This is a genomic window from Pseudomonas kilonensis, from assembly GCF_001269885.1.
Lineage (GTDB): Bacteria > Pseudomonadota > Gammaproteobacteria > Pseudomonadales > Pseudomonadaceae > Aquipseudomonas > Aquipseudomonas kilonensis.
Genome location: NZ_LHVH01000031.1, coordinates 1 through 57,671 on the forward strand (window position 1 = coordinate 1; position 57,671 = coordinate 57,671).

Sequence of the window (57,671 nt, forward strand, 5' to 3'; positions counted from 1 at the left end):
GGTGTACGACCGGGAGAGCCAGGTCGGCTGTTAGGCCGCCTCGCGAGCAAGCTTTGCTCCCACAGATCTGACGGGTGTACGACCGGGAGAGCCAGGTCGGCTACTAGGCCGCCTCGCGAGCAAGCTTTGCTCCCACAGATCTGACAGGTGTACGACCGGGAGAGCCAGGTCGGCTGTTAGGCCGCCTCGCGAGCAAGCTTTGCTCCCACAGATCTGACGGGTGTACGACCGGGAGAGCCAGGTCGGCTGTTAGGCCGCCTCGCGAGCAAGCTTTGCTCCCACAGATCTGACGGGTGTACGACCGGGAGAGCCAGGTCGGCTACTAGGCCGCCTCGCTTTTGATCTTGATCTGGGGCGCCCCGTTAACCACGCTGGCCGAACGCAGGCATTGTGGAGTGGGCACCTCGGCATGGATGCCGAGGTAGCCGCGCTGGGCCATGGATGGCCCTTCGCGGCGGGCCCACGGAGCAATGCCGGAGTGAGGGCATGCCGAGCCTAGGCGAGGCACCGAGTGGTGGGGCAAAAGCGCTTTGGTTACTTTCGCGCTTTTCGAAAGTGACCCGCCGTCAGGGCGGAACCCTAAGCCGCCGTTACCGCAGCAACGGATATGTACCCAATCCAATCCAATCCAATCCAATCCAACCCAGAACCCAGTCACCCCAACATCGGCTTCGGCACCGAAGGGTCGGCCTCCTCCTCGGGGATCTTGACGAACACGCTGTACCGCGCGCCCTCCATCGCCTCGAAGGCAATGAGTTTTTCGATCAACGGCCCGCTCAGGACTTTGCCAGCGTTGAGCAGCAACATGCCGTTGTCGGCATTGAGGTTGCGCGCCAGGATCATCCCGGGGGTCAACTCGCGCGTGGTGGAGACTTGCACCGTCGGGTCCGACAGGGTCACGTCTTCCAGGTATTCGGCACACGCCTTGATGAAGTCCTCGATCATGTCCGGGTCGTACAGCTTGCCGGCGTATTTGCGGATGTAGACCAGCGCTTCGTCGCTGTTCATCTGCCGCTCCAGGATCAACCCGCGCTGCAGCTCGATGAAGTCCACCGCCAGTTTCAACAACCGCGAACCGAACGGAATGGCGTCGCCCCGAAGGTGCTCGGGGAAACCGCTGCCGTCCCAACGCTCCTGGTGATGGCGGATGATCCGCGCCGCGTCCTTCATCGGGTCCAGGGTCATCAGCAGCGATTCGCTCTGCTTCGGATAGGCCCGATAGAGCTCAAGTTCCGTGTGGTGCAGCATGTCGGCGGGCGTGACCATCATGTTGTCGGTCCAGCTCAGCTTGCCGATGTTGTAGAGCGCCGCCGCCATGGTCAGGTCGCGGTCGGTGGACTCATCGAGGAAATGCAGCCGGCTGTAGACCCTGATCAACTCGATGATCTGCCGGTTGGTCTGCTTGGCCTTGGGCAGGCGCAGGTTGGCGATCAGCGAAAACACTTCAGTGCTGGTCACATAACTGCGCTTGAGCTCGTCATAAGCCAAATCGAGCATGTCGGCGGTCTGCTGCAGCTCGGAGGTGCGCGACGCCACGCGTTTTTCCAGGGTGGCGTTAAGGGTCTTGAGTTGCTGGTTCTGCTCGCGGTTCAGCGCTTCGAGGCGCTGACGCTCGCTTTCGGAATGCTGGTGGGACAGGGCCTGGCGCAAGGCCTGGACCAATTCCTCATCGTTCCAGGGCTTGCTGAGGTAACGATAGAGCTGCCCCTCGTTGATGGCCTTGGTCATCATGTCCACATCGGCATAACCGGTGAGCAGGATGCGCAAGGTCGATGGGTACAGCTTGCGGATCTCGGCCAGCAGCGTGGCGCCATCCATGTTCGGCATGCGCGCGTCGGTCATTACCAGGTCGACCGGCCGCTCCTTGAGAATTTCCAGGGCCTTGGCGCCACTGTCGGCCAGCAGGATCTCGTACGGCTGGCTGCGCAATAGCCGACGCAGGCTATTGAGGATCGACTCTTCGTCATCAACCAGCAGCACTGCCGGTTTCTTTACCGGAACGTCCGGCGATTGATCTTCCATTTGAAACCCCCCTCCTAGTCACGACAACCGTTCTACCTTACCCCCGAAATACAGGCTAGTAGATTGCGAACATTTAGACACATTTGCCATCACTGGCCGAGCGTATCCCGATCAGACGACTATGCTCTACCCCATGAAGGGCCAAGTACAGGCCGAATACTCATGCCAGCGAAAGGGATATCAGATGTTTCCAGGGTTCTATAGTCAGCATCAGAACGGTGCACGGCCATGAGCCTGCCATTGGATAAAACCAATCGGCGGATCCTGATCGTCGACGACACGCCAACCATCCATGAGGATTTTCGCAAGATCCTCAGCCCCCAGGCGAGCGCCAATGACAGCCTGAGCAGCGCCGAAGAAGCCCTGTTCGGCTCGCCTGTGGCGGTCTCCGGCACGAGTTTCGTGCTCGATTCGGCGTTCCAGGGCATGGAAGCCTTGAACAAGGTCGAAACGGCACTGGCCCAGGGGCAACCCTTCGCCATGGCGTTCATCGACATGCGCATGCCACCGGGCTGGGACGGCCTGGAAACCATCGAACGGCTTTGGCGCGCCGACCCCAAGCTGCAAGTGGCCCTGTGCACCGCTTATTCGGACTATTCCTGGGAAGACATCGCCGATCGTCTTGAACTGGGCGACCGCCTGCTCATCCTGAAAAAACCTTTCGATGCCATCGAAATCCGCCAGATGGCCAGCACCTTGACCGTCAAATGGCAGATGACCGAGGAGGCGGCGCTGAAAATGGACATGCTCGAGCGCGCGGTCGAGGAACGCACCCGGGAACTGGCCGACGCCAACATCATCGTGCAGAACAGCCCGACCATCCTCTATCGCCTGCGGGGCGAGCCGCCGTTCCCATTGATGTACATCTCCCACAACATCACCAAATTCGGCCATTCCGCGGCGCAACTGACCAACGCGCCGGACTGGGCGCAAACCCTGATCCACGCCGATGACCAGGACAAAGTCCATGAGGCCATGGTCCGCGTCCTGGACCGTGATTCCGCAGGGGCCTCCATCGAGTTCCGCATGCGTACCGGCGACGACACGTTCCGCTGGGTGGAGAACCGCTACATCCCGGTGCGCAATGAGCATGGCCTGTTGCTGGAGATAGAAGGCATCATCCTCGACATCACGGAACGCAAGCTGGCCGAAGAAAAAATCTCCCTGCTGGCCCGCACCGACGGCCTGACCGGGCTGGCCAACCGCGCCACCATGATCGAGCGCCTGCACCAGGCCTTCGCCGCCGCTCGTCGCGGGGCCGCGCCGTTTGCGATGTTCTATCTGGACCTGGACCACTTCAAACGGATCAACGACACCTTGGGTCATCCCATCGGCGACCTGCTGTTGCAGGAGGTCGCCGCTCGCATCAAGGCCTGCACCCGGGAAAACGACGTGGTGGCGCGCCTGGGCGGCGACGAGTTCGCCCTGCTGCAATTGGACGTCCATGAAGCGACCCATTGCGCCGCGCTGGCGGGCAAGATCCGTGATGCGCTGGTGGCGCCGTACTCCCTGGACGGCAACGACGTGCGGATCTCGGTGAGCATCGGCATCGCCCTGTACACCCCGCAGAGCCTGAGTGCCGATAGCCTGATGGCGCAGTCCGACATGGCCCTGTACCGCTCCAAGGAAAAGGGCCGCAACCAGTACCATTTCCACAATGAAGAAATTAACCAGGAAGTCACCGACCGGGTCGCCCTCGCCAACGACCTGCGCCAGGCCATCGAGAACAACGAACTGCACCTGCACTACCTGCCGGAAGTCGACCTTGGCACCGGCAAGATCCTCGGCATGGGCGTGCAAGTGCGCTGGAACCACCCTCAACGTGGCTGGCTGGAACCAGCGGCCTTCATGCCCGCCGCCGAGAAAACCGGGATCATCATTGGCCTGGGGCATTGGGTACTGGACCAGGCTTGCCAACAAATGCGCCAATGGCGTGACCAGGGCATGGCGCCCCCGGTGATCGCCATCGACCTGTCCCTGACCCAGCTCAAGACCGGCCCGGAACTGATCTACGATGTGCTGCGCACCACCGCGCGCTGGGAACTGGCGCCCTGGGACCTGCGCTTCGACGTCACCGAAGCCACCCTGGCCCAGACCAAGTGGACCCACAACGACGTGCTGCCGCGCCTCTGCGAATTGGGCGTGCAGATCGCCATCGATGACTTCGGCACCGAGTACTCCTCGTTCGATTACCTCAAGACCTACCGGGTCAATCACCTCAAGCTCGCCCAGCGTTTCCTCGACAGCGCCAACGCCGACCCCGAAAACGCCACGACGTTGCGGGCGATCATCAACTTCGCCCGGGACGTGGGCATCGGGATCATTGCCGAGGGTGTCGAGACCCAGGAGCAACGCACCACGCTGATGTCCAGCGGCGGGGACATGCAGGCCCAAGGGCACTACTTCAGCACCGTGGTCGACAGCGGCCAGGCCGCCGAGTTGCTCAAGGCCGGCACCATCGTCCCGGCGACAGACCACTGGACCCGCCCAGCGAGCCAGCTATCGGAGAGCAATCCATGAATCCAATGGCGGTACCTGCCAACCGGCGAATCCTGGTGGTGGACGACACGCCGGCGATCCACCAGGACTTTCGCAAGATTCTCAGCCCCAGCGCCGGCAGTGATGACTCGCTGGACGACACCGAGAGCCTGCTGTTCGGCACCCCGCAGGTCAATCGGCTGCAATTCCAGATCGACTCGGCCTACCAGGGAGAGGAGGCGCTGGAACTGGTCAAGCGCGCCCAGGCCGAAGGCCAGCCCTATGCGCTGGTGTTCGCCGACATGCGCATGCCACCGGGCTGGGACGGCCTGCAAACCATCGAGGCGCTGTGGGAGGCCGACCCGCGCCTGCAAATCGCCCTGTGCACGGCGTTCTCGGACTACTCCTGGGAAACCATGTCCGAACGGATCGAGTTCGACGATCAGTTGCTGATCCTCAAGAAACCCTTCGACACCCTGGAAATCCGCCAGATGGCCAGCGCCATGACCTGGAAATGGCAGCTGGCCCAGGATGCGGCGAGGAAAATGCGCAGCCTGGAACGCACGATCGAAGAGCGCGTCCAGGAATTGCTCAAGGTGTCCCACCTGCTGCAATACGACGTGCTCACCGAGTTGCCCAACAGCATGTTGCTCGGCGATCGGCTGACCCAGGCCATGGCCCAGTGCCGTCGGCATGACCGGCAACTGGCGGTGATGTTCATCGGCCTGGACCGCTTCAAGCGCATCAATAACGCGCTGGGCCATCCGGTGGGCGATGAAATGCTCAAGCGCGTGGCCCGGGCACTGGCGACCGTGGTGCGCGAATCCGATTCGGTGTTTCGCTACGGTTCCGATGAATTCGTGGTGGTGCTGGGGGACGTCATCGACCCGCAGCAGACCAAAGGCGTGGCCGACAAACTGCTGGCGGCCATCAGTTCCCCACAGCCCATCGACGGCCATGACCTGAGCGTCACCGCGAGCCTGGGCATCAGCGTGTACCCGAACGACGGCTTCGACGCCGTGGCGCTGATCAAGAAAGCCGAGACGGCGATGCGCAACGTCAAGGAAACCGGCCCCAACGACTACCGGTTTTTCACCGAAGACATGAACCGCCGGGCGCGGCAGCAGCAGACCATCGAATCCGGCCTGCGCCTGGGCCTGCTACGCAAGGAGTTCGTGCTGCATTACCAACCCAAGCTCGACCTCAAGAGCGGCAAGGTGGTCGGTGTCGAGGCGCTGGTGCGTTGGGACAGGCCGGATCATGGCCTGGTCTATCCCTCGGATTTCATTCCGGTCGCCGAGGACAGCGGCCTGATCGTCCCGCTGAGCCAATGGGTGCTTCAGGAGGCCTGCCAGCAGGCCTGCCGCTGGCAAGCCCAGGGCATGCGCCCGCTGTACCTGTCGGTGAACGTCTCGGCCATCGATTTCCGCCAGCGCGGCTTCGTCGAAGGCATTGCCCGCACCCTCAAGGAAACCGGCCTGGACCCGACACAGTTAGAACTGGAGATCACCGAAAGCGTCCTGATGCAGAACGTCGATACCACGGTCGCCGTCCTCAAGGCCATCAAGCAACTGGGGATACGCCTGGCCATCGACGACTTCGGCACCGGCTATTCAAGCCTGAGCTATCTGCAGAAATTTCCGGTGGATGTGTTGAAGATCGACCAGTCGTTCGTCGGTGACCTGAGCATCGACAGCAACGACGCCAAGCTGGTGAGCACCATCATCAGCCTGGGCAAGAGCCTGAACCTGCACATCATTGCCGAAGGAGTGGAAACCCTCGAGCAGTTGGAATTTCTCAAGAAACACCACTGCGAGGAGGTCCAGGGTTATTACTTCAGCAAGGCCGTGGAACCGCAGGCCTTCGTCGACTGGATGACCGAGTGGGAAAAACGCCAGAACCCGTTTTCGTGAACACCTGAGTGTCATCAACCAAAGTTTCAAGGAAAACATCCCATGGCGTCACATGGACTGATTCTGGCTCTCGGCCTGCTCGTGGGAGCAAGCGTGACCGCTCACGCCGAACCACTGGACGAACCCCTCAAACCCCTGCCCCCGATTCCGACCCTGGACCCCAAGCGCGTCCAACTGGGGCTGCGGCTGTTCAATGACCCTCGCCTGTCGGTCAACAACACCCTGTCCTGCGCCAGTTGCCATCGCCTGGACAAGGGCGGCGCCGACGATAAGCCGTTTTCCTTAGGCTTCGACGGCAAGCCGGTGGAGGTCAACACCCCTACCGTGTTCAATGCCAGCCTGAACTTCCACCAGTTCTGGGATGGCCGCGTCGACACGCTGGAAGAGCAGGTCCATGCGGTTGTGACCAGCCCGGTGGAAATGGGCAGCACCTGGGAATCGGTGGTCAAGCGCATCGCCGATGACCCCGGCTATGCCAAGGACTTCAAGGACGCTTACCCCGACGGCGTGACCAAGCCCAATATCCAGGGCGCACTGGCCGACTACGAACGCACCTTGCAGACGCCCAATTCGCGCTTCGACCAGTACCTGCTGGGCAATACCGACGCCCTCACACCCCGGGAAAAGTTCGGTTACCAGCGCTTCAAGGAATACGGCTGCATCGCTTGCCACCAGGGCGTGAACATGGGCGGCAACATGTTCCAGAAATTCGGCGTCTTGGGTGACTACTTCGAGGACCGGGGCAACCCCACCCGAGCCGACGAAGGGCGTTTCAACATCACCGGCGATGAAGCCGACCGCCAGGTTTTCAAGGTGCCCAGCCTGCGCAACGTCGCCGTCACCGCCCCGTATTTCCATGACAGCTCCGCACCGAACCTGGAACGCGCGGTGGAGGTGATGTTCAAGTACCAGTTGGGCCGCGAGCCCCTGAAGAACGATACCCAGCTGATCGTCGAATTCCTCAAGACCCTGACCGGTGAGTGGGAGGGCAAGCCCCTATGACAGTCCTCCGTCGCCTCGGCCTGACCTTCATCGGCGTCTTGCTGGCGGGCATCCTGTTGTTCATGTACATCAATTCAGGCGCCCAGCAGGCCGCCTCGTACATCGAGTCCCGGGACCTGATCCGCCTGCTCAAGCAACAGGACGCCATCTGGGACAACGAAGTCCTCAAGTCACGCATCGCCCTGACCCACAACTATGACCCGCTGGTCTCCCCCCTGCACGAGATGGCACGCCTGTGGCAGCGTCTGGACGCCATTGAATCGGAACCGGGGCGCCACGGGCCGTCACTCTGGGAAGCTCAGCGCGACGAATACCTCAAGCTGGTCAAGGAAAAGACCCGCCTGGTGGAACAATTCAAATCCCATAACGCGGTGCTGCGCAATTCCCTGGCCTTCCTGCCCACCGGCGAGGACGACATCCAGGGCCAGTTCGCCCGGCTGCCCGACACGTACAGGCTGGAGTTGCAGAACGTTGCCATCGACACCTACGACCTGCTCCTCAGCAGCATGGAGTTCGCCCAGCTCAGTTCCCCTGATATAGCGGCCGAGGTCCTGCTGGGGTTGAACCAGCTGGAGGTCAACAAGGAGCGCCTGCCTGAGGGGCTGCTCAACTCTGTCGAAGTCCTGCGCAGGCACATCGGGGTGATCCTGCGCGAACAGCCAAGGGTCAATGAATTGTTACTGGGAATCGAAGCGATCCCCGTGGCCGATCGCCTGGACACCATCACCCAACTGCTCGAGAAAGACCAGGCAAAAGCCGCCGCCCAGTACGAGCGCAACCACGTTTACCTGCTGGTGTTCGCCACGCTGCTGGTGCTGATCCTGATCTGGCTGGCGATCCGGCTGGTACGCAGCTTCGCCGAGATCAAAAGGGTCAACAACGCCCTGCAAACCGCCAACGATGAACTGGAACAGCGGGTTGAAGAACGGACCCGCCAGCTCAAGGACACCCAGAGCGAATTGATGGACACTGCCCGTCAGGCCGGCATGGCGGAAATCGCGACCAACGTGCTGCACAACGTCGGCAACGTCCTCAACAGCGTGAACATCTCCGCCGACCTGGTCAGCCGCAAAATACGCAGCAGCAAGGCCCAGGGGCTGGGCAAGGCCATGCAACTGATCAACGAACACGCCGATGACCTCGGGCACTTTTTCACCGAAGACGCGAAAGGCAAACTGTTGCCTGGCTACCTCAACCAACTGGTCGAAGCCATCGCCGTTGAGCAGCAGGGTCTTACCGACGAGCTGGCCCAGCTGAGCAAAAGCGTGGACCACATCAAGGATATTGTCTCCACCCAGCAATCCTATGCCGGGGCCAACAGCCTGCTGGAACCGTTGGTGGTCAGTGAACTGCTCGAAGACGCCCTGCGCATGAACTCGGGCGCCCTGACCCGCCATCATGTTACGGTGATCAAGGAATACGGCGAGGTGCCGCGGATCATGGGCGACAAGCACCGCTTGCTGTTGATTCTGATCAACCTGATCAGCAATGCCAAATACGCCATGGCGGGGGTTTCCAATCATGCGCGGAACATGACCCTGAAGGCCGCCGTCATCGATGGCGAAACCCTGCAAATCAGCGTCAAGGACGAAGGCGAAGGGATCGCGGAGGAAAACATGACGCGCATCTTCGCCCACGGCTTTACCACGCGTAAGGACGGCCACGGCTTTGGCCTGCACAGCTGCGCATTGGCGGCCATTGAAATGAACGGCCACCTCACCGCCCACAGTGAGGGGCCAGGAAAAGGGGCGACCTTCGAATTGCAGGTGCCCCTGAAACTTGCAGAAGGTGAGCCATGAATAGCATGAGTAACCGCCGCATCCTGTTGATCGACGATACACCCGCCATTCATGAAGATTTCCGCAAGATCCTCACCCCGGAGGATGACAGCAACGCTGACTTGCTGGACATGGAAAGCGCGCTGTTCGGCGATGCGCCAAAACCTGTCGCCACGGTGTTCGAACTCGACTCGGCCTATGGCGGGCAGGAAGGCCTGAACAAGTTGCTGGAGGCATCGGCAAAAGGGCGTCCTTATGCCCTGGCCTTTGTCGACATGCGTATGCCCGAAGGCTGGGATGGCGCCAAGACCATCGAAGAACTCTGGAAGCGCGACCCGTTGCTGCAAGTGGTGGTCTGCACGGCGTATTCGGATTACTCCTGGGATGAACTGCTCGACCGCCTGAACGGCCATGATCGCTTGCTGATCCTGAAAAAACCGTTCGACAACATCGAAGTCCAGCAGATGGCCAACACCCTGACCACAAAATGGGAAATGACCTCCCGTGCGCAACTGAAAATGAACAAGCTCGAAGACCTGGTGGAACAACGCACCCAGGCGTTCAAACAGGCCAGCGAGCTGCTGCAAATGGAGATCGACGAACGCAAGATGCTGGAAACCCAGCTGGTGCAATCGGAAAAACTCGCCTCGCTGGGCCAGTTGGCGGCCGGGGTGGCCCACGAAATCAACAACCCGATCGGCTTCATTTCTTCCAACCTGGGGGCGTTGGACGGTTACTTTGGCAAACTCCAGGAAATGCTCAGCGCCTACGGCAGCGCCGAGGGGGCCATCGCCTCGCCGGAGCTGGTGGTGCACTTGCGCAAGCTGCGCGAACAGGTGGAACTGGACTTCCTTGTCGAGGACATCCCTTTGCTGATCAAGGAATCCAAGGATGGCATCGGCCGGGTCGGGCAGATCGTCAAGGACCTGAAGGACTTCTCCCGCGTCGACTCCAGCCAGGAATGGCAGATGGCCAATTTGCAGCAGGGCATGGATTCGACGTTGAACATCGTCGCCAATGAAATCAAATACAAGGCCGACGTGGTCAAGGAGTACACGCCGTTGCCGGAAGTGGAATGCCTGCCGTCGCAGATCAACCAGGTGATCATGAACCTGATCGTCAACGCCGCCCAGGCCATCGGCCCCGAGCGCGGCACCATCACCCTGCGCAACGGCGTCGGTGACGAATCCGTATGGATCGAAGTCGCCGACAACGGCTCGGGCATCCCCCCCGAAACCCTGCAGAAAATCTTCGACCCGTTCTTCACCACCAAGCCCATCGGCCAGGGCACAGGGCTCGGGCTGTCGTTGTCCTACGGCATCGTGAAAAAACACCACGGCGAGATCACGGTACGCAGCGAAGTCGGGGTCGGCACTACCTTTCGCGTGGAATTGCCGGTGCGGCAGATGAAGCAGGCGAGCTGAGCAGCTCCTGGGGTGGGAACACTGTAGAAGCTGTGGGAGCTGTGGGAGCAAGGCTTGCCCGCGATGGAGACACTCGGTATTTCAGAAACCGAGGCGCCTGTATCGCGAGCAAGCTTTGCTCCCACAGTTTTGCTCCCAGACAGCTTTGCTCCCACACACCCTTGTTTCCATGACAATCCCCTCGTCATAGGGTTGCCCGTCGTTTTGCCGTCGGCGCAGAATGCCTGCGCTACCCCTCCCCCAAGGAAACCGTATGAGCCTGTCTCTGCTGAGTCGTTACGCCTTCTTTGCTGGCTGTGTCATCTTCACCCTCGCCAGCCTGCCGTTCCTGCAATACGACTGGCTCTGGCCGATCACACTGGTGACCGGGTTGCTGAGCCTGCTGGGGCTGTTCGACCTGCTGCAAAGCCGCCACGCCGTGCGTCGCAACTATCCGATCCTGGGCAATATCCGCTACCTGGTCGAAGGCATCCGCCCGGAGATCCGCCAATACCTGCTCGAATCCGACAGCGATGCCCTGCCCTTCTCCCGGGCCCAGCGCTCGCTGGTGTATTCCCGGGCCAAGAACGAAAGCGCCGACAAACCGTTCGGCACCTTGATCGACGTGTACCAGACCGGCTTCGAATTCATCGGCCACTCCATGCGCCCAGCCCCGCTGAGCGATCCCAGCGGTTTTCGCGTGACCGTCGGCGGCCCGCAATGCACCCAGCCGTACTCGGCGTCGGTGTTCAACATCTCGGCCATGAGTTTCGGCTCCCTGAGCGCCAACGCCATCCGGGCGTTGAACCAAGGAGCCAAGTTGGGCAACTTCGCCCACGACACCGGTGAAGGCAGCATCAGCCCCTACCACCGCGAACACGGCGGCGACCTCACCTGGGAGTTGGGCAGTGGCTACTTCGGTTGCCGTACGCCTGACGGGCGCTTCGACCCGGAGCGTTTCGCCGCCCAGGCGCAGAACCCGCAGGTGCGGATGATTGAAATCAAGATGAGCCAGGGCGCCAAACCCGGCCATGGCGGGATCCTGCCCAAGCACAAGGTCACTCGGGAAATCGCCGAGACCCGGGGCATCCTCATGGGCGAGGACTGTGTTTCGCCTTCTTGCCACAGCGCGTTTTCCACGCCGATCGAACTGATGCAGTTCGTCCAGCAACTGCGCGAACTGTCCGGTGGCAAACCGGTGGGCTTCAAGTTCTGCCTGGGGCATCCGTGGGAGTTCATGGGCATCGCCAAGGCCATGCTGGAAACCGGGATCCTGCCCGACTTCATCGTGGTCGACGGCAAGGAAGGCGGCACGGGCGCGGCGCCAGTGGAGTTCACCGACCACATCGGCGTGCCGTTGCGCGAGGGCCTGCTGTTCGTGCATAACACGCTGGTGGGCCTGAACCTGCGGGACAAGATCAAGCTCGGCGCCAGCGGCAAGATCGTCAGCGCCTTCGACATCGCCAGTGTCCTGGCCATCGGCGCCGACTGGGCCAACGCCGCGCGCGGCTTCATGTTCGCCATCGGCTGCATCCAATCGCAAAGCTGCCACACCAACAAATGCCCCACCGGCGTCGCCACCCAGGACACCCTGCGCCAGCGCGCCCTGGTCGTCCCGGATAAAGCCCAACGGGTCTACAACTTCCACCGCAACACCCTCAAGGCCCTGGCCGAAATGCTCGCCGCCGCCGGGCTTGAGCATCCTGCGCAATTGCAGCCCAAGCATCTGGTGCGGCGGATGTCGGCCACCGAGGTGAAGTTGTTTTCCCAGTTGCATGTGTTCCTCAAACCGGGGGAATTGCTGACGGGAGAGGTCAATGGGGCGTTTTATTCGCGGATGTGGCAGATGGCGCGGGCGGATAGTTTTGAGCCGCGGGAAACAGCGGCGGCGTAAACATCAGCTATTCGCGGGTGCGCACAAACTCCTGTAGCGAGGGGATTTAGCGAAACGTCGCACCGCCCCGCTGGGCTGAAGCAGCCCCAAAAACAGACGTCGCGATGCAACAGCCAGACCGAGCCAGTCGGTTTACGACTGCTGCGCAGCCGAGCGGGAGCAAGCTCCTCGTCACGGTGATGCGCTGTGGCTACCGCGGATCGGCTAAGTCCAGTGCCCGTTTACCAGCGGTCCAGATGTTGGTTTGATTGCCCACTTCAGTTGAGGACGGAGTTGCTTTGATAATGTATAGGGAAGCAGTCATTTCCTCGGAAACAAAAGTAAGAACTTGCTCCCATTTGCCTTTTGCGCTCGGCCAGACGCTGGACTTATGGGCTATCCACCAGACCCTTGCCCCGGGACATTGCAAAGTATCCACGTCACTCAAATAAGGGTCTTTAAAGCCATCTGAAATCAACGCGTAATGATTACGGCCAGCCTCTTCAGGAGACACTTTAAGATAAAGCTTCGGTTGCACTCCTGTTTTATTGTAATAGCTAAAGACCAGATATGAAAAAAATGTATCAACCACTATATCGTCTGCCAGCTTAATTTCTTGCTTGACTTTGTTTGCCAACACATCAATTTTCATCTCTCTACGAAAACCAATGCCACTCAAGTTATCTGTTTGCTTATACACCGCTCTCAACCCTTGCACCTCTACAAGAACAATGAATATTAAAGCCATCATCACAACACAAGACCGCCGCTCCCAAGAGTCCAAGCACACTGCAATGACTAATGACAAACCGATCGCAGAAAGCAACAGATACCTGGGAACAAAAACCGGAACAAAAAGCGACACCAGAGCGACAGCAAAAATAGGAACCAAAAAACACCCTCCAAGCAAAGCATTGAAACGATATGCGGTCCCCCTCCAGAAACTTATCGATATCGCACATATGCCCAGCATCAAAGGCAACGGATACAAATACACCGATTGAGCCCACCTGCCGTTCAACATAATGAACTGCCAAAACAAACTAAATACTCCCTCCACCGTGATAGCCGGTATCCATTCAATCCCTCGATTGCCTAACAAGTATCGAGTGGAATAAAAGGCCCAAGGCGCGAGCAATCCTAAAATCGCACCATTAGCCAGCATCCATGCTCCCCTTGGCAGCGCGGTCTGAAATACACTGCATCGTCCTGTCCACCAATAAAACCAATGGACAAGCACACCCAGCGCCGCAAAGTAGTGTGTGTAGAAAGCGGCTGTCATTAAACATATATAATAGATCGGAAAATTCTTATTCTCTGGATCCTTGATCCAATACACCAATGCTACGGTCGCGCCCATCAGCCAAAAGCTGAGCAAGGTGTACATACGCGCTTCTTGACTATAGCGGACCGAGATCGGCAGTAACGCCAGCAGTAATGCCGCAATCCAGGTTGCCCTTCGCGTGGCCACCAAACTCATCAGTTTTATGCCCAGCAAAACTGTGCCAACGTCTGCGACGGCGCTAAGCGATCTCACGGCCAAAACCCCATCGCCAAACACCACCATCCAGTAATGCAAAAAGAAGTAATAGAGGGGCGGATGAACATCCCTTGCCGTAATGGACCAGATCTGCCAAGGCTCGTGCCTGGCAAGCAGTACGCTGAAAGCCTCGTCAAACCAGATGGTCGGTATCGTGATTTCGTAAAAACGCACACACAGCGCAAGCAGCACCACGGTTGCCAAGGCTGAGCCGTCGATATACCGGTTTGAAAGCTTGCCTGGATACGCGTGAGAGTCAGTCATAGACGATCCCCGATCAGCTCGTGAAAGGTCTCGTCGGTTTCTCGCATGCCCAACTCTCCTCGGATTATTTCCCTGATGACATATCTCGGCCGATGTTTCGTCTCCAGATAAATCCGCCCAATGTACTCACCCAACACACCAATGCCGATCAGTTGAACCCCACCCAAAAACAAAATCGCCGTCATCAACGATGGATAACCGGGAAGATCATTCCCAAAGAACAGCTTGTCCAACACCATGTACGCGGCATACAGCAGCGATAAAAACGAGATGCAACCGCCGACATAAGTCCACAACCGCAACGGCACGGTGCTGAACGAAGTGATACCTTCCAGCGCCAGGTTCCACAATTTCCAGCCGTTAAATTTACTGCGGCCAGCGGCGCGACCGGCGCGGTCGTATTCAACGATGACGGTATTGAACCCAGCCCACGACAACACGCCTTTCATAAATAACTGATACTCGGGAAGGGTCTTGATGACCTCCACCACCTTGCGGTCCATCAGCCTAAAATCACCCACGTTCCGCTCGATATGGGGATAGGCAATACGATCGAGCAAACGATAGAACAGCGCAGCGCATCCACGCTTGAGATAACTATCGGATGAACGATCACGACGCTTGGCCAGCACCACCTCGGCGCCCTTCTCCCACTCCGCAATCAACCTGGGAATAACGTCGATGGGATCTTGCAAATCCACGTCCATCGGGATCACCACATCGCCGCTGGCGTGCACGATTCCGGCAAACAACGCCGGCTCCTTGCCAAAATTTCGAGAGAGATCAATGAACACGACCAAGTTATCGACCAGCGCAATGTCCCGAGCCAAAAATCCAGTCTGGTCAGCGCTGCCATCGTTGATAAACACGATCTCGACGCTGTAGTCGACCAGCGCCGGATGCTGGCGAACGCTCTTGTAGAACAGCTCAAGGGTCTGCTCTTCATTGAACACCGGCACAACCAGTGAAATTTTCATGGGCGGTGCCCACGAAACACTACGAACCGAGAGAGCAGAAAACCGAACACCAGACTCAGCAGGGAAAATACCGCCACCGTCAGTAACCCATGGAGCCGCCAGCGGTCTCCCAGATAACCCACGGCATAACTGAGCACGCCCATGACACACAGGAATACCACATACCCCGTCACCGAGTGTTTGGCCTCGAAGGTATAGAGCGCATTGAGGTAATAGGAAAAGGAAGCCGCCACACAGAACGCAGCAAGATTGCTGGTCGACTGATCGAGACCGATCGCTACGCGAAGCACGAAAAATATTTGCCAATGAAGCAGTGTGTTGGCCAGCCCGACCAGTGCGTAAGTGGAAAAGCCGCTCCATATCGCTTTCATGCTCGCTCCCGAACTTGTCGGTGCTTCACTTGCTGAAAGACGGTCATACCCGCTGACGACCACGAAGCAACTTGAACCGGAAAAAGCTGTACCCCATCGTCAGGTTCAGCAAGAAATACAACGCCACCGTCTCCCATCCAGGCAAATTCAGGGCATCGCCGATCGAACCGATACCGTAGCTCACGGCGGCCATCGTGCAATTGAGCAGGAGATAGCCACTCCATGACTGCTGGGGCCCGAAGATGAAAAGCGCATTCACATAAAACGAAAACGCCGCCGCCACACAAAACGCCGCGAGGTTACTGGTTGCCTGAGTCAGGCCGACGGCGCCATACAGCAAGAAAAAAACCTGACAATGGATCAATCCATTGACCAGCGCGATCACTATCAACGCAGAGAAGCCCTTCATCATGCCTACCTTGCCATTCGCCAATTGGCGGGCTTCCAAGCTAGGCCACGGTGTTGCGAGGATCTACTGTCAGAACTTACAGGTCGAACACCTACTCCGACGAACGGCCAGGTTCATTCCTACGAAAAAGCCCCAGTCATTCCGACTGGGGCTCTTGTTTTACAGCGCTATCACCTCACGAAACCGAACGCACACCGCCCCGCACATCCCCAGTCGGTTGCAACTTGAAGGTATAAAACAACACCGTCAGCAACACCAGGAACGCCGGGCCGACATACAACGCCACGCGGGTATCCGGGAAGTACGCCATCAGGCCCACCACCAGCACCAGGAAGGCCAGCGCCAGGTACGAGCTGACCGGGTACAGCCACATGCGGTACTTGAGGGCCGCACGCTCGGAAGCGCTCAAGCCTTGGCGGAATTTGAGCTGGGCCAGCAGGATCATCACCCAGGTCCAGATCGCGCCGAACGTGGCAATCGACGTCACCCAGACGAAGACTTTCTCCGGCACCAGGTAATTGAGCAGCACGCCCAGCAGCAATGCGGCGATGGACAACAGCAATGCGCGGCGCGGTACGCCGTTGGCCGAGGTCTTGGCGAAACCGGCCGGGGCCTGGCCGTTCTGCGCCAGGCTGTAGAGCATCCGCCCGGTGCTGAAGATCCCGCCGTTGCAGGACGACAGCGCGGCAGTGATGACCACGAAATTGATGATGCCAGCGGCGGTCTTGATGCCCAGGCGCTCGAAGGTCATCACGAATGGGCTGCCCTGGGTGCCGATTTCGTTCCACGGGTAGATCGACAGGATCACGAACAGCGCGCCGACGTAGAACAACAGGATCCTCCAGAACACCGAGCCGATGGCGTTGGGGATGGTTTTCTGTGGGTTCTTCGCCTCACCGGCGGTCAGGCCGATCATCTCCACGCCCAGGTAGGCGAACATGACCATTTGCAGGGACATCAACACGCCGGACACACCGTTGGGCATGAAGCCGCCATGGGCCCAGAGGTTGGAAATGCCCAGGGCCACGCCGTCATTGCCGAAGCCGAAGGCGATGATGCCGACTCCGCCGATGACCATGGCGATGATGGTCACGATCTTGATCAGGGCGAACCAGAACTCGAACTCACCGAAAGCCTTGACCGCGATCAGGTTGATCGAGCCCATGCTGACCAGCGCGGCCAGGGCCCAGATCCAGCGGGGCACGTCGGGGAACCAGATGCCCATGTACACCGCCACCGCGGTGATTTCCGCCACGCAGGTCACCAGCCACAGGAACCAGTAGTTCCAACCGGTCAGGAAACCTGCCAGTGGGCCGAGGTAGTCCTGGGCATAGCGGCTGAACGAACCGGCCACCGGGTTATGCACGGCCATTTCACCGAGGGCGCGCATGATCACCAGGATCGCCAGGCCGCCAAGGATGTAGGACAGCATGATCGCCGGACCGGCCATTTCAATGGCCTTGGCCGAGCCGAGGAACAGCCCGACACCGATGCAGGCGCCGAGCGCCATCAGGCGGATATGCCGCTCACCGAGTTCACGTTTGAGCGGACCGCCCTGAGCGGTCTCGCCATGGGGCAGATGATTGCCGACAGGCATAGGGATACAACCTCGTCTTGTTATTGGATTAGCCACCGAGTGTCCAAAGCCACAGGCCGATAGGCCTGCCACCTTGCCGAAACCGGGTCTGTCTTGTGGGCAGACCGTCCTGTGGAACCACAACCTCAGGATCAGCGGGCCATGCAGTATAAAAAGCCAGGGATAGAGAGTTTCACTGTAAAACCCGGGAAATTCAGGGATAAGCCTGCGCCACAAGTGGCTTTTGGAGAGGCGTTGTCTGGGATTACAGGTCATACGGAAACGGCACCGAGTATTGCACAGCATTGGTGCAGCGTCATGTTTGGGCATGGAGCGAGGGCTCTAGTGCAAGCTTTTCAGCCCCCATGTGGTGAGAGAAATCATCTGTGGCGAGGGGATTTATCCCCGCTGGGCTGCGCAGCAGCCCCCAAAACAGCAACCCGGTATGTCTGGACAATTGAGTGGCCTGCATTGGGGCTGCTGCGCAGCCCAGCGGGGATAAATCCCCTCGCCACAGATAAGTCTCCACAGGTAAATTCCCTGGTCACAGGGAGCATGAGACGCCTCAAAGCCATGCGGCGTCCCAGAGAGGGTAATCGCCAATGCGATCCACCAACCCCGCCCGAAGCGGATTGGCGATGATGTAGCGGGCGGAGGGCTTCAGATCCTCGTTGTCGCGGATCGCGCGGTCATGGAAACCGCTTTGCCAAAGCGGGCCAGAGACTCCGGTTATGTTGTTGACACGATGGGTGCATCGAGCTTTGGTGGCGCCGATGACACGACTCAGATGGCAATCGTGAACTTGCAGCAACCAATGGAAATGATCCGGCATCACCACCCAGGCTAAAGAGTTCACCTGGCCCGAATCATGAGCACGTTTGAATTCGGCGACCAATAGCCGTCCAATCTTCCAATCGGAAAAAACCGGCCGCTGCTGATGAACAACAACAGTCACCAGATAGGCTCGTCCTGGCTCTGAGTAACGACCTCGACGCAAGCGATGAGAATTGGGGCGTGAATGCATTCCTTGCTTCCTTTGAAAGGGTTTGAATGCAGCCTAGCCATGCAGCTAGTTTTTCGATGCGGAAAAGGTCGAGCGAATATTCCGAAGCTTGCGTAGTACTTGTGGCGAGGGGATTTATCCCCGCTGGGCTGCGCAGCAGCCCCCCCCAAAACCGCAACCCGGTATTGTCTGGACAATTGAGCTGCCTGCATTGGGGGCTGCTGCGCAGCCCAGCGGGGATAAATCCCCTCGCCACAGGAACCTCGCCACCTGTTGGTCTCACATTGATGCCCACAATTTCCCCGCCCCCCACGCCAACCACCGTCTAAGCTTCAAGCAAGTCCGATCAATCTGCGTGAATGGATCAGTCGACTATGGGCGCTTTGTGGCAAACCGATTCGAATGAACCTGTGGTCCCGACTGAACGTATGGAAGAAGCGCCTTTACCTCAAAAAAAACGCCGCGCACGGCATGGCTGGCGGGCATTCTGGTTGTTGCTGCTGATTATCGTGGTGGTGGTCGGCCTGGCGGTGGCCAAGGAAATGCGCACGTCGCGGTTCCAGGCCCGGGAGCTCAGCAAATACGCTGAGTCCCTGAGCTATGCGGTGCAGCCGGGGCCCAGCGATGCCATCGTCTATCCGGGTGCAGGCCCGTTCGACCGGCGCTTGGGCTACAGCGCGCTGGGGGAATTCCTGCCGCGCCTGCTCAAGCGCGACTACGTGATCCAGGCCCAGGCGCGGTTCTCGCCGGCCTTGATGGGCTACGTCGAAAAAGGCCTGTTCGTGCCCTACGCGGAAAAGATCCAGGCCGGGCTGACCATCACCGACTGCCGCGCCGCACCGGTCTATCAGTTCAAGTACCCGCAGCAACTGTATGCGAACTTCGAAGCGATTCCGCCCGTGGTGGTGCAAAGCCTGTTGTTTATCGAGAACCGCTTTCTGCTCGACCCCAAGCAACCGCTGGCAAACCCGGCAGTGGACTGGCCGCGCTTCGGCATGGCGGCCTGGTCGCAAGTCGCCAAGCTGTTGAGCTTGCCGGGACAGTCCGCCGGGGGCAGCACACTGGCGACGCAACTGGAAAAATACCGGCACTCCCCCGAGGGCCTCACCGTGTCGGGCGGGGAAAAAATCCGCCAGATGATTTCCGCCAGCGTGCGGGCTTATCAGGCCGGCCCGCAAACCCTCGAGGCGCGACAGCGGATCATCCGCGACTACCTCAACAGCGTGCCGCTCTCCGCCGTGCCGGGGCATGGTGAAGTCCATGGCATGGCTGAAGGCTTGCGAGTCTGGTACGGCGCCGATTTCAAGCAGGCCAATGAACGCCTGTCCAGTACCGCCAACGACCCCAAGAGCCTGGCAGAAAAAGGCCTGGCCCTGCGGGAAATGCTGTCATTGATGATCGCCCAGCGCCGGCCGTCCCATTTCCTCTCCAAGGGCCACGATGAACTGGCACGCCTGACCGACAGCCACATCCGGCTGTTGGCGCAGAACGGTGTGATCGATGCGCCGCTGGCCGCGGCGGCCCTGGCGAGCAAGGTCAGTTATCGTGACTGGGTCAAGGATCCCACCGTCCAGCCCAACGAAACCAACAAAGGCATCAGCGCCGCCCGCAGTCGCCTCGCCGCCCTGCTCAATCGTCCGCTGTACGACCTCGATCGCCTCGACCTCTCCGCCACCAGCACCTTGCAAAGCGACTTGCAGGCCCAGGCCACCGACTACCTCAAGCGCTTGGCCGACCCGGCCTTCGCGACCGAGATCGGCCTGATGGGCGAACGCCTGCTGACCCCCTCCAGCACCACCCAGGTGCGCTACAGCTTCACCCTGCTGGAACTGACCCCCGATGGCTCACGCGTGCGGGTGCAGACCGACAGCACCGACCAGCCCTTCGACATCAACGAAGGCAGCAAGCTGGAACTGGGCTCCACCGCCAAGTTGCGGGTGCTCACCACGTATCTGCAGATCATCGCCGAGCTGCACGAGCGCTATGCCCAGCAAACCCCGGCGGCATTGAAGAAAGTCGACATCGCCGAGCCGGACCACCTCTCCCGCTGGGCCGTGGACTACCTGATCCAGAACACCGACCGCAGCCTGCCGAAAATGCTCGAGGCCGCGCTGGACCGCACCTATTCAGCCAGCCCCGGCGAGGCATTTTTTACCGGCGGCGGGCTGCACACCTTCCACAACTTCCGTAAAGAAGACAACGGCCGCATCCCCACACTGCGCGACTCCTTGCGTGAATCGATCAACCTGCCGTTCATCCGCCTGATGCGCGACCTGGTGCGCTACGCCACCTATGCCGGCCCCAATAACAGTTCCGAGCTGCTCAAGGACGACAAGGACCCGCGCCGCCAGGAATACCTGGCCCAATTCGCCGACCGCGAAGGCACCTCGTTCCTGCTCAGGTTCTGGAAGAAGTACCAGAAAAAGGACACCGGCCAACGCCTGGAAACCTTCCTCGACGGCATGCGCCCTACGGCGATCCGCCTGGCCGCCGTTCACCGTTATTTCTTTCCCAACGACAGCCAGGAAAATTTCAACCGCTTCGTACGCGCGCACTTGAAATCGGCCAAGAGCGCGGAAAAACTCACCGACGAACGCCTGGAACGGCTCTATCAAAGCTATGGCCCCGGCGCCTATGACCTGCCGGACCAAGGCTTTATCGCCAAGGTCCACCCGCTGGACCTGTGGTTGATGGGTTACCTGCTGAACAACCCCGACGCCAAGTTCAGCCAGATCGTCAAGGCCAGTGAGTTCGAGCGCCAGGAAGTCTACAGTTGGCTGTTCAAGAGCCGGCACAAGAGCGCCCGCGACAGTCGCATCCGCACCATGCTGGAGATTGAAGCCTTCCTGGATATTCACCAGCGCTGGCAGCAGGTCGGCTATCCGTTCGACCACCTGGTGCCGTCGCTGGCCACCGCCATCGGCAGCTCCGGCGACCGTCCCGCCGCGTTGGCGGAACTGGTGGGCACCATCCTTAACGATGGCATCCGCAAGCCCGCGCTGCGCGTCGACAGCCTGGACTTTGCCGTCGGTACGCCTTACGAGACACGGCTGGTGAGCAATCCGGATAACGGCAAGCGCGTGATGCCGGTGGAAGTGGCCCAGGCCTTGCGCGGTGCGCTGTCCCAGGTGGTGGATGCCGGCACCGCGAAACGCGTGGCCGGCAGTTTCAAGTTGGCCGACGGTACACCGCTGGCCATGGGCGGCAAGACCGGTACCGGCGACAACCGCATCGAAGCGATCGGCTCCGGCGGGCGGGTGATCAGTTCCAAGTCGATCAACCGCACCGCCACCTTCGTGTTCTTTATCGGCGACAGCCATTTCGGCACCCTCACCGCCTACGTCCCGGGGGCCTCGGCGCAGAACTTCAAATTCACCTCGGCCTTGCCGGTGCAAGTGCTCAAGGGCATGGCGCCGTTTCTCTCGCCCTACTTGCAGCCGGGGACTCATACCCAGTGCAAGCCGTTGGTGGCGAGGCAATGATTTGCACAAGGGCTCTGGATTACAGGGTCACGCGAGGGACTGCATCGAAGATGACAGTGAAGCTCCCGGTGTATAGGCCTGGTTCTTCTCCACCAGGACGACTGGATGGATAGATAAGCATCTCGACCTGGGTGCCTGGCGTGGAGGAAGCATCATCCACCACCTCCTGAGGCACACTGCTCAGCATCGTCCGGTTGAATGCTACCCACAGGTCAATCTGACTTGTCCCGTTGCTCAGCCAAGCCCGACCTTCCTCGATATAGGCATGCACGGAGCCTTCCGTGTTTTTTACATCAAAGGTCTGGCGCACAATACTCAGACGTTGTGTCACAGGGTTGTAGTGCATCACTTCGTTCCTGCCAAACTCCGGATCCCGCGGCTGCACATGAAACTGCTTGTTCGGAATGTTGGCGGTGATGTGAATGGACGAGCGTGCATCATCGGCCGCCATTACCCACGAAGAATTCAAGGCCGCGACAGCCAGAGCAGTCACGAACACCCTCTTTTTAAACATGTTTGACTCCTTTTTTATAGTTAATAGCACCTGTGGCGAGGGAGCTTGCTCCCGCTGGGTGGCGAAGCCGCCCTCGCTTTTCAACCCGCTGAAAAACGCTTCAGCCATGCCACCGTTGCGACTGCTGCGCAGCCGAGCGGGAGCAAGCTCCCTCGCCACAGAGCTTCATGCAGATGCTCCACTCCATGAGCCTTACCACTCCATGCACTTGCGCTGGCTCGCTCTACGGCGCAGTCGCATCGAACACCATGTGCACCGTGCCGTAGTAGTCGCCGGGCTTGTAGTCGTCAGCGGGTTTGATGGCGGCGATTTCCAGCGGCACCTGGCGCCCAGGACGGGCTTCGGTGGCCGAGACCACCTGGGCCGAATCCAGGGTCAATACGACGTTGTTGAACATCACCCGCAAGTCAATGCGCTCACGGCCATTGGACAGGTACGCCTCTTCCCCCAGACGTGCGCCGATGGCGCCGTTGCTGTTCTTCACCTCGTAGGTCGCCCGCAAGGGGCTGAGGTCGGTGGTGATGGTGCTGAAGGGCAGGCGCTGTTCGCGTTGGACCAATTGCGGATCGAGGGGCAACACGTAGAAGTCGGCCGTCGGGATGGTCACGTAGACTTCGAACGTTTCCCGCTCGACCGCGCCCCAGGCCGCAGCCCAGGGCAACGTCAGGGCAGTCAATGCGAGGGGGGGTATCAATGCCTTGAACATTTTGGTCTTGAACATTTTGATTACCTCTGGCACCCACGACGGCTCGGCGACGGCGGCCATCAACCTTTGATCTCGACGTTCTTTTTCTGGTTGCCTTCGACCAGGGTGAAGCGGTACTCACGCCCCGCTTCCTTGTCGAACGCAAAGCTCTGGCCGCTCTTGACGTGATGCTTGGTGGTCGGCTTGCAGTCGTTGTCTTTCTTCGCCACGCAGTCCTTGAACTCATCGATCACCAACACGGTGTTGCCGTTGTTACGCAATTGGTAGCGGCTGGCGCTGTCCTCGATCACTGTCTCGTAACGGGTGTCCTTGGGCCGCACGAAAAACACGGTGCCGTAACCCGCCAGGATCTTGACCCCGGCGGCCACGCGTTCCTTTTTATATTCCTCGCGTTCTTCGGCGCTGATGGCGAACTCGTCTTCGGCTTCCGGCACTACCGGCACAAAACGCACCCGGAAGTAACGCTCCTTGTCGCGGTTGCCCATGAACAGCAACCGCGTGCCCTGCACCCCGTTGGCCGGTACGATCAGCCGCGCCGGGCTGGCCATCAGGCCGTCCTTGGCCTGGGCACTGGCCTGGTTCTGCAGCGGCACTTCCTGGTAGGTGCCGTCCTCGTTGTAGATGATTTCCAGGATATTGACCTTGACGAACGCCGTGGACGTCCCGCCGTTGAATACCCGTTTCATGTAGGTGCTTTTGTCGCCGTCCAGGTAGTCGTAGACCACCCCGACACCAATCTGCGGCCCGGCCTGGGCCATGCCGCAAAACAGATAGAACCCAACCCATGCCCATAAATGCTTCATCACTTTTTCAACCTCATGCATTAAACGTAATTCACTGAATATGGCTGGCCTCAAGGCCGCTCAGACTTCCGAATCCCAGATCACCGTGACGTTGCCGGTATAGGCCTTGGCGCCGCTGTCCAGCATCTCTTCGACGCTGCTACGGGCCACTTCAAAGTGCAGGGTGCCCGGCCTACGATCGACGTAGAAACCCGGCTGGAACAGTTCGGTGCCGCTGCCGTCACGCAGCAACCGGCGACGGTTGGCCGGTTGCCCGGAGCTGTCCGTCAAGCCGTCGGGCAGGGTCACGCTGACGTCCACCGGCACGGCGTGGCCGGTGCCGGTTTCGGCGATCGCACAGGTATTGCCACTGGTGTGCTGGCATTCGATGGCCATCTTGAAACGTGACGAGGCCGAGATATGGAAGCGTTGATCGCGAAACAGCCGAGCCGGTTTTCGCCCACTGTTCAGCCAGGCTTGCCAGCCTTCCGGGGGCACCAGTTCGACGCGGTTGCCGCCGGGGGGCACTTCGACCTTGAGGGTGTGCTCGACGTCGAGTTTGAAATTGAGGGTAATCACCGAGTCATTGGGGAGCATGACGTCACCCATATCGAAGTCCTGCCCCGGCCCGACGCCATAGCTCACCGAGCCCCGGTATTGACCGGACGACATCTTCAAGGGGTTGGGTGTGCGCAGTTCGTAGGCGAAGTCCAAGTAGTGGTAGGCAATGCTGGGGATCAAGTAGGCGGCCTTTTTGGCACACACCCCCTCGGTTGGCGTCTTCCAAAAGAAGTTATAGATGTACTCGTTCATGGTCCCGAAATGGGTGGACTGACAGGGCGAAGGCGCGTACTTGAAACTGGAGCCGCTCCATAACCTGTTATGGGCGGTTGTGAGATCCACACCGCCACCCACCAGACTGATGACGCTGACAGGGAGTCGGTAGCGCGAACCGATGCCGGAGACACGAACTTGAACGATTTCAGTTTCGCCCGTATCGGTATGGATCACCTGTGCCAGGCGCCAAGTGGCGGGCACATCAAACATCGCCCCTTGCCGGGAATCCCCATGATTGGCTTGAATGGGACCGGTAGACTCGAAGGCAATGGGCAGCTGGATGCTGAACATTTTTTCCCTCTCACAGACCGCCGGATACAGCGCGCAATAACCCGAGACCGGGGTCGTGTTGAGAAAGGTGTTTTCATTGGGCTTCGAGGGATCGGGCCTGAATATGGCGCTGACATCCTTGCTGACGGCATGAGCCGTCGATACACCGGTCAACACCATCACCGATACCATGCCTTGCACTGCCATTGGTAACTGCTTCATCTCTACCTCACCCTCAAATCGGCCCGGACTGCCCAAGCCACTCCTTTTTAAATTTCCGAATCCCAGATCACCGTGACGTAACCGGTGTAGGCCTTGGCGCCGCTGTCCAGCATCTCTTCGACGCTGCTACGGGCCACTTCAAAGTGCAGGGTGCCCGGCCTACGATCGACGTAGAAACCCGGCTGGAACAGTTCGGTACCGCTGCCGTCACGCAGCAACCGGCGACGATTGACCGGTTGCCCGGCGGCGTCGGTCAAGCCATTGGGCAGGGTCACGCTGACGTCCACTGGCACGGCATGGCCGGTGCCGGCTTCGGAGATCGCGCAGGTATTGCCGCTGACGGTTTGGCATTCGAGTGCCATCTTGAAACGGGAAGAGGCGGAGATATGGAAGCGTTGGTCGCGGAACAACCGCGTGGGTTTGCGGCCGCTGTTCAGCCAGGATTGCCAGCCTTCCTGGGGGACCAGTTCGACCCGGTTGCCGCCGGGGGGGACTTCGACTTTGAGGGTGTGCTCGACGTCAAGCTTGAAGTTGAGCGTGAGCGCCGAATCGTTGGGGATCATGACATCGCCCATATCAATGTCCTGCCCGGGCCCGACGCTATAAGTCAGCGACCCGGTGTATTGGCCGGAGGACATTTTCAGTGGGTTGGGGGTGCGCAGTTCGTAGGCAAAGTCCAGATAGTTGTAGCTCATGGCAGGGATCAAGTATCGGGCCGTTTTCCCACACACACCTTCTGTCGGCACCTTCCAGAAAAAGGCATAACTCGTAATGTTATAGAGTGAAACACCGCTGTATTGACATGGCAAAGGCGCATACACCCATTCAAGACCGCTCCATAACGCCCGGTGGGCTCCCCAAACGCTCGCGCCGCCACCTACCAATTCGATCACACTATTGGAGAACAATTGTCTCGACCCAAAGCCGGACCAGCGCACTTCAACAGTTTCTATTTCGCCCGTCCCCGTATGGGTAACTTGTACCGGACGCCAACTGGCAGGCACTTTAAACATCGCACCTTGCCGAGGATCTTCATGATTCGCCTGGATAGGACTGATCGTATTGGCAGAGAGACGTAATCGAACGCTGAACATTCCTGTCGCCCTGCAGTCCGACGGTCTATCTGCGCAGTAACCACTGATAGGCGTGGTATTGAGAAAGGTATTCTCATTGGGTTTCGATGGGTCAGGCCTGAACAGAGCGCTGATATCCTGGGTCAAGGCATTGGCCGCAGGCACGCACGCAAACAACAACACCGAGACCACGCTGCGCACTGCAACCGATAAGGGTTTCATTTATACAACCTCATACAATCAAGACAAATCGCTGCAAATAGGTAGGTGAGCAATTCACTTGTGGGAGCAAGGCTTGCCCGCGATGCAGGCGCCTCGCTCTTCAGGTGAACAGCGTTATCGTTCATCGCGAGCAAGCTTTGCTCCCACAGTTTCAGGAGCAAGCTTTACTCCCACAGTCTCAGGAGCAAGCTTTGCTCCCACAGTTTCAGGAGCAAGCTTTGCTCCCACAGTTTCAGGAGCAAGCTTTGCTCCCACAGTTTCAAGAGCAAGCTTTGCTCCCACGGTCTCATGAGCGCTGTTTCGCACTGTCAGCCTCGGCCAGCGTCGTGTCGGCCAAGGTATCCGGCGTACACCGCAAATCACCGATCATCAGCACATCGCCTTCGCGGCTCGCGTTGTCCGGGTCGAGGCGGAACCGGCAGAACAACTCGCTGCCATAACGCACTTCCAGGGTCGGCGAGCCGGCATTCATTTCCATGGAGAAGAACCCGTCCGCCTCGCTGACACCGCGACTGGCGTGGTTGATCACGTGATGGCCCTTGAGCGGTTCCCCCTGTTCGTCCAACAGACGACCCAGCACGGTCACTGTTCTCAACACACTGATCTTGCGGTAATCCACCCCGCCCTTGTTCAGGTGATAACGGGTGCGGGACGGCTCGATGTTCGCCGCCGGCGGATGCACGCCGTCGAAATCGAAGGTCACCATGCTGTTCTTGTAGGCGGTGATCGGCACGAAATTGCGGCCCGGGTGCAAGGTGGTGCTGCCGCCGGTCAAGTCGTCGGCCCGCAGGATGATGTCGTCCAGGTCGGTTTCCACGTCGACGATCATGCCGGCACCGCGCCCCTGGGGCACGCCGGTGAAGGCGGCTTTCTGCCCGCCCACCGCCACCGTGCTGCTCAGGTTCAAACCGCCGGTGAGGTTGTCGTTGTAGGAGGAACGCTGGATGAAGCCATCGCCGTACATCGACTCGGTCATGAAGCTGGCGATACCCGACAGCCCGACGCCATAGGTGTCGGCCAGCGCCGTGGCGGAGACGCTTTGCAAGACGTGGTCTTCCAAGTCGCGGCGATACGAAACCGAGGCATTGTTGTCCCGCGCGCCATCGCGCGAAGTGCGGGTGCCAACGCTGCCCGACCAGTATTCGCCCGGCCCGCCCAAGGCGACGCTGAGGCTCAGGTCCAGGCCACGGTTGCGCTTGTCGGCGGTGCTCGAAGTGCCGGGGCGGTCGAACACCGACAGCCGCCAGTTGGCATCGCTGCCACGCAGCGTGGTGCGCTGGGTCCAGCCCAAGTCCAGGCCGGTGCCCTGGACGTTGCCTTCGCTGTAGGCCAACCGGCCGTTGATGGAGTTCTTGTTGCTCAAGCGATGATTGACCGACAGCGATGAATTGCTGGTCTGGCCGACGTAGACGTTGCGCTGGCGGATACGGGTGCCGTCCGACAAGGTTTCGTAGGTGTTGCGGGTGTCGAGCCAACTGCGGTTGTGACTGGCGACGATGCTGCCATGGCCGTAGCTGTACAGGCCTTGCAAGTCCATGCCGGTGCCGTACTGCTGGGTCTGGTAGACGTTGGCGTACAAGCTGGTGTTGCTGGCGAGCGTCCAGTCGATCGAAGTGCCCACTTGCAGTTTGTCCTGCACCTGGCGCGTGGACGCACCGAGGATCACCCGTGGGTGCAGCAGGTAGTTGACGCCGATGCCGGCGGTCGTGAAACCCGAGGGCTGATCTTCCCAGTTGCTCCACAGCCGGGTTTCGCGACCGGCGAACAGGTTGTAGCGCCAGCGGTCCTCGGTACTGTTCCAGTTGTTGGGCTTGTAGACCAGCTCCTGGCTGGTGGCGGTGGTTTGCCCATCTTCAATCAGCCGCACTTCCACTTCATAGATACCGCCGGGCAACGGGCGGGTGTCCAGGCTCTGCAAGCCAGCGCTGACGGCCTGGGTATTGATCAGCAGGCCGCTGCGATAAATTTCCACCGACGCCTGGCGGCTGGCGGTGACATAAATGGGGTAGACGCTGGGCTTGGGATTGTCGATCACCAGGCTGTCGGAGCTGCCGTACATCACCCCCAGCGCGGTGTCCGGGTTGGCGCCGAACGAACGGATCTGCCGATTCAAGCCATCGGAACCGGGCGTGAAGTAACCCAGGCGGAAGAAATTGCCTTCCATTTCCCGTTGGGTATAGAGCTCATGGACGGCGTGGTAGAGCTTGTCGTCCGGCCCGCCAAGACGCGAGAGCTGAAGGTCCAGCGACTGGCTCCAGTTGCCCACGCTGGAACTGGCGTTGAGGCCATACCGCCCACCGGTGTCCTGTTTCTGGCCACCGTTGATATTGAGTTGGTTATTGAAGATCAGGCCGAGGCTGCCGCCTTCCGGCTGATCGTAGAAACGCTTGGCTTCAGTTGCGCGCTCGACATCCTGGGTCAGGATCGACACCAATGAATTCTCGAGGCTGTAATGCACGGCCAACAGCCCGCCGGTGCAGTTGGTTTCACACGCGCCCAGCACTTGTCCCTGCTTGAGGCGTTGCTCCCATTGTTCGCGCTCGACGGCCTTTATCGTGCTGTCTTGCGTTTCGGTGAATTCCAGCAAGGTAATGCGATCATCTCGCGTCAAGACCACCATGGCTTCGCCGAGATACTGCTGATTGAGTTCTATACGAACCGCGAGTGGCACATCGAAGAAGTGGGCTTCAAACTCCGCCGGCAGGCCCTTGGCCTGGGACAACAGGCTTCTTGGCGTCGTACCGGGGGCGATTGGCGCGGCCAATGCTGTCGCGCACAAAAATAGCGCGAGCGCACCTGCGATGGGTGTCATCGGAAACATCAACGGATTCTCATATTCAGCGTGCTATCGGGGCGTTTCAGGTACAGGCCGACCGGCTGGGGAGGGCCGGCCGGCCTGCGGCGATGCCCATGGGCGAGGAGAGACTCACCGGGCAGCGAATGGCCTTACGGGCGCGGCACGGCGTCGAAGATGACGGTCATGTCAGCGGTGTACAGGCCGTTCTGGGTGTCCAGGGGCCTGGCCGCGACGATGGTCATGTCGGCCTGGGTGCCTGGCGTGGAGGTCGCATCGTCCACCACTTCCTGCGGTATGGCGGTCAGGGTGACGCCGTTGAAGGCGGTGGTCAGGGCGATGGAGTTGCTGCCGTTGTACAGCGCGGCCGGGCCGCCTTCGATATAGGCGTTTACCGAACCTTCGGTGTTTTTCACGTCGTAGGTCTGGCGCAACGAAGTCAAGGTGCCGCTGACCGTGTTGTAGCTCATGACTTCGTCTTTACCGAAGTCAGGGTTGCGTGGCTGCACATGGAACTGCTGGGTCGGGATGTTCGCAGTGATGTGGATCGACGAGCGAGCATCATCGGCAGCAAATGCCAGCGAAGAACCCAGGGCGGCGGCGACCAGGGCAGTACTGGATACGAGTTGTTTGAGCATGTTGTTAACACCTGTTCTTAGCAATAAAGAGAAAAGGTTGAAATTTGCAAACCAAGCGCAATTTGGCTTGCCCTCCAACGCCGAGCATGATCGGCGCTCTTTAACTAAAAAAAAGCAGGAAGATTCCTATAGGCTTGTAGTAAATCCAATATACGAAAGAGCGAAAAATACGCAGTTTTCGATAAAACATAAGTTTGGATGTCAGAAACAGCCCACATTTTAAGCCTACGCCACTTTTATCATTACAAATGTATGCCGCCGCATCCCGCATACATTGAGCATTCAGGTAAGGTCCTTTCCTGAACCCAAGTAACCCGCCGCCAAACCAAGATGTATCTTAGTTTGCGAAAAACAATCAAGTTAAAAGATATATCTTTTATTCAAGATATATCTGAGTGCTATCTATATGCAGAACGGAGACAGCATATGAACGCCCTTTATTCTCATTCCGACTCTTCCTCCAAACGCGAACACGACGGTTTCGAACGACGCCCGACAGGTTCGCGTGGCAACCGGGCCCCCCGGGTCTTCGCCGCCGGTGATTTGAAGGTGTTGTTGCTGGCGCTGATTGCCGAGCAGCCATGCCACGGCTACGACCTGATCCGCCGGATAGAGCACATGTTCGAGGGTGCCTACAGCCCCAGCCCCGGTGTGATCTATCCGACCCTGACCTTCCTGGAAATGAACGCGATGATCAGTTGCGGCGTCGAAGACGGAAAAAAGTGTTACAGCGTGACCGATGCCGGACGTCTATCCCTGGAGAAGCAGGCCGAAGTGCTGGATGAGGTGCGTACGCGCATTGAAATCAGCAAGCGCACATTGCGCGGCCATGATCGTCCCCCGGAGATCCATGAAGCGGTGTATAACCTGCGCCATGCCCTGCAAAAGCACCCTGGCCACTGGAGCCCGGAAGAAATCCGGCGGGTGCGCGACCTGCTCAACGACACCGCCAAAGCCATCATCGACGGCCCCGACCGTCCACCTGTCTCGGAGTCAAGCCAATGACCGAAGTCGATCCAAACACTATTCATCGTGTCAGCCATGAGATCAAACGCCGTCGCCTGCAAGTGTTGCGGGTGCAGGACCTGACCCCACGCATGCGCCGCATCACCGTCGGCGGGCCGGAACTGGCCGGGTTCGCCAGCCTGGGTACGGACGATCATGTGAAATTGCTGTTCCCGCAGAACGCCGAGGAACACGCTGCTCTGGAAAACTTCAGCCCCAGCATCGACAAGGCCCAGGGCCCGATGCCCGAGATGCGCGACTACACCCCGCGCCGCTATGACCTCGATACCCTGGAGCTGGACGTCGATTTCGTGCTCCACGGCGACGGCCCCGCTGCAACCTGGGCGGCCCAGGCAACGCCCGGGCAATATCTCTACATCGCCGGGCCACGGGGCTCGATGATCGTGCCGGACATCTTCGACAGCTACCTGCTGATCGGCGACGAAACCGCCCTGCCCGCCATCGCCCGTCGCCTCGAAGGCCTGGCGCCCAACCGGCGTGCCCTGGTGGTGGTGGAAGTGGAAAACGGCGCCGAGCAGCAGATTCTCCAAAGCCCGGCGCAGGTGCACGTGATCTGGGTGCTGCGCGAGGGGCGCCAGGACAACCTGCTGCGCACCGTGCAACAGCTGGACATGCCCGGCGGCAAGCTGTACGCCTGGGTCGCGACCGAGAGCAAGGTGTCGCGGCAGATTCGCAAGGTGTTGCTGGAAGAGAAAGGCCTGGACCAGGACTTTGTGAAGGCGGTGGGGTATTGGAAGCTGGATGACAGTGAGGACGATTGAGGGACTGGCGGTGGCTGAAGTACCCTGCACCCGCTGACTGAACACAACCCTCTTTGGGAGCAAGGCTTCTGTGGGAGCAAGGCTTGCCCGCGATGAGGACGATGCGGTCTTTCAGAAATCGAGTCGCCTGTTTCGCGAGCAAGCTTTGCTCCCACAGGGCCATCGCTGTCCTTTAATGTCTTGATCAACCTTCCACCAGGTACCCCGCCCCATGCTTTTCCTGCTCGCCTACATCAGCAGCGTCGTGCTGATCAACTTCGCGTTTTCCGCCGCGCCGCACCTGGACATCATCTGGTCGGCCTGGGGCGGCCTGGTGTTTATCCTGCGGGACATGGTGCAGACCCGTTTCGGCCACGGCGCCATCGCGGCGATGCTGGTGGCGCTGGTGTTGTCCTACGTCACCTCGGACCCAACCATCGCCCTGGCCAGCGCCACGGCGTTCGCCGTGTCCGAATGCATCGATTGGCTGGTGTTCACCATCACCAAGCGCCCACTGCATGATCGGTTGTGGATCAGTTCGGCCCTGAGCATTCCCCTGGACACGTTCATCTTCTTCGGCCTGATCGACGCCCTGACGCCCGCCGTGGTGATCACCGCCCTGCTCTCGAAATTCGCCGGGGTCACCGCCGTCTGGCTGATCATGGCCTGGCGTTTACGTAAACAGGCCATCACCGGGCGGTTCATGTAAAATGCCGCGCTTTCTCCCATGGGAAGCTCGCCCGGCGCGCAACCCGCGATGATCCGCTCCTGTTTGAGGACCTTCAGATGACCCGTATCGGAACCCCATTGTCGCCCACCGCGACCCGCGTTTTGTTGTGTGGCAGCGGTGAGCTGGGCAAGGAAGTGGTAATCGAACTGCAGCGCCTGGGCGTCGAGGTGATTGCCGTGGACCGCTACGCCAACGCGCCGGCCATGCAAGTGGCCCACCGCAGCCATGTGATCAACATGCTCGACGGTGCTGCCCTGCGTGCGGTGATCGAGGCCGAGAAGCCGCATTTCATCGTGCCGGAAATCGAAGCCATCGCCACCGCCACCCTGGTGGAACTGGAAGCCGAAGGCTTCACCGTGATCCCCACCGCCCGCGCCGCGCAACTGACCATGAACCGTGAAGGCATCCGTCGCCTGGCCGCCGAAGAACTGGGCCTGCCGACCTCGCCGTACTTCTTCGCCGACACCGTGGAAGACTACCGCAAGGCCGTGGAAACCCTGGGTTTCCCGTGCGTGGTCAAGCCGGTGATGAGTTCCTCGGGCAAGGGCCAGAGCCTGCTGCGCAGTACCGATGACGTGCAAAAAGCCTGGGACTACGCCCAGGAAGGCGGCCGTGCTGGCAAGGGCCGGGTGATCATCGAAGGTTTCATCGATTTCGACTACGAAATCACCCTGCTCACCGTGCGTCACGTCGGCGGCACCACCTTCTGCGCGCCGGTCGGCCACCGTCAGGAAAAGGGCGACTATCAGGAATCCTGGCAGCCACAAGCCATGAGCCCGGTGGCCCTGGCCGAATCCGAGCGCGTCGCCAAGGCAGTGACCGAGGCCCTGGGTGGTCGCGGCCTGTTTGGCGTCGAGCTGTTCATCAAGGGTGACCAGGTGTGGTTCAGCGAAGTCTCGCCACGCCCACACGACACCGGCCTGGTGACGCTGATCTCCCAGGACCTGTCGCAATTCGCCCTGCATGCCCGCGCCATTCTCGGCCTGCCGATCCCGCTGATCCGTCAGTTCGGCCCTTCGGCCTCGGCGGTGATCCTGGTGGAAGGCCAATCGACCCAGACCGCTTTCGCCAACCTGGGCGCGGCCCTGAGTGAACCGGACACCGCCCTGCGCCTGTTCGGCAAACCGGAAGTCAACGGCCAGCGCCGCCTGGGCGTGGCCCTGGCCCGCGACGAATCCATCGAAGCCGCCCGTGCCAAGGCGACCCGCGCCTCGCAGGCCGTCAAGATCGAACTGTAAACAAGATCGCTTGCCCATGGTGACCTGTGGGAGCAAGGCTTGCCCGCGATGAACGATAACGCGGGCCACCTGAAGACCAAGGCGTCAGCATCGCGAGCAAGCTTTGCTCCCACGGTTAACTGGGGTGACATCCGGGTATTAAAAAAGGCGACACCCGCAAGGGTGTCGCCTTTTTCATGGTCGCCGGTTGAGCTTAATCCGGCAGTTTGTAGGCAATCACATAATCGCCCTGCTTGGTGCCCAGGGAACCGTGACCACCGGCAACAACCAGCACGTATTGCTTGCCGTCCTTGCCGGTGTAGGTCATCGGCGTGGTCTGGGCGCCGGCGGGCAGGCGGCCTTCCCACAGTTGCTTGCCGTTCTTCACGTCATAGGCACGCAAGTACTGGTCGAGAGTGCCGCTCAGGAACGCCAGGCCGCTGGCGGTGGTGAAGGGGCCACCCAGGCTCGGGACGCCCATGCTCAGCGGGATCGGTACCGGCGAGCTGTCGCGCACGGTGCCGTTCTTGTGCTTCCACAGGGTCTTGTTGGTGGTCAGGTCCACGGCCGCGACATAACCCCACGCAGGCGCCTGGCAAGGCAGGCCCATTGGCGAGAGCAGCGCTTCGAGGATCACCCCATATGGCGCGCCCTTGTTAGGCTGCACGCCTTCGGTTTCGCTCTTGCGCCCCGGGCCACCCGCCACTTCGGCCGCTGGCACCAGTTTCGACTTGAACGCCATGTAGCTCGGATTGACGAAGGCGATCTGGCGCACCGGGTCCACCGAAATGCCGCCCCAGTCGAACACGCCGAAGTTGCCTGGGTAGACGATCGAGCCTTGCAGCGACGGCGGCGTGAACATGCCGTCATAACGCAGCGACTTGAAGTCGATCCGGCAGAGCATCTGGTCGAACGGGGTCACGCCCCACATGTCGCTTTCCTTGAGGACCGGCGGCACGAAGTTCAGGTCGGACATCGGTTGGGTCGGCGAGGTGTGGTCGCCTTCCACCGCGCCTTGCGGCACAGGGATTTCCTTGATCGGCACGATCGGCTGGCCATTGCTGCGGTCCAGCACATAGATGCTGCCCTGCTTGGTCGAGGCCAATACAGCGGGTTTCACGCCATCGGCGGTCTTCAGGTCCATCAGGGTCGGTTGACCGCCGACGTCCATGTCCCACAGGTCGTGATGAGTGAACTGGAAGTACCAGCGCACCTTACCAGTGGCGATGTCCAGGGCGGTCAGGCCAGCGGCGTATTTTTCCGATTCCGGTGTGCGCAAACCACCGAACTGATCGGGGGTCTGGTTGCCCATCGGCAGGTAGAGCATGCCGAGTTTTTCATCGACGCTGAACATGGACCACATGTTCGGGGAGTTGCGGGTGTAGGTCTTGCCTTCGGCAATCGGCGTGGTGTCGTCCGGATTGCCGCTGTCCCAGTTCCACACCAGCTTGCCGGTGTGCACGTCGTAGGCACGGATGACACCGCTGGGCTCGTCGGTGGAGACGTTATCGGTGACGTGGCCGCCGATCACCACCAGGTTCTGGGTGACCGCCGGTGGCGACGTGGAGTAGTAACCGCCGGCGGTGAAACCACCGATGTTGGCGGTCAGGTCGACCTGGCCCTTGTCGCCGAAGTCTTCGCACATCTTGCCGGTGTCGGCGTTGAGGGCGATCAGACGGGTGTCGGCGGTCGGCAGGAAGATCCGCCGTGGGCATACGTTGCTGGCCGGCGTGGTGCTGGCGGCACCGGTGGGGCTCTGCTCGGCAGAGGCGTACGCGGCGTCATCGTGATAGGTCACGCCACGGCAGGTCATGTGGGCCCAACCCTTGAAGTTCTGCGCTTTTTGCGTGGAAAGCTTCGGATCGAAACGCCAGATTTCCTTGCCGGTTTCAGGCTCCAGGGCAATCACCTGGCTGTGAGGCGTGCACACGTAGAGCATGCCGTTGGCCTTCAGCGGGGTGTTTTCGGCAGTGGTTTCACCCGGATCGTTCGGCCCTGGCAGGTCGCCGGTGCGATAGGTCCAGGCCGGCACCAGTTTGCTGACGTTCTCGGGGGTGATCTGCGCCAGCGGCGAATAGCGGTCGCCATGGGCACTGCGCCCGTAGGAGTTCCAGTCGCCGTCCGGCATGACCGGTGCGGTGTTGGCCATGCCCGGCACGCTGTCGCGGTCCAGTTGGCCCTTGATTTCACCCGGGTTGGTGAACTGGCTGGCGAGCGCGGCAACACCGGCGATGACCACGGCGGCGCCCAATGCGCGGGTACCCATGGACGAGGCATCGGCGGTCAATAGCGGGCGACGGAACCACGGCAGCAACATGACGATGCCCAAGGCAAACAGCATCGCCAGGCGCGGCACCAGTTGCCACCAGTCCAGGCCCACTTCCCACAATGCCCACACGGTGCTGGCGAACAGCACCAGCGCGTACAGGCCCAGGGCCGCGCGACGGGCCATGATCAGCAGCACGCCGGTCAGCGCCAGGCCGAGACCGGCCAGCAGGTAGTACAACGAGCCGCCAAGCGTGCTCAGCTTGACTCCCCCGGCCAGCAGGACCAGGCCCATCAATAGAAGCAGAATGCCGAGCAGACTCGGTAGCAGACGGCTTCGACTCAAAGCACCCTCAGTGCTCATAGTGTGTTTCTCCGTGACGTTTTAAGGAGTCCCGCGCAAGTAGTCACTGTAGATGACGATCTTGCGGGGGCATGGTTCAGTTGAAAAAGGTAATTGGGTGTACGCGGACCATTGTGGGAGCGGGCTTGCTCGCGAAAGCGGCATGTCAGGCGACTTTTATGCCGGATGTGAAATCGCCTTCGCGAGCAAGCCCGCTCCCACAGAAAGTCGTTCGTCATACGCCAAAAGACAGCGCTGTCTTTCGGAGTCTGGACATCGAGCATTCTTAGATTTTTCAGCAGGTAATAAACTGGACGCAGAGGCTTCGGCACAACAGAAGAAGCGTTTCAGCAGGCGGCGCAAGGATAATGTCCTGCTCTCAATAGAGAAAGAGCTTTTGCTGACATGAATCATCTCGGATTCGGTAACAGTGCGCCTGGCGCTGACGGCCATGATGAAGGCTATGCTTCCACCAAAGGGGCACCTCGGCTAAGGTGCGCGGCTTTACACCTTTAGCGCGAAGGCCTCCCATGACCGAACCCAACAACAACCCGCTGCACGGCGTGACGCTGGAGCAGATCCTCAACGCCCTCGTGCAGCACTACGAATGGTCGGGCCTGGCTGAACGCATCGACATCCGTTGCTTCAAGAGCGACCCGAGCATCAAGTCGAGCCTGACTTTCCTGCGCAAGACGCCGTGGGCACGGGAGAAGGTCGAGCGCCTGTACATCAAGTTGATGCGCACTAAACGGCCGGTCTGAGTCATGGGGATTGACAAGGGTCGTCAGCGCTTCGTATCGGTGACGGCACTGCTGGGCTGGGTGGGATTGAGCATCCAGCTGTACCTGATCCTGCTGGGTCGCTGGAAACTGGACGCGAGCCTGCTGGGCGGGCTGGTGAGTTTCTTCAGCTTCTTCACGGTACTGACCAACCTGTTGGTGGCGGTCGTTCTGACCTGGGAACTGACCCACCGCCAATCCCCGACCCGACGCTGGTTCCTACGGCCCAGCACACGCAGCGGCGTCGCCGTGAGCATCGCCCTGGTCGGCCTGGCCTACAACCTGCTGCTGCGCCACCTCTGGCAGCCCGAAGGCTGGCAGTTCGTGGCCGATGAGTTGCTGCACGACGTGGTGCCCTTGCTGTACATCGCCTATTGGTGGCTCTACGTGCCCAAAGGCGGCTTGCGCCTGGGCCACATCGGGCTTTGGGTGATCTACCCCTTGGTGTACTTCGCCTACGTCCTGCTGCGCGGGGATCTATTGGCGGCTTACCCCTACCCTTTCATCGATGTGGCGAACCTGGGTTATCCACAGGTGTTCATCAATGCCGGGGGGATATTGCTGGGGTTTATCGCGATTGCGCTGGGGATGGTGGGGGTCGATCGGTGGGCATCGTTGAAATAGAGGCCTGCAGAGCACATAGCTGTGTGAGCCAAACCTGTGGGAGCAAGGCTTGCCCGCGATGACTGTGGGAGCAAGGCTTGCCCGCGATGAAGATCACGCGGTTTACCTGAAGACCACGGCACCCGCATCGCGAGCAAGCTTTGCTCCCACAGATAGGTGTCCCACAGATAGGTGTCCCACAGGTAGGTGTCCCACAGGTAGGTGTCCCACAGGGATTTTGTGTTCACAGGTGGAGATCACCGCCTAGCCGGCAACATCCACACCAACCCACTGGCCTTGGCCCGTTCATGACACAACGCCAAGACACCGCGGCGCTCCTCGTTGTCCATCCGGCTCCACCGGGTGATCTCCGCCACGGTGCGCTGGCAACCGGTGCAGATGTCGTCATCGTCCAGCGCGCAGATGTTCACGCAGGGCGAAGGCACCGGGCGTTCAGGGGCGCTCATGGTTCCTGCTCGAACAGGTCGCGGGCGTAGCGCTGGGCATTGTGCACATAGTGCGCGGCGCTGGCCTCGAGCATGTTCTTCTGAGCCTCGGTCAGTTCACGCACCACCTTGCCGGGCGAGCCCATCACCAGCGAGCCGTCGGGAATTTCCTTGCCTTCGCCGATCAGCGAGTTGGCGCCGATGATGCAGTTCTTGCCGATCTTCGCGCCGTTGAGAATCACCGCGTTGATGCCGATGAGGCTGTAGTCGCCCACCGTACAGCCATGGAGCATGGCGTTGTGGCCGATGGTCACACCGGTGCCGATGGTCAGCGGATAGCCCATGTCGGTGTGCATCACCGTGCCGTCCTGCACGTTGCTGTTCTTGCCGATCAGGATCAGTTCGTTGTCACCGCGCAGTACGGCGTTGAACCAGACATTGGCGCCCTCTTCGAGGCGGACCTTGCCCACCAGCGTGGCGTTGGGCGCGACCCAGCTCTGTGGGTGGGTTTCGACACGGGCATCGCCCAGGCGGTATTTCATGAGGGTCCTCGGGTCATCAGGTATTGATGTAGCTTTTGGGCGGTGTGTGCAGGTCGATGTCGGCGTCGTACAGCAGGTTGACCAGTTCGACGATCATGATCGCCGTCAGGCCCCAGATCTTGTACTCGCCAAATCGATAGCTGGGCACGTACCAACTGCGGCCCTGGTAATCGATACGGTGCGTGTGTTCACGCGGATCCTTGCGGAAAAACTCCAGCGGCACGCTGAATACCGCAGCGATCTCGGCATCGTTGGCCTGGTATTCGACGTAGTCCGGAATCACCCCGACATACGGTGTGACCTTGATGCCATGCAGCGAGATCAACGGGCTGAGGGGGCCGATCACTTCCACCAGGCCGGGCGGCAGGCCGATTTCTTCCTCGGCTTCGCGCAGGGCGGTGAAGATCAGGTCCGGGTCTTCCGGGTCGCGGCGCCCGCCGGGGAACGCCACCTCGCCGCCATGGGTCGAGAGCCCGCTGGCGCGCAGGGTCAGTACCAGCTCCGGTTCATCGCTGCGGGTGATCGGCACCAGCACCGCGGCTTCAGGGAAACGTTGGTCGGCCTGCAGATCGTGCGGGGTATGGTTGCTTACTCGATGCAGTAGCTCGTCCAGCATGAGACTTCTCGATTTATTCGCTACCTTGCATCATGCACCAATCGTTCAAGCGGCCCAACCCCCGCACCACGTCGTGTCGCGAAACGACAACTTGCCGCACCGGCCTACGCACGCCAAGATAGGCGCAGCATTCAGGAACCCAAGCATGAAATTCTGTAGCCAGTGCGGTAACCCGGTGACCCAGCGCATACCCGAAGGCGACTCGCGCCTGCGTTTTGTCTGCGACACCTGCCACACCATCCATTACCAGAACCCCAACATCGTGGCCGGTTGCGTACCGACCTGGGGCAGTAAAGTCCTGTTGTGCCGGCGCGCCATCGAGCCGCGGCGCGGTTACTGGACGCTGCCGGCAGGCTTCATGGAAAACGGCGAAACCATCGAACAGGCCGCCGTGCGCGAAACCGCCGAAGAAGCCTGCGCCCGGGTGCGAAACTTGAGCATCTATACGCTGATTGACGTACCGCATATCAGCCAGGTACATGTATTCTTCCGCGCCGAGCTGATGGATGAGGATTTCGCCGCCGGGCCCGAGAGCCTGGAAGTGAAGCTGTTCGAAGAAGCGGAGATTCCCTGGGACGAGTTGGCTTTCCGTACGGTGGGCCGCACCCTGGAATATTTCTATGCCGACCGCCGCGCCGAGGATTACCCGGTGCGATCCGAATCGATTCCACCGTTGGCTCAGCCGGCCAACACCTGAAAAACCAATCAATATAGTCGCGACACCTCTAGGGATATCGTTTCAATGCGCTGGTTGCTTGTCCTGTTCTGCTTGTCGTTCACAACGGTGTCCCAGGCCTCGGCGGTGGGAACCTACAACGGCAAGGTCATCGAAAAAGTGCTGGTGCTCAAGTCCGCCCATCAATTGCAATTGATCAACGACGGCAAGCCGCTCAAGACCTATCGCATCTCCCTGGGCAAGGGCGCCAAAAAAGGCCCCAAGCTGATAGAAGGCGACAAGCGCACCCCCGAAGGCTTCTATTGGCTGGACTGGCGCAAGACCAGCGACCGGTTCTATCTGTCGATGCACATTTCCTACCCCAACATCAGCGACGCCGCCCGCGCCCGCCGCGAAGGCGTGGAACCGGGGGGCATGATCATGATCCACGGCACGCCGGATTCGGAAGAGAACCCTGAGCAGTTGTTCCATACGCTGGACTGGACCGATGGCTGCATCGCCATGCGCAATGTGGACATGCGCGAGGTGTGGAGCCTGGTGCCGGATGGGACGATGATCGAAATCCGGCCGTAGTACCCGACCACACATGAGATCCCTGTGGCGAGGGGATTTATCCCCGTTGGGCTGCGCAGCAGCCCCCCTAAACAAACAACTCAATTTTCCTGACACACCGAATTGCCTGGCTTGAGGGCTGCTTCAGCCCAACGGGGATAAATCCCCTCGCCACAGGGAACGGTGTCGACCAGCCTTTTGTTACAAGTCCAAGAACCGCAACGCAATCCCCTCCCCCAGCCTTGATCTACCCTCAGAACTGATGCGGTGGTTCGGCTCGCTGTGCCCCGCAGAATCCAAAGTGAGACGTGTCACGTCGAAGCATAGGTAGTCATGACGTATGTGATTCGACAGGGCTTCACCTGCTCCAGATGAGACATCAAATCATGACAACTCATAACAGTTTTATACGGACGACAGCGGTTGCGGTGGTGGCGTTGACGGGTGTGTGGCAACCGGGCTCCGACGCGTGGGGGGCCGATGGAAAAGAGGAGCCGTGGTATACCGCCTGGCTTCAGGTCGCGGCGGATTCGAGCGTGCCGATCCGCGATACCAAGCCATCGTTGCATTGGCGTACCGACATGGGCACGCTCTATCGAGGAGACACTACGGATCAGGGACTCGGGGCCTTCCAAGACGGGATCTTACCCAAAGCCGCAGGCTTCCCCATACCCGAGTGGATGTATGACTGGTGGAGCCACGGAGCTGGGGCAGGGAAATCAGTCTACAGCAGCACAACCCGCGATCAGGGGCTCGCCCAGCGCTTCGCCAAGGAATGGGTGTATGAGATCAAAGCCCCTCATGGTATTGACCAGGATGCATCTGGTGGAGCTGTCAGCGAGCAGGAAATCAGCTTTCCGGGGGGAGTCAAGCGCGAGTTCATCAGGCAAGCATGCAAGAAAGACAACCTTGCCGATTGTGAAGCGAACCAGAACTACCGCGAGCCGACCGGCCATGAAAGCCCACTGGAGGTCGCGGCGGTCAGCATAGAATGGAGCCGGATCACGCCTCCAGAAGGTCTGGCGTGGGTAAAAAGCAAAGAGTCCCTCTGGGCGGTCGGTTCCCAGACAATCAATCCAGTACAGGGGGCGGCTGCGCTTGCCCAAGGGTTACGGGGCAGGAGCTCGCTGCCACCCATTCTCAGATGGGCCAGCCAGCCGGAGTCCCCCTACATTCAATCGGTCGTTGTGGCATTTCGCGACTATAGCGAAGCCAAGGTCTGGGCTGTCGTGGAAGCACAAAACGGTGGATGGGTATATGAAGTCAGACCCAACAGCGTGGCAGTGGATCTATCAGGGCGTAACACCGGCGCACGCGAAGGCGCCTTCGCGTTCATCGGCGGTATCAAGGGAGGCCTGTTGATGAACGCCCGCCGTTTCGAGAAAGGCGTGGGCGAACCGGTCGAGTGCATTGGCATCGAAAAAGAAGCTTGCCGCCTCGAAAACCGCCATCAATAGTTTTCGCAGTGCAGGCTGGCTAATGCTAACTCCCACAATGGTGTTGTGAACGCCACTAACCACTGTGGGAGCGAGCTTGCTCCGGGCGGCGATCCGACGATGGGGCCGGCACTTATGGCATCAAGTCCGAAGCTCTACCCGGTCCAAGGCTTTGTTCGCCAACAACGTTCCCAGCTCGATCATCTGCGCCACCCCCAACGCCACATGCCGCCGCGAACCGTCCAAGTCAAACAGGAGGTCGCTAAGCACCGCATTGGCCGAGGCCAGGGTTTCGCTGAGGTTGGCTAGCAAGGTTTCGGTGTCAACGTTGTCCGATACGCTGAACAACTGCACCGAGGGTTTGGGTTCTGGTTCGCTGTCGTCAGGCTTGAGGTAATGATCCATCGCGCGGTCGGCGGCTTCTTTCAGCTTTTCGGGGGCGTAGTCGCCGTAGGGGAAGGTGGAGGTGGGTTTTGGCATGTCAGAATTATTTTTCAATTGAAGCTCCTTTAAATTAATGGAGCCCAGGACAAAACGTCCGGGCTTGTTGCCCCTTGATTTTTTTCGGACGGTCAAACCCGGTCGCTGAACTGGCAGCGACACCCAAAGGCTAGAGCCCTACCTTCCGAGGGACAACCTTAAAAACATGTCGGAAACTTCGGTGCGTCTGACAGACCAGCCATCTGATCAGAGATGTTTCAGACAAAATTCCAGATAGGATTTTTTTGGATTGAATTGGGTACATATCCGTTGCTGCGGTCACGGCTGCATAGGGTTCCGCTCTTACAGCGGGTCACTTTCGAAAAGCGCGAAAGTAACCAAAGCGCTTTTGCCCCACCACTCGGCACCTCGCCTAGGCTCGGTGTGCCCTCACTCCGGCATTGCTCCGTGGGCCCGCCGCGAAGGGCCATCCATGGCCCAGCGCGGCTATCCCGGCATCCATGCCGGGATGCCCACTCCACAATGCCTGCGTTCGGCCAGCGTGGTTAATGGGGCGCCCGAGATCAACGTCCACCGCGAGGCGGCCTAGTAGCCGACCTGGTTCTTGGTGGGACCGCGTTTCTCCTGTGGGAGCGAGCTTGCTCGCGATGAGGCCAGCAGCCCAACATCCATGTGACTGAACCACCGCCATCGCGAGCAGGCTCGCTCCCACATTTAATCTCCAGTGAACACAAAATTTATGCCCAACACAGAACCACTGTGGGAGCGGGCTTGCTCGCGAAGAGGCCTGCAGCCCAACATCCATGTGACTGAACCACCGCCATCGCGAGCAAGCTTTGCTCCCACAGATCTGACAGGTGTACGACCGAGAGAACCAGGTCGGCTGTTAGGCCGCCTCGCGGTGGACGTTGATCTCGGGCGCCCCGTTAACCACGATGGCCGAACGCAGGCATTGCGCAGTGGGCCCACGGAGCAATGCCGGAGTGAGGGCATGCCGAGCCTAAGCGAGGCACCGAGTGGTGGGGCAATGCGCTTTTGGTTACTTTTGGCTGGTCCGGCTCCCGGCTCTTCCAAAAGTGACCCGCTGTAAGAGCGGAACCCTAAGCAGCCGTGACCGCAGCAACGGATATACACACAAAACCCACACCCAATAAAAAACCCGCTGATCCAATCAGCGGGTTTTTCATTTAAGCGGAGAAGATCAAAAATCCTCCAACCGCCACACCTCATACGCCGGCGTCTCATAGGGATGGCTGAGTTTCAAAACCTCCACCACCGCACGAATCAACTCATCAGCAACGACAAGCTCCACCTTCCATTCCTCGACCTGCTCAACCTGCCCCGCCTCACCAATGAACGGCTGGCTGCCGTCCAACGGGCGAAACTGGCCCAGGCCCAACACTTGCCAGGCACAGTGGTCATAGTCGCCGATTCGCCCGCCACCGGCAGCGAATACGGCGCTTTTGACCACGTCCAGATGGCTGGCCGGGACGAAGAAGCAGAGCTTGTACACCGCCTTAGTTCACCCAGACGCGCGCGTTGCGGAACATGCGCATCCATGGCGCGTCTTCGTTCCAGTCGTCCGAACGCCACGAGTTCTGCACCGCGCGGAACACACGCTCCGGGTGCGGCATCATGATCGTGACGCGGCCGTCGCGGCTGGTCAGGCCGGTGATCCCGCGCGGCGAGCCGTTCGGGTTGGCCGGGTAGGTTTCGGTGACCTTGCCGTGGTTGTCGACAAAACGCAGCGACACGCAACCGGACAAGTCGGCTTCGAGCAGCGCTTCTTCGCTTTCGAATTCCGCGTGGCCTTCGCCGTGGGCGATGGCGATCGGCATGCGCGAACCGGCCATGCCTTGCAGGAAGATCGAGTTCGACTCCTGCACCTGGACCATCGCCACGCGGGCTTCGAACTGCTCGGAACGGTTACGCACGAAGTGCGGCCAGAACTCGCTGCCCGGGATCAGCTCGTGCAGGTTGGACATCATCTGGCAACCGTTGCACACGCCGAGGGTGAAGCTGTCGGTGCGTTCGAAGAAGCCCTGAAACGCATCGCGGGCGCGGCTGTTGAACAGCGCCGACTTGGCCCAGCCTTCACCGGCACCCAACACGTCACCGTAGGAGAAACCGCCACAAGCGACCATGCCCTTGAAGTCGTTCAGGTCGACACGACCGGCGAGGATGTCGCTCATGTGCACGTCGATCGCGTTGAAGCCGGCGCGGTCGAACGCTGCCGCCATCTCCACCTGGCCGTTGACGCCCTGCTCGCGCAGGACCGCCACTTGTGGGCGAATGCCTTTCTTGATGTAGGGCGCGGCCACGTTTTCGTTGACGTCGTAGCTGAGCTTGGCGCTCAGGCCCGGGTTGTCTTCTTCCAGCAGCGCGTCGAATTCCTGCTCGGCGCAGTCGGCGTTGTCGCGCAGGCGCTGGATCTGGTAGCTGGTTTGCGCCCACTGGCGCTGCAACAGGCTGCGCTGGCCTTCGAAGACGGTGTCGCCGTTGAAGGTGATGTTGATGTGGGCGTTGTTGATCGGCTGGCCGATCACCGAGACGCAGTCGGCCAGGCCGGCTGCGCTGAACTGGGCGAGGATGTCCGGGGTGGCGTCCTGGCGAACCTGGATCACCGCGCCCAACTCTTCGTTGAACAGGATGGCCGGGATTTCGGCGGTGGACTCGGCAACGCTGTCGAGGGTCAAGCTCAGGCCACAATGGCCGGCGAAGGCCATTTCCACCACAGTGGTCAGCAAACCGCCGTCGGAACGGTCGTGGTAAGCCAGCAGGTGACCGTCGGCGTTGAGGCCCTGGATGACGGCGAAGAACGCTTTCAGGTCTTCGGCATCGTCGACGTCCGGTGCTTGCGAACCGAGCTTGCCATGCACCTGGGCCAGGATCGAGGCGCCCATGCGGTTCTGGCCACGGCCCAGGTCGATCAGGATCAGGTCGGTGGTGCCCTTGTCCATGCGCAGTTGCGGGGTCAGGGTCTGGCGGATGTCGGTGACCGGGGCGAAACCCGTCACGATCAGCGACAGCGGCGAGGTCACGCTCTTGTCCACGCCTTCGTCGTTCCAGCGCGTGGCCATGGACATCGAGTCCTTGCCCACCGGAATGGTGATGCCCAGCTCAGGGCACAGCTCCATGCCGACCGCCTTGACGGTGTCGTACAGACGGGCGTCTTCACCCGGGTGACCGGCGGCGGACATCCAGTTGGCCGACAGCTTGATGTCGGAAATCTTGCCGATACGCGAAGCCGCGATGTTGGTCAGGGTCTCGCCGATCGCCATGCGGCCCGACGCCGGGGCGTCCAGCAGTGCCAGCGGCGTGCGCTCGCCCATCGCCATGGCTTCACCGGTGTAGACGTCGAAGCTGGTGGCGGTCACGGCAACGTCAGCCACCGGCACCTGCCACGGGCCAACCATCTGGTCACGGGCCACGAGGCCGGTGATGGTGCGGTCGCCGATGGTGATCAGAAAGCTCTTGCTCGCCACGGCCGGGTGATGCAACACGCGCTCGATGGACTCGGCGACATCGAGTGTCGACGGATCGAAATCGTCGCCCAGCTCGGCTTCGCGAACGGCCGAGCGGTGCATGCGCGGGGCCTTGCCCAGCAGCACTTCCAGCGGCATGTCCACCGGGCTGTTGCCGAAATGGCTGTCGGTGACGGTCAGTTGCGGCTCGGCGGTGGCTTCACCCACTACCGCAAACGGGCAGCGCTCGCGCTCGCAAATGGCCTGGAAACGTTCGAAGTCGGCCGGACCGACCGCCAGGACGTAACGCTCCTGGGATTCGTTGCTCCAGATTTCGTGCGGGGCCATGCCCGGCTCGTCGTTCGGAATGTTGCGCAGTTCGAAGCGGCCACCACGGCCACCGTCGTTGACCAGTTCCGGGAAGGCGTTGGACAGGCCGCCCGCGCCGACGTCGTGAATGAAGCTGATGGGGTTGTGTTCACCCAACTGCCAGCAACGGTCGATGACTTCCTGGCAACGGCGTTCCATTTCCGGGTTTTCCCGCTGGACCGAGGCGAAGTCCAGGTCCGCCGAGCTGGTGCCGGTGGCCATGGAGGAAGCGGCACCGCCACCCAGGCCGATGAGCATGGCCGGGCCACCGAGGACGATCAGCTTGGAGCCGACCAGGATCTCGCCTTTCTGCACGTGTTCGGCGCGGATGTTGCCCATGCCGCCAGCCAACATGATCGGCTTGTGGTAACCACGGACTTCCTCACCACGCGGGGTGGTGATGGACTGTTCGAAGGTACGGAAGTAGCCGGTCAGGGCCGGACGGCCGAATTCGTTGTTGAACGCCGCGCCCCCCAGGGGGCCTTCGATCATGATGTCGAGGGCGTTGACGATGCGCTCAGGCTTGCCGTACGGCTTTTCCCACGGCTGTTCAAAGCCCGGGATCTGCAGGTTCGACACGGTGAAGCCGGTCAGGCCGGCCTTGGGCTTGGCGCCGCGCCCGGTGGCGCCTTCGTCACGGATCTCGCCACCGGAACCGGTGGACGCGCCCGGGAACGGGGCAATCGCGGTCGGGTGGTTGTGGGTCTCGACCTTCATGAGGATGTGCACCGGCTCCTGGACCGCACCGTACTGGCGGGTCTCAGGGTTCGGGTAGAAACGACCGGCAACGCTACCGACGATCACCGCCGCGTTGTCCTTATAAGCCGACAGCACACCTTCATTGTGCATCTGATAGGTGTTCTTGATCATGCCGAACAGGCTTTTTTCCTGGTCCTGGCCGTCAATGTCCCAACTGGCGTTGAAGATCTTGTGGCGGCAGTGCTCGGAGTTGGCCTGGGCGAACATCATCAGTTCGATGTCGTGGGGGTTGCGCTTCAAGCCCTGGAAGGCGTTGACCAGGTAATCGATCTCGTCTTCGGCCAGGGCCAGGCCCAGCTCGACGTTGGCTTTTTCCAGCGCGGCACGGCCGCCGCCCAGTACGTCGATAGCGGTCAGTGGCTTGGGTTCGGCGTGGCTGAAGAGGCCGGCGGCCTGCTCCAGGTTGCCCAGGACGACCTGGGTCATGCGGTCATGCAGGCCTTCGGCGATCAGTTGGGCCTCGGCCTCGCTGAACTCACCGGCGACATAAAAGGCAATACCGCGCTCCAGGCGCTGGATTTTCGCCAGGCCGCAGTTGCGGGCGATGTCGCTGGCCTTGCTCGACCACGGCGAAATGGTGCCGAAACGCGGCAGTACCAGGAACAGGCGACCGGCCGGCTCCTGGACAGGAACACTGGGACCGTACTTCAGAAGGCGCGCAAGCACCTGCTGTTCGTCGCCGGTCAAACCGCCGGTGACTTCGGCGAAGTGAGCGAATTCAGCATACAAGCCACTGACAGCCGGAACCTTCTGGCTCAGTTGCTCAAGGAGTTTGCTGTGGCGAAAGGCAGAAAGGGCAGGAGCGCCGCGCAGGATCAACATCTTCGGGACAGCCTCGGGAAGGGGTGTGCTTTGAGGCCGTGCATTCTAGCCTAAACCGCCGGCAACGGCACCCGAAACGGCACGCGCGATGCTGGCCGAATGTCGGTCTTTGCGCGCACGGCGGTATTGGACACCCGCACCAAGGTTTTCGCAGAGTTATTTTTCAGCGACGCAAAGCCCTGCGCGCCCCGGCCGGCTGGTGCTGCGGACATGTTTTGCAATGGCTAGCAGACTGGCCTTTTGCTGTCGAGATATGGCGGTAGGGGCCGTTTGCGTATACTGCGCAGATGTTTTCCCCAACGGCTTTGCGTCCGCGATATGCCAGATGGCTGATCGCAACCGGACTCTTCCTGGTGCTCGGTGGTTGTGTTGAGAAACCCAACACACTGGAGCGCGTAAAGGAGGATGGCGTGCTGCGGGTGGTTACCCGAAACAGCCCTGCCACCTACTTCCAGGATCGCAATGGTGAAACCGGCTTCGAATACGAGCTGGTGAAGCGCTTCGCCGACGATTTGGGCGTGGAGCTGAAGATCGAGACCGCCGACAACCTCGACGATCTGTTCAACCAGATCGGCAAGCCCAACGGTCCGGTACTCGCGGCGGCGGGCCTTGTCAGCAGCGAGCAGCGCAAGAAGCAGGTGCGGTTTTCCCGCTCCTACCTGGAAGTCACCCCGCAAATCATCTACCGCAACGGCCAATCACGCCCCACCGACGCGGCGGCCCTGGCGGGCAAGAAGATCATGGTGCTCAAGGGCAGCACCCACGCTGAACAACTGGCCCAACTGAAACAGCAGTATCCAGGCATCGAGTACGAAGAGTCCGACGCGGTTGAAGTGGTCGACCTGCTGCGCATGGTCGACGAGGGCCAGATCGACCTGACGCTGGTGGATTCCAACGAAGTGGCGATGAACCAGGTGTACTTCCCCAACGTGCGCGTGGCGTTCGACCTGGGCGATGCCCGCAGCCAGAGTTGGGCGGTTGCCCCTGGCGAGGACAACAGCCTGCTCAACGAGATCAACAGCTACCTGGACAAGGTGCAGAAGAACGGCACCTTGCAGCGCCTCAAAGACCGTTATTACGGGCACGTTGACGTCCTTGGCTACATGGGCGCCACCACGTTCGCCCAACACTTGCAGCAACGACTGCCCAAATACGAACAACATTTCAAGGCCTACGCCAAGAAAGAGAAAGTCGACTGGCGCCTGCTGGCCGCGATCGGCTACCAGGAATCGCTGTGGCAACCGACGGTCACCTCCAAGACTGGCGTGCGCGGCCTGATGATGCTGACCCAGAACACCGCCCAGGCCATGGGCGTATCCAACCGCCTGGATCCGAAGCAAAGCATCATGGGCGGCGCCAAGTACCTGGCCTACATGAAGGAGCAGTTGGACGAAAGCATCGAGGAGCCCGACCGCACCTGGTTCGCCCTCGCCGCCTATAACGTGGGCAGCGGTCACCTGGACGACGCCCGCAAACTGGCGGCCAAGGAAGGGCTGAACCCGAACAAGTGGCTGGATGTGAAGAAGATCCTGCCGCGCCTGTCGCAGAAACAGTGGTACAGCAAGACCCGCTACGGCTACGCCCGGGGCGGCGAGCCAGTGCATTTCGTGGCGAACATCCGTCGCTACTACGACATCCTGACCTGGGTCACGCAACCGCAGCTCGAAGGCAACCAGGTGGCCGAGGGCAACCTGCATGTGCCGGGTGTCGACAAGAGCAAGCCTAACCAGGAATCCCCGCAGCTATAACAGCCGTACACAACCCTTAATGTGGTAGCGGACCTGTGGGAGCAAACACTCCTTAATGTGGTGCCTGTGGGAGCAAAGCTTGCTCGCGATAGCGGTTTGACTGTCAGTCCGCTATCGCGAGCAAGCTTTGCTCCCACAGGCTAGCTCTCACAGGCTACCTTCCGCAGGGTGTGGTGGCAGGGTCAGGGTTTGGCGGCAGCCAGGATCAGCGCTTTCATTTCCGACACAGCCGACTTGAACCCGACGAACAACGCATGGGCCACCAGCGCGTGGCCGATGTTCAGCTCGTTGATGCCCTTGATGGCCGCGACGGCTTCGACGTTGTGGTAGTGCAGGCCATGGCCGGCGTTGACGATCAGGCCCTGGGCCAGGCCGAAGGCGACGCCATCAGCGACTCGCTGCAGCTCATCGGCCACATCAGTGGGCGTCTCAGCATCGGCGTAACGGCCGGTGTGCAGTTCGATGGCCGGCGCGCCAACACGCTTGGACGCCTCGATCTGCCGTTCGTCGGCATCAATGAACAGCGATACCTCGGCGCCAATCTTCGACAGGCGTTCCACCGCCAGGCTGATCCGCGCCTCCTGCCCGGCTACGTCGAGGCCGCCTTCGGTGGTCAGCTCCTGGCGAGTCTCCGGCACCAGGCAGATGTGCGCCGGGCGGATGAGCTCGGCGAACGCCATCATTTCTTCGGTCACGCCCATTTCGAAGTTCATGCGGGTTTGCAGCACATCCTTGAGCAGCAGCACGTCACGCTCCTGGATGTGGCGACGGTCTTCACGCAGGTGCACGGTGATGCCGTCGGCACCCGCCTCTTCCGCGTCCAGTGCGGCCTTGACCGGATCCGGGTAACGCGTACCGCGGGCCTGGCGCAGGGTGGCGACATGGTCGATGTTCACGCCGAGAAGAATGCGATTGCTGGTGCTCACGAAAAGGCTCCTGAATGGACGAATAGTCGGCCCACAGCATACGGGTTGATCAGGGCTTGCGAAACAGCTCGCGACTGACCAGTGGCCGCCCGCCCAGATGCACGGCCAGCGCCTGGCGCATCAGCCGCTTGGCCGCCGACAAGGCGCCCGGCGCACTCCAGTCGGCCTCGGCCATGGCCAGCAGCTCGGCCCCGTTGAACAGCCCCGGTTGCAGCAGGTAGACCTGCTCCAGGCCGGCATCCACTTGCAAGCGGTACAGGCCATCGGCGGCGATGGGCTCGCCGTGCAGGTCAGTGTTCAGGGCGAAGCCATAGCCCAGGTCATCCAGCAGCCGCCATTCGAAGGAGCGCAGCAGCGGCTCCAGCGGACGGCCTTCGGCCAGGGCCAGCAGGGTGGCGGCGTAGTGGTCGAAGACAGCCGGGTGGGGATCTTCGGCCGGCAGCAGGCGGATCAGCAGCTCATTGAGGTACAAGCCGCTGAACAGCGCCTCACCGTTGAGCCACGCGGCGACGCCATTGCTTTCCATGCGCCCGACATTTTTCAACTCGCCCCGGCCCCGGAACTCGACTTCCAGCGGCACGAACGGCCGCGCCAGCGTCCCGGCCTTGCCCCGCGCCCCACGCAATACCGCCCGCAACCGCCCTTGCGGCGTGAGGAAGTCCACCAGGGCGCTGCTTTCGCGGTAGGCGCGGCTGTGGAGGACGTAGGCGGATTGGCCGGTGGGTTGGGTTGGGGGCATGGAAACGAAGTCTCACTGACGGAGCACAATTTATAAACAACCCGAAACCAATGTGGGAGCGGGCTTGCTCGCGAAGGCGGTGTGTCAGTCGACATCATCGTTGACTGACACACCGCCTTCGCGAGCAAGCCCGCTCCCACAAGGTCGGTGGTGTACCGCTGGACGCTTTACAGGTCGCCGTAACCCAACGAACGCAACGCCCGCTCGTCGTCGGACCAGCCGCCCTTCACCTTGACCCACAGGTTGAGCATGATCTTGGAGTCGAACAGCAGCTCCATGTCCTTGCGCGCCTCGGTGCCGATGCGCTTGATGCGCTCGCCCTTGTCGCCAATGATGATTTTCTTCTGGCCGTCACGTTCGACGAGGATCAACGCATGGATGTGCAGGGTCTTGCCCTGTTGCTTGAACTCTTCGATCTCGACCGTGATCTGGTACGGCAGCTCGGCACCCATCTGGCGCATGATTTTCTCGCGCACCAGCTCGGCGGCGAGGAAACGGCTGCTGCGGTCGGTGATCTGGTCTTCGGGGAAGAAATGATCGTTTTCCGGCAGGTGTTCGGCAATCACCCGCTCCAGCGCGTCGAGGTTATGGCCGTGCTGGGCAGAGATCGGGATGATCTGGGCGTTCGGCAACTGTTCCTGCAACCAGGTCAGGTGCGGCATCAGTTCAGCCTTGTCTTCGATGCGATCGGTCTTGTTCAGCGCCACGATCAAGGGACCGGTCACGTACTGGACGCGCTCGAGGACCATCTGGTCTTCTTCGGTCCACTTGGTGCGGTCAACCACGAAGATCACCACGTCGACGTCTTTCAACGCCGCCGAGGCGGTCTTGTTCATGTAGCGGTTCAGGGCCTTTTCGCCGCCCTTGTGCATGCCAGGGGTGTCGACGTAGATCGCCTGCACGGCGCCTTCGGTCTTGATGCCCAGCATGTTGTGGCGGGTGGTCTGGGGCTTGCGCGAGGTGATCGCCAGCTTCTGGCCCAGGATGTGGTTCAGCAACGTGGACTTGCCCACGTTCGGCCGACCGACAATGGCGACGTAGCCGCAGCGGGTGACGGTTGTATCAGTCATTGCCATTCTCCACACCCAGGGCAATCAGTGCTGCGGCGGCCGCTACCTGTTCGGCAATACGACGACTCACACCCTGACCCCGGCTTTTTTCGTTCAATAGGACAACTTCGCATTCAACGAAGAAGGTACGGCAATGCGGCTCACCCTGGATATCCACGACTTCGTAGCGCGGCAACTCGCAACTGCGTGATTGCAGGAATTCCTGCAAACGGGTCTTGGGGTCCTTGTTGGTGTCCACCAGCGTGAGGCTGTCGATCTCGGAGGTCAGCCAGGCCAGCACGCGTTCGCGCGCCATTTCCATGCCCGCATCCAGGTAGATCGCGCCAATCAACGCTTCCAGGGCATCGGCCAGGATCGACTCGCGACGGAAACCGCCGCTTTTCAACTCACCGGAGCCCAGGCGCAGATAGTCGCCCAGGTCGAAACCACGGGCCAATACGGCCAGGGTCTCACCTTTTACCAGTCGTGCGCGCAAACGCGACAACTGGCCTTCGCGGGCCAGCGGGAAACGCTCGAACAGCGCCTCGCCGGCCACGAAGTTGAGGATGGCATCACCGAGGAATTCCAGGCGTTCGTTATTGCGCCCGGCAAAACTGCGGTGAGTGAGGGCCAGGAGCATCAGGTCCTGGTCCTTGAAGGTGTAACCGAGCTGACGCTCGAGACGGCTTAGAGAAACGCTCACGGTTTACCCACGCTGAGTTCGTGGCTGGATTCCACCGCCACGGCGGCAAGGCGCCGTTGGCTTGGGACAATTAACGCTGTGTTCAAAAATACGTCCTGACTATCGTTGGCTTCATGCCTTCGGGCAACCTTGCGCAGGCTCCAGAAAAGCATTCGGCGCTGTGTTCAACAGCGCCGTGTGGGATTACTTGATCAGGCCAACCCGCGAGAAATTCGGCAGGTGACTGAGTTTGGGTTCCGGCCAGCTCATCCAGACCGCAAAGGCCTTGCCGACGATGTTCCGGTCCGGGACCATGCCCAGCAGGTTCTTGGGAATGTTCGGATCATCCCAGTAACGGCTGTCGTTGGAGTTGTCGCGGTTGTCGCCCATCATGAAATAGTGCCCCGCCGGCACGGTCCATGAACGGTCCGGCGTTGCGCGGTAGCGACTCATTTCCTTGCGAATCAGGTGTTCGGCCTCGCCGAGTTTTTCCTGGTAGAGCTCGGCACTGCCCAGTGTACCCGGCTCGGAGCCAAGCAACTGTTCGGCCACCGATTCGCCATTGACGAACAGGCGCTTGTCGGCAGTGTAGCGGACCGTGTCGCCCGGCAGGCCGACAACACGCTTGATGTAGTTGACGTTCGGGTCGCTCGGGAAGCGGAACACCATGACATCGCCGCGTTGCGGATCACCGACTTCGATGACTTTCTTGTCGATCACCGGCAGGCGAATCCCGTAGGAGAACTTGTTCACCAGGATGAAATCGCCCACGTCCAGGGTCGGCTTCATCGAGCCGGACGGGATCTGGAACGGTTCCACCAGGAACGAGCGCAACACCAGCACGATGAACAGCACCGGAAAGAACGACTTGCCGTATTCGACCAGCAGCGGTTCCTTGTTGAGCTTTTCGACCACCACACCATCAGGCTGGCTGACGCTGCCCTGATAAGAGGCGATGGCCGCCCGGCGCCGAGGCGCCAGGAACAACAGATCAAGCAACGCCAACAGGCCGCAGACAAACACGGCGATAACCAGCAACAGCGGGAAATTTAGCGACATAGGACCTAACTATCCAACCTGAGCACCGCAAGGAAGGCTTCCTGTGGAATTTCCACGTTACCGACCTGCTTCATGCGTTTTTTACCGGCCTTCTGCTTTTCCAACAGCTTGCGCTTACGGCTGACGTCGCCACCGTAGCATTTGGCCAATACGTTCTTTCTGAGCGCCTTGACGGTTGTACGCGCCACAATCTGCCCGCCAATGGCGGCCTGGATTGCCACATCGAACATCTGCCGCGGAATCAGTTCCTTCATCTTCTCGGTCAATGCACGACCTTTGTAGTGCGCGTTGTCACGGTGCACGATCAAGGCCAGGGCATCGACTTTCTCACCGTTGATCAGCACATCCAGCTTCACCAGATTAGCCGATTGGTAACGATCGAAATGATAGTCCAGCGAAGCATAGCCGCGACTGGTGGATTTGAGGCGATCGAAGAAGTCCAGCACCACTTCGTTCATCGGCAGGTCGTAGGTCACCTGGACCTGCGTGCCAAGGAACAGCATGTCGTGCTGCACGCCGCGCTTCTCGATGCACAGGGTAATGACGTTACCCAGGTGCTCCTGAGGCACAAGGATGTTGGCCCGCACGATCGGCTCGCGCATGTCCTCGATGGCCGACAGGTCCGGCAGCTTGGACGGGTTGTCGACGTAGATGGTTTCGCCGCTCTTGAGCAACAGCTCGAAAATAACCGTCGGCGCCGTGGTGATCAGGTCCAGGTCGTACTCGCGCTCCAGGCGCTCCTGGATGATTTCCATGTGCAACATGCCCAGGAACCCGCAACGGAAGCCGAAGCCCAGGGCGTCGGAGCTTTCCGGGGTGTATTGCAGGGACGAGTCGTTCAGGGTCAGCTTTTGCAGGGCTTCGCGGAAATCCTCGAAGTCGTCGGAGCTGACCGGGAAAAGGCCGGCATAGACCTGCGGCTGGATGCGTTTGAAACCTGGCAGCACATCGACGTCGGGGGTGGTGCTCAAGGTCAGGGTGTCGCCGACCGGCGCCCCATGGATGTCCTTGATGCCGGCGATGATGAAGCCCACTTCACCGGCCTTCAGGTCTACGGTGGCAGTGTGTTTCGGGTTGAATACACCGACGCTGTCCACCAGGTGGATCTTGCCGGTGGACTTGACCAGGATCTTGTCGCCCTTCTTCACGCGGCCATGGCGCACGCGAACCAGGGAGACCACGCCCAGGTAGTTGTCGAACCAGGAGTCGATGATCAACGCCTGCAGCGGATCTTCGATGTTGCCGGTCGGCGCGGGAATGGTATGCACCAGGCGCTCGAGCACTTCGTCCACGCCCAGGCCGGTCTTGGCGCTGCAGGTGACCGCGTCGGTGGCATCGATGCCGATGATTTTCTCGATTTCTTCCTTCACGCGGTCCGGATCGGCCTGGGGCAGGTCGATCTTGTTCAGTACCGGCATGACTTCCAGGCCCTGCTCGATGGCCGTGTAGCAGTTGGCAACCGACTGGGCCTCGACGCCCTGGCCAGCATCGACCACCAGCAATGCACCTTCACAGGCCGCCAACGACCGGCTGACTTCATAGGTGAAGTCGACGTGGCCCGGGGTATCGATGAAGTTCAGCTGATAGGTGATGCCGTCGCGGGCCTTGTAGTAGAGGGTAACGCTGTGGGCCTTGATGGTGATCCCGCGCTCACGCTCCAGGTCCATGGAGTCCAGGACCTGGGCTTCCATTTCGCGCTCGGCCAGGCCGCCGCACATCTGGATGAAGCGATCGGCCAGCGTCGACTTGCCATGGTCAATGTGGGCGATGATGGAGAAATTGCGGATATGACTCAAATCACTCACGGATCAACACTCAAAAAGGCTGCAGGCATAGCCCGCCGAAAAATAGCCGGGAATTGTACCTGATACACCGCGCAAGTGGGAGCAAAGCTTGCTCGCGAAACAGTCACCTCGCTCTATGAAAGACCACAGGGCCTTCATCGCGGGCAAGCCTTGCTCCCACAGCTTGCTCCCACAGCCCTCTCGCTACACGAGCAATCAACCGGCCCGACGCAACAGCCAGAGCCCGGCCAACGCGCAGACACCGGCCGGCACCAGCACCGCAAACAGCGGCGAGAAGCCGAACACCAGGCTCGACGGCCCCAGCAGGTCCTGGGCGATACGGAAAGTGAAGCCCACCAGCACGCCGGTAAACACCCGCTGGCCGAGGGTCACCGAACGCAGCGGGCCAAAGATGAAGGAGATCGCCATCAGTACCAGGGCGGCAGTGACCAACGGTTGCAACACCTTGACCCAAAAAGCCAACCAGTAGCGGCCGTTATTCAGGCCCTGGTCCGCCAGGTAGTGGATATAACTCCACAAGCCGGTAATCGACAGGGATTCAGGTGCCATCACCACGGTACTGAGCAACTGCGGGCTGATCGACACATCCCAACGTTCCTGCGGGGCGGCGACCACCTCGGTGCGCTTGTCATGGAACACGGTGGTGGTGACATCATTCAGTTGCCAGTGATCCTCGGCGAATTTGGCGCGCTTGGCGAAGCTCGACGACAGCATGTGCCGCTGCTCGTCGAAGCGATAGCGGGTCACGCCATACAGAATGCCGTTGGGCTGGACCGAGTTGATGTGGATGAACTCGTCGCCCTGGCGGTGCCACAGGCCGTGCTTGGCGCTTTGCGCATCACCGCCGCCCTGGGCCAGGGAACGGTTGGCCTGGGCAGTATTCTCGGTGGCCGGGGCGATGTATTCGCCAACCAACACACCCACCAGCATCAACACCAGCATCGGCTTCATCACCGCCCAGACGATCCGACCAATGGACACGCCGGCGGCGCGCATGATGGTCAGTTCACTGTTGCTGGCCAGGCTGCCCAGGCCGATCAGGCAACCAATCAGCGCGGCCATCGGCAGCATGTCATACAAGCGCCGCGGCGCCGTCAGCAGCACGTAGCTCGCCACGTCCACCAAGGTATAGGTGTCGCTGACGTCGCCCATTTCATCGATGAAGGCGAACAGGGTCGCCAGGCCAAGGATGATCCCCAGCACTGCAAGGATCGCCATGAACACACTGCTGCCGATGTAGCGATCGAGCTTAACCACGGGCCACCTCCAGCGCGCTGCGGCGACTGGCCAGCTTCAGGCGTAGCGGCTCCCAGTAGAGCAACCCCAGGCCGATGGCCAGGAAGATCGAGTGCACCCACCACAAGCCCAGGGCTGGCGGGATCTTGCCTTTCTCCAACGCACCGCGGGCGGAAATCAGGATGGTCAGGTAAGCCATATAGAGAAGAATCGCCGGCAGCAGCTTGAGGAAACGCCCCTGGCGCGGATTGACCCGCGACAGCGGGACCGCCATAAGGGTCACGATGAACACCAGCAGCGGCAAGGACAGGCGCCATTGCAGCTCGGTACGGGCACGGATGTCTTTGTTGCCCAGCAGGCTGGCGGTGGACATCGCGTCGCGGTCGGTGACTTCGTCGCTGACCTCGGGCTTGGGCAACAGCACGCCATAGGTGTCGTACTTGATGGCCCGG

Annotated in this window: 47 protein-coding genes and 1 pseudogene (1 of these 48 running past the window's edge); 19 read left to right on the forward strand and 29 right to left on the reverse strand. The window is 60.4% G+C overall.

Annotated features, from left to right (window positions below):
- Positions 1 to 654 precede the first annotated feature (654 nt).
- The gene (gene nosR / locus AD662_RS22765; protein WP_018603274.1) at positions 655 to 2,022 is read right to left on the reverse strand and encodes a response regulator c-di-GMP phosphodiesterase, NosR family; all 1,368 of its coding nucleotides are present in this window, start codon (positions 2,020 to 2,022) and stop codon (positions 655 to 657) included.
- A 228-nt stretch (positions 2,023 to 2,250) separates the two neighbouring features.
- Between nosR and AD662_RS22770 the strand changes: the two genes are divergently transcribed.
- The 7 genes and pseudogenes from AD662_RS22770 to AD662_RS22795 all read left to right on the forward strand — a co-directional run bounded on the left by AD662_RS22770 (position 2,251) and on the right by AD662_RS22795 (position 12,490).
- On the forward strand, positions 2,251 to 4,542 hold the full coding sequence (locus AD662_RS22770) for a GGDEF/EAL domain-containing response regulator (protein ID WP_053189785.1): 2,292 nt from the start codon (positions 2,251 to 2,253) through the stop codon (positions 4,540 to 4,542).
- Entirely contained in the window at positions 4,539 to 6,413 is a 1,875-nt protein-coding gene (locus AD662_RS22775; RefSeq protein WP_018603278.1) for an EAL domain-containing response regulator, read from the forward strand. The genes AD662_RS22770 and AD662_RS22775 overlap by 4 nt, the downstream gene beginning before the upstream one ends.
- A gap of 42 nt (positions 6,414 to 6,455) precedes the next feature.
- On the forward strand, positions 6,456 to 7,415 hold the full coding sequence (locus tag AD662_RS22780) for a cytochrome-c peroxidase (RefSeq protein ID WP_053189786.1): 960 nt from the start codon (positions 6,456 to 6,458) through the stop codon (positions 7,413 to 7,415).
- A complete protein-coding gene (locus AD662_RS22785; protein ID WP_053189787.1) occupies positions 7,412 to 9,214 on the forward strand; it encodes a DAHL domain-containing protein in 1,803 nt (600 codons plus the stop codon). Before AD662_RS22780 ends, AD662_RS22785 begins: the two co-directional genes overlap by 4 nt.
- Positions 9,215 to 9,804: 590 nt before the next feature.
- Positions 9,805 to 9,891, forward strand: a pseudogene (locus tag AD662_RS30215) (hypothetical protein); the annotation flags it as partial.
- Between the two features lie 291 nt (positions 9,892 to 10,182).
- Positions 10,183 to 10,617: a sensor histidine kinase gene (locus AD662_RS30220; protein WP_428838798.1), complete on the forward strand. Its 435-nt coding sequence runs from the start codon at positions 10,183 to 10,185 to the stop codon at positions 10,615 to 10,617.
- A 253-nt stretch (positions 10,618 to 10,870) separates the two neighbouring features.
- Positions 10,871 to 12,490: an FMN-binding glutamate synthase family protein gene (locus AD662_RS22795; protein ID WP_053189789.1), complete on the forward strand. Its 1,620-nt coding sequence runs from the start codon at positions 10,871 to 10,873 to the stop codon at positions 12,488 to 12,490.
- Between the two features lie 190 nt (positions 12,491 to 12,680).
- Here the strand turns inward: AD662_RS22795 and AD662_RS22800 are convergent, their stop codons facing one another.
- The 6 genes from AD662_RS22800 to AD662_RS22825 all read right to left on the reverse strand — a co-directional run bounded on the left by AD662_RS22800 (position 12,681) and on the right by AD662_RS22825 (position 18,630).
- Positions 12,681 to 14,273 carry a glycosyltransferase family 39 protein gene (locus tag AD662_RS22800; protein ID WP_018603291.1) on the reverse strand — a complete coding sequence of 531 codons (1,593 nt, stop codon included), beginning with the start codon at positions 14,271 to 14,273 and terminating at the stop codon, positions 12,681 to 12,683.
- The gene (locus AD662_RS22805; RefSeq protein ID WP_018603293.1) at positions 14,270 to 15,250 is read right to left on the reverse strand and encodes a glycosyltransferase family 2 protein; all 981 of its coding nucleotides are present in this window, start codon (positions 15,248 to 15,250) and stop codon (positions 14,270 to 14,272) included. The genes AD662_RS22800 and AD662_RS22805 overlap by 4 nt, the downstream gene beginning before the upstream one ends.
- Positions 15,247 to 15,621, reverse strand: a complete 375-nt coding sequence (locus tag AD662_RS22810; protein WP_018603295.1) for a GtrA family protein — start codon at positions 15,619 to 15,621, stop codon at positions 15,247 to 15,249. Before AD662_RS22810 ends, AD662_RS22805 begins: the two co-directional genes overlap by 4 nt.
- 43 nt (positions 15,622 to 15,664) lie before the next feature.
- The gene (locus AD662_RS22815; protein ID WP_235862366.1) at positions 15,665 to 16,069 is read right to left on the reverse strand and encodes a GtrA family protein; all 405 of its coding nucleotides are present in this window, start codon (positions 16,067 to 16,069) and stop codon (positions 15,665 to 15,667) included.
- Positions 16,070 to 16,205: 136 nt separating this feature from the next.
- Entirely contained in the window at positions 16,206 to 17,627 is a 1,422-nt protein-coding gene (locus tag AD662_RS22820; protein WP_018603299.1) for an amino acid permease, read from the reverse strand.
- Between the two features lie 544 nt (positions 17,628 to 18,171).
- Positions 18,172 to 18,630 (reverse strand): REP-associated tyrosine transposase, encoded by a 459-nt coding sequence (locus AD662_RS22825; RefSeq protein WP_053189790.1) that lies wholly within the window; start codon positions 18,628 to 18,630, stop codon positions 18,172 to 18,174.
- Between the two features lie 353 nt (positions 18,631 to 18,983).
- Here AD662_RS22825 and AD662_RS22830 point away from each other — a divergent pair, with 353 nt between their 5' ends.
- Positions 18,984 to 22,091: a transglycosylase domain-containing protein gene (locus AD662_RS22830; RefSeq protein ID WP_018603301.1), complete on the forward strand. Its 3,108-nt coding sequence runs from the start codon at positions 18,984 to 18,986 to the stop codon at positions 22,089 to 22,091.
- A gap of 19 nt (positions 22,092 to 22,110) precedes the next feature.
- Here AD662_RS22830 and AD662_RS22835 read toward each other — a convergent pair whose 3' ends face one another.
- The 7 genes from AD662_RS22835 to AD662_RS22865 form a co-directional block, all read right to left on the reverse strand.
- Positions 22,111 to 22,605: a CS1 type fimbrial major subunit gene (locus AD662_RS22835; RefSeq protein WP_033062481.1), complete on the reverse strand. Its 495-nt coding sequence runs from the start codon at positions 22,603 to 22,605 to the stop codon at positions 22,111 to 22,113.
- A gap of 223 nt (positions 22,606 to 22,828) precedes the next feature.
- Positions 22,829 to 23,311, reverse strand: a complete 483-nt coding sequence (locus tag AD662_RS22840; protein ID WP_053189817.1) for a CS1 type fimbrial major subunit — start codon at positions 23,309 to 23,311, stop codon at positions 22,829 to 22,831.
- Positions 23,312 to 23,370: 59 nt separating this feature from the next.
- Complete coding sequence (locus AD662_RS22845) at positions 23,371 to 24,114, reverse strand: pilus assembly protein (protein ID WP_033062484.1); 744 nt, start codon at positions 24,112 to 24,114, stop codon at positions 23,371 to 23,373.
- Positions 24,115 to 24,174: 60 nt separating this feature from the next.
- Positions 24,175 to 25,407, reverse strand: coding sequence for a hypothetical protein (locus AD662_RS22850; protein ID WP_053189791.1), 1,233 nt, complete (start codon positions 25,405 to 25,407; stop codon positions 24,175 to 24,177).
- A 62-nt stretch (positions 25,408 to 25,469) separates the two neighbouring features.
- A complete protein-coding gene (locus tag AD662_RS22855; protein ID WP_033062474.1) occupies positions 25,470 to 26,717 on the reverse strand; it encodes a hypothetical protein in 1,248 nt (415 codons plus the stop codon).
- Between the two features lie 286 nt (positions 26,718 to 27,003).
- Positions 27,004 to 29,538, reverse strand: a complete 2,535-nt coding sequence (locus tag AD662_RS22860; protein ID WP_033062475.1) for a CS1-pili formation C-terminal domain-containing protein — start codon at positions 29,536 to 29,538, stop codon at positions 27,004 to 27,006.
- Positions 29,539 to 29,663: 125 nt separating this feature from the next.
- Positions 29,664 to 30,149: a CS1 type fimbrial major subunit gene (locus tag AD662_RS22865; protein WP_018603314.1), complete on the reverse strand. Its 486-nt coding sequence runs from the start codon at positions 30,147 to 30,149 to the stop codon at positions 29,664 to 29,666.
- A gap of 426 nt (positions 30,150 to 30,575) precedes the next feature.
- Between AD662_RS22865 and AD662_RS22870 the strand changes: the two genes are divergently transcribed.
- The 4 genes from AD662_RS22870 (at position 30,576) to purT (ending at position 33,883) form a co-directional block, all read left to right on the forward strand.
- A complete protein-coding gene (locus tag AD662_RS22870) occupies positions 30,576 to 31,154 on the forward strand; it encodes a PadR family transcriptional regulator (RefSeq protein ID WP_053189792.1) in 579 nt (192 codons plus the stop codon).
- A complete protein-coding gene (locus tag AD662_RS22875) occupies positions 31,151 to 31,936 on the forward strand; it encodes a siderophore-interacting protein (protein ID WP_053189793.1) in 786 nt (261 codons plus the stop codon). Before AD662_RS22870 ends, AD662_RS22875 begins: the two co-directional genes overlap by 4 nt.
- A gap of 211 nt (positions 31,937 to 32,147) precedes the next feature.
- Positions 32,148 to 32,624 (forward strand): preQ0 transporter, encoded by a 477-nt coding sequence (locus tag AD662_RS22880; protein WP_053181629.1) that lies wholly within the window; start codon positions 32,148 to 32,150, stop codon positions 32,622 to 32,624.
- Between the two features lie 77 nt (positions 32,625 to 32,701).
- Positions 32,702 to 33,883: a formate-dependent phosphoribosylglycinamide formyltransferase gene (gene purT, locus AD662_RS22885; RefSeq protein ID WP_018603333.1), complete on the forward strand. Its 1,182-nt coding sequence runs from the start codon at positions 32,702 to 32,704 to the stop codon at positions 33,881 to 33,883.
- A 193-nt stretch (positions 33,884 to 34,076) separates the two neighbouring features.
- Here the strand turns inward: purT and AD662_RS22890 are convergent, their stop codons facing one another.
- Positions 34,077 to 36,491, reverse strand: a complete 2,415-nt coding sequence (locus AD662_RS22890) for a glucose/quinate/shikimate family membrane-bound PQQ-dependent dehydrogenase (RefSeq protein WP_053189794.1) — start codon at positions 36,489 to 36,491, stop codon at positions 34,077 to 34,079.
- Between the two features lie 52 nt (positions 36,492 to 36,543).
- Between AD662_RS22890 and AD662_RS29400 the strand changes: the two genes are divergently transcribed.
- The 3 genes from AD662_RS29400 (at position 36,544) to AD662_RS22900 (ending at position 37,873) form a co-directional block, all read left to right on the forward strand.
- A complete protein-coding gene (locus AD662_RS29400; RefSeq protein WP_156334932.1) occupies positions 36,544 to 36,879 on the forward strand; it encodes a hypothetical protein in 336 nt (111 codons plus the stop codon).
- A gap of 121 nt (positions 36,880 to 37,000) precedes the next feature.
- Positions 37,001 to 37,231 carry a VF530 family protein gene (locus AD662_RS22895; RefSeq protein WP_003205228.1) on the forward strand — a complete coding sequence of 77 codons (231 nt, stop codon included), beginning with the start codon at positions 37,001 to 37,003 and terminating at the stop codon, positions 37,229 to 37,231.
- A 3-nt stretch (positions 37,232 to 37,234) separates the two neighbouring features.
- Complete coding sequence (locus tag AD662_RS22900; RefSeq protein WP_018603341.1) at positions 37,235 to 37,873, forward strand: Pr6Pr family membrane protein; 639 nt, start codon at positions 37,235 to 37,237, stop codon at positions 37,871 to 37,873.
- Positions 37,874 to 38,109: 236 nt separating this feature from the next.
- Here the strand turns inward: AD662_RS22900 and AD662_RS22905 are convergent, their stop codons facing one another.
- Genes AD662_RS22905 through AD662_RS22915 form a run of 3 tightly spaced genes read right to left on the reverse strand, consistent with a single transcriptional unit; the run spans position 38,110 to position 39,456 of the window.
- The gene (locus tag AD662_RS22905; protein WP_018603343.1) at positions 38,110 to 38,319 is read right to left on the reverse strand and encodes a DUF1289 domain-containing protein; all 210 of its coding nucleotides are present in this window, start codon (positions 38,317 to 38,319) and stop codon (positions 38,110 to 38,112) included.
- On the reverse strand, positions 38,316 to 38,840 hold the full coding sequence (locus AD662_RS22910) for a gamma carbonic anhydrase family protein (RefSeq protein ID WP_018603344.1): 525 nt from the start codon (positions 38,838 to 38,840) through the stop codon (positions 38,316 to 38,318). The genes AD662_RS22905 and AD662_RS22910 overlap by 4 nt, the downstream gene beginning before the upstream one ends.
- Positions 38,841 to 38,856: 16 nt before the next feature.
- Positions 38,857 to 39,456 (reverse strand): CoA pyrophosphatase, encoded by a 600-nt coding sequence (locus AD662_RS22915; RefSeq protein WP_018603345.1) that lies wholly within the window; start codon positions 39,454 to 39,456, stop codon positions 38,857 to 38,859.
- Between the two features lie 145 nt (positions 39,457 to 39,601).
- Between AD662_RS22915 and AD662_RS22920 the strand changes: the two genes are divergently transcribed.
- The 3 genes from AD662_RS22920 to AD662_RS22930 all read left to right on the forward strand — a co-directional run bounded on the left by AD662_RS22920 (position 39,602) and on the right by AD662_RS22930 (position 42,141).
- Positions 39,602 to 40,153, forward strand: coding sequence for an NUDIX hydrolase (locus AD662_RS22920; protein ID WP_053189795.1), 552 nt, complete (start codon positions 39,602 to 39,604; stop codon positions 40,151 to 40,153).
- Between the two features lie 45 nt (positions 40,154 to 40,198).
- The gene (locus AD662_RS22925; RefSeq protein WP_018603349.1) at positions 40,199 to 40,705 is read left to right on the forward strand and encodes a L,D-transpeptidase family protein; all 507 of its coding nucleotides are present in this window, start codon (positions 40,199 to 40,201) and stop codon (positions 40,703 to 40,705) included.
- 365 nt (positions 40,706 to 41,070) lie between these two features.
- Positions 41,071 to 42,141, forward strand: coding sequence for a scabin-related ADP-ribosyltransferase (locus AD662_RS22930; RefSeq protein ID WP_053189796.1), 1,071 nt, complete (start codon positions 41,071 to 41,073; stop codon positions 42,139 to 42,141).
- Positions 42,142 to 42,261: 120 nt separating this feature from the next.
- On the opposite strand, the gene AD662_RS22935 is transcribed toward AD662_RS22930, so the two are convergent.
- The 3 genes from AD662_RS22935 to purL all read right to left on the reverse strand — a co-directional run bounded on the left by AD662_RS22935 (position 42,262) and on the right by purL (position 47,975).
- Entirely contained in the window at positions 42,262 to 42,600 is a 339-nt protein-coding gene (locus AD662_RS22935) for a DUF6124 family protein (protein WP_053189797.1), read from the reverse strand.
- A 1,162-nt stretch (positions 42,601 to 43,762) separates the two neighbouring features.
- Positions 43,763 to 44,074, reverse strand: a complete 312-nt coding sequence (locus AD662_RS22940; protein ID WP_014340002.1) for a YqfO family protein — start codon at positions 44,072 to 44,074, stop codon at positions 43,763 to 43,765.
- Positions 44,075 to 44,078: 4 nt separating this feature from the next.
- Complete coding sequence (purL, locus tag AD662_RS22945) at positions 44,079 to 47,975, reverse strand: phosphoribosylformylglycinamidine synthase (protein WP_018603358.1); 3,897 nt, start codon at positions 47,973 to 47,975, stop codon at positions 44,079 to 44,081.
- A gap of 287 nt (positions 47,976 to 48,262) precedes the next feature.
- Between purL and mltF the strand changes: the two genes are divergently transcribed.
- Positions 48,263 to 49,723 (forward strand): membrane-bound lytic murein transglycosylase MltF, encoded by a 1,461-nt coding sequence (gene mltF / locus AD662_RS22950; protein ID WP_024619749.1) that lies wholly within the window; start codon positions 48,263 to 48,265, stop codon positions 49,721 to 49,723.
- A gap of 182 nt (positions 49,724 to 49,905) precedes the next feature.
- On the opposite strand, the gene pdxJ is transcribed toward mltF, so the two are convergent.
- From pdxJ to lptF, 8 genes are all read right to left on the reverse strand, one after another.
- Entirely contained in the window at positions 49,906 to 50,649 is a 744-nt protein-coding gene (pdxJ, locus tag AD662_RS22955) for a pyridoxine 5'-phosphate synthase (protein ID WP_018603362.1), read from the reverse strand.
- Between the two features lie 49 nt (positions 50,650 to 50,698).
- Positions 50,699 to 51,388, reverse strand: coding sequence for a DNA repair protein RecO (gene recO, locus AD662_RS22960; protein WP_003205262.1), 690 nt, complete (start codon positions 51,386 to 51,388; stop codon positions 50,699 to 50,701).
- A 167-nt stretch (positions 51,389 to 51,555) separates the two neighbouring features.
- Positions 51,556 to 52,458 (reverse strand): GTPase Era, encoded by a 903-nt coding sequence (gene era, locus AD662_RS22965; protein ID WP_003205264.1) that lies wholly within the window; start codon positions 52,456 to 52,458, stop codon positions 51,556 to 51,558.
- Positions 52,451 to 53,140: a ribonuclease III gene (gene rnc / locus AD662_RS22970; RefSeq protein ID WP_003205268.1), complete on the reverse strand. Its 690-nt coding sequence runs from the start codon at positions 53,138 to 53,140 to the stop codon at positions 52,451 to 52,453. Before rnc ends, era begins: the two co-directional genes overlap by 8 nt.
- Before the next feature lie 183 nt (positions 53,141 to 53,323).
- Complete coding sequence (lepB, locus tag AD662_RS22975; RefSeq protein ID WP_018606219.1) at positions 53,324 to 54,178, reverse strand: signal peptidase I; 855 nt, start codon at positions 54,176 to 54,178, stop codon at positions 53,324 to 53,326.
- A 5-nt stretch (positions 54,179 to 54,183) separates the two neighbouring features.
- Positions 54,184 to 55,983, reverse strand: a complete 1,800-nt coding sequence (lepA, locus tag AD662_RS22980) for a translation elongation factor 4 (protein ID WP_018606217.1) — start codon at positions 55,981 to 55,983, stop codon at positions 54,184 to 54,186.
- Between the two features lie 195 nt (positions 55,984 to 56,178).
- Positions 56,179 to 57,240, reverse strand: coding sequence for an LPS export ABC transporter permease LptG (gene lptG, locus AD662_RS22985; RefSeq protein WP_053181647.1), 1,062 nt, complete (start codon positions 57,238 to 57,240; stop codon positions 56,179 to 56,181).
- Positions 57,233 to 57,671, reverse strand: partial view of an LPS export ABC transporter permease LptF gene (lptF, locus tag AD662_RS22990; RefSeq protein ID WP_024617628.1) — the final stretch only. 683 nt of this gene lie beyond the right edge of the window; only the last 439 of its 1,122 coding nucleotides appear in the window; its start codon lies beyond the right edge, outside the window; its stop codon occupies positions 57,233 to 57,235. Before lptF ends, lptG begins: the two co-directional genes overlap by 8 nt.

Excerpts from the sequence above, each read along its gene's own strand:
- AD662_RS22840 (WP_053189817.1), bottom strand. The coding sequence starts at position 23,311 with ATGTTCAAGGCATTGATACCCCCCCTCGCATTGACTGCCCTGACGTTG.
- AD662_RS22925 (WP_018603349.1), top strand. The coding sequence starts at position 40,199 with ATGCGCTGGTTGCTTGTCCTGTTCTGCTTGTCGTTCACAACGGTGTCC.
- AD662_RS22835 (WP_033062481.1), bottom strand. The coding sequence starts at position 22,605 with ATGTTTAAAAAGAGGGTGTTCGTGACTGCTCTGGCTGTCGCGGCCTTG.
- AD662_RS22830 (WP_018603301.1), top strand. The coding sequence starts at position 18,984 with ATGGGCGCTTTGTGGCAAACCGATTCGAATGAACCTGTGGTCCCGACT.
- AD662_RS22875 (WP_053189793.1), top strand. The coding sequence starts at position 31,151 with ATGACCGAAGTCGATCCAAACACTATTCATCGTGTCAGCCATGAGATC.
- AD662_RS22800 (WP_018603291.1), bottom strand. The coding sequence starts at position 14,273 with ATGACTGACTCTCACGCGTATCCAGGCAAGCTTTCAAACCGGTATATC.
- AD662_RS22795 (WP_053189789.1), top strand. The coding sequence starts at position 10,871 with ATGAGCCTGTCTCTGCTGAGTCGTTACGCCTTCTTTGCTGGCTGTGTC.
- AD662_RS22860 (WP_033062475.1), bottom strand. The coding sequence starts at position 29,538 with ATGTTTCCGATGACACCCATCGCAGGTGCGCTCGCGCTATTTTTGTGC.
- era (WP_003205264.1), bottom strand. The coding sequence starts at position 52,458 with ATGACTGATACAACCGTCACCCGCTGCGGCTACGTCGCCATTGTCGGT.
- recO (WP_003205262.1), bottom strand. The coding sequence starts at position 51,388 with ATGCCCCCAACCCAACCCACCGGCCAATCCGCCTACGTCCTCCACAGC.
- AD662_RS22930 (WP_053189796.1), top strand. The coding sequence starts at position 41,071 with ATGACAACTCATAACAGTTTTATACGGACGACAGCGGTTGCGGTGGTG.
- AD662_RS22920 (WP_053189795.1), top strand. The coding sequence starts at position 39,602 with ATGAAATTCTGTAGCCAGTGCGGTAACCCGGTGACCCAGCGCATACCC.
- AD662_RS22905 (WP_018603343.1), bottom strand. The coding sequence starts at position 38,319 with ATGAGCGCCCCTGAACGCCCGGTGCCTTCGCCCTGCGTGAACATCTGC.
- AD662_RS22775 (WP_018603278.1), top strand. The coding sequence starts at position 4,539 with ATGAATCCAATGGCGGTACCTGCCAACCGGCGAATCCTGGTGGTGGAC.
- AD662_RS22825 (WP_053189790.1), bottom strand. The coding sequence starts at position 18,630 with ATGCATTCACGCCCCAATTCTCATCGCTTGCGTCGAGGTCGTTACTCA.
- AD662_RS22785 (WP_053189787.1), top strand. The coding sequence starts at position 7,412 with ATGACAGTCCTCCGTCGCCTCGGCCTGACCTTCATCGGCGTCTTGCTG.
- AD662_RS22780 (WP_053189786.1), top strand. The coding sequence starts at position 6,456 with ATGGCGTCACATGGACTGATTCTGGCTCTCGGCCTGCTCGTGGGAGCA.
- AD662_RS22810 (WP_018603295.1), bottom strand. The coding sequence starts at position 15,621 with ATGAAAGCGATATGGAGCGGCTTTTCCACTTACGCACTGGTCGGGCTG.
- nosR (WP_018603274.1), bottom strand. The coding sequence starts at position 2,022 with ATGGAAGATCAATCGCCGGACGTTCCGGTAAAGAAACCGGCAGTGCTG.
- AD662_RS22820 (WP_018603299.1), bottom strand. The coding sequence starts at position 17,627 with ATGCCTGTCGGCAATCATCTGCCCCATGGCGAGACCGCTCAGGGCGGT.
- mltF (WP_024619749.1), top strand. The coding sequence starts at position 48,263 with ATGTTTTCCCCAACGGCTTTGCGTCCGCGATATGCCAGATGGCTGATC.
- AD662_RS29400 (WP_156334932.1), top strand. The coding sequence starts at position 36,544 with ATGACGATCTTGCGGGGGCATGGTTCAGTTGAAAAAGGTAATTGGGTG.
- AD662_RS22770 (WP_053189785.1), top strand. The coding sequence starts at position 2,251 with ATGAGCCTGCCATTGGATAAAACCAATCGGCGGATCCTGATCGTCGAC.
- AD662_RS22890 (WP_053189794.1), bottom strand. The coding sequence starts at position 36,491 with ATGAGCACTGAGGGTGCTTTGAGTCGAAGCCGTCTGCTACCGAGTCTG.
- AD662_RS22845 (WP_033062484.1), bottom strand. The coding sequence starts at position 24,114 with ATGAAGCATTTATGGGCATGGGTTGGGTTCTATCTGTTTTGCGGCATG.
- AD662_RS22865 (WP_018603314.1), bottom strand. The coding sequence starts at position 30,149 with ATGCTCAAACAACTCGTATCCAGTACTGCCCTGGTCGCCGCCGCCCTG.
- purL (WP_018603358.1), bottom strand. The coding sequence starts at position 47,975 with ATGTTGATCCTGCGCGGCGCTCCTGCCCTTTCTGCCTTTCGCCACAGC.
- AD662_RS22870 (WP_053189792.1), top strand. The coding sequence starts at position 30,576 with ATGAACGCCCTTTATTCTCATTCCGACTCTTCCTCCAAACGCGAACAC.
- AD662_RS22915 (WP_018603345.1), bottom strand. The coding sequence starts at position 39,456 with ATGCTGGACGAGCTACTGCATCGAGTAAGCAACCATACCCCGCACGAT.
- AD662_RS22855 (WP_033062474.1), bottom strand. The coding sequence starts at position 26,717 with ATGAAACCCTTATCGGTTGCAGTGCGCAGCGTGGTCTCGGTGTTGTTG.
- AD662_RS30220 (WP_428838798.1), top strand. The coding sequence starts at position 10,183 with ATGGATTCGACGTTGAACATCGTCGCCAATGAAATCAAATACAAGGCC.
- AD662_RS22935 (WP_053189797.1), bottom strand. The coding sequence starts at position 42,600 with ATGCCAAAACCCACCTCCACCTTCCCCTACGGCGACTACGCCCCCGAA.
- AD662_RS22805 (WP_018603293.1), bottom strand. The coding sequence starts at position 15,250 with ATGAAAATTTCACTGGTTGTGCCGGTGTTCAATGAAGAGCAGACCCTT.
- lepB (WP_018606219.1), bottom strand. The coding sequence starts at position 54,178 with ATGTCGCTAAATTTCCCGCTGTTGCTGGTTATCGCCGTGTTTGTCTGC.
- AD662_RS22850 (WP_053189791.1), bottom strand. The coding sequence starts at position 25,407 with ATGGCAGTGCAAGGCATGGTATCGGTGATGGTGTTGACCGGTGTATCG.
- AD662_RS22900 (WP_018603341.1), top strand. The coding sequence starts at position 37,235 with ATGGGGATTGACAAGGGTCGTCAGCGCTTCGTATCGGTGACGGCACTG.
- AD662_RS22910 (WP_018603344.1), bottom strand. The coding sequence starts at position 38,840 with ATGAAATACCGCCTGGGCGATGCCCGTGTCGAAACCCACCCACAGAGC.
- AD662_RS22895 (WP_003205228.1), top strand. The coding sequence starts at position 37,001 with ATGACCGAACCCAACAACAACCCGCTGCACGGCGTGACGCTGGAGCAG.
- AD662_RS22880 (WP_053181629.1), top strand. The coding sequence starts at position 32,148 with ATGCTTTTCCTGCTCGCCTACATCAGCAGCGTCGTGCTGATCAACTTC.
- purT (WP_018603333.1), top strand. The coding sequence starts at position 32,702 with ATGACCCGTATCGGAACCCCATTGTCGCCCACCGCGACCCGCGTTTTG.